Here is a 57,232-nt window from a genome sequence, read left to right on the forward strand (position 1 = left end):
TTACGACACCGACAACAAGTACAAGCCTGTGTGGTGGCACATTGCAGGAGACGGCACCCTTACCGAACACAAACGCGGCATCGACAAAGGCGCAGCGCGCGGCATTTGCGTTGCGGCACAGGAATAAGGGATAATTCAAAAATTACCCATTGAAATGACTGACCGCTCTCAAGCCGGAAAAAGCTCCGGCTTTTGGGCGGTTTTTTTATGCGGGAGAGGACATACGGCAAAGGTGAATCGCTCGGTTTTACTGAAGGTTCCCGTCAAAAGCGCTTGAAACCGCACGCATAGCAAAACAGCCCGGCGATTCCGTACAAAAGATAATGCAGACTGCCGGCCTCACCGAAGTCGAACGACTGTAACGCGAGCCGAAGTACACATCCGTTTTCCTTTAAGAGTGCGATCAAAGAATGCAGACAAACGGAATTTTTCTCCTTGACAAGAAATCAATCTCGTCATACACTGTTAGTATGGACTTAAGAACAGTTTTAACGACCGATACCGTAGATCTCCATCTCAAGGGAACAACAAAAGAAGCGATCATCGACGAAATGCTTGACTTGCTCGTAAAGGCCGGTAAAGTTGCGGATAAAGCGGCTGCCCGTGAATGCGTGCTCGACCGCGAACGTAAAATGTCTACCGGCATGAAGCACGGTATCGCGATCCCTCACGGAAAAACGGACACGGTGAGCGACCTCGTCGCATGCATCGGCATTTCCGACAATCCCGTCGATTTCGATTCTCTCGATCAAGAGCCGTGCCGTATCTTTATCATGACGCTTTCTCCGGTAAATAAAACCGGTCCGCATCTTCAATTCCTCGCAGAAGTAAGCCTCCTGTTCAAGAGCCCGGAAAAACGGCAGCTCATCCTCGAAACGCAGGACAAAGCGGAAGTCATCAGAATCCTCACCGAATAGCGTTTTCGTTTTTTAGGGAAAACGATTAAAGGCGGTCTTTATGTATTGCATGAAGGCCGTTTTTATTTTAAACTCACACTATGAAACTCGATGTGCGCTTCGAATCGAAAAACGGAAAACTTTATGCGCTTAAAACGGGCGAGGAAGCCGATACGGGCGCTTTGATTCCGTTCGACTCGAGCGTCCTTGCAGACGCTTCGTCCGTAAGCGCGGAAGCCGAAGCGCAAAGATTTTCGCAGGATAGGGGCAAAATCCTCGCGGTATACGTTCCGCTCCGTACCGCAGAAATTTCTGAAAATACGTACGATGAAATGTATCTTGCAGCCCTCCGCGTGTTTTTAAAGAGTATCGAGACGTATGGCGCGTATGCTGTCGTCGTGCCGATTTCGGACTGCGGGTGCGGCGCGGGGCGGTTGACGCAAGCGATGTGTCATACGGCAAGGAGGATTAAAGACTGCGCGTCCGTCATCGGTTTTGCGATTCTCGATACAATGACCGAAAGCGAAGCGGCGGCCTTTATCGATGCGATGAGCGAAAAGCACGCGCACTATGTCTATTTTTCAAACCGGCATGCGGGTTCGTCTTTCGTCACGTACGCCGTCGGATGCGGGCGCGCCTAACCGTAAGCTTTTGTCGCGGGCGGGACGGACGTACAGACGACGCACGTGCGCGCGCCGATTATCGGTATAATAAAAATGAAATACAAACCGGACGGAAAAAATTTTGCAAAGACGCAGCGAAGCGTCCTCATCTTTATAAGTGTATTGGGTGCATTGGCGCTGTCGATATTTTTTATATTTCCCGAACAAAAGGTCGCACCCTTCGACATTCCCGCAGCAAAAAACGAAAAGCCGAAAATACGGGCGGAATTCAATACGCCGCTGTCCGACAAACCCGCCGCCGTGCGGCACGGAGACGAGGGACTCACGCTGTACCGCCAGCCGTATTACCGGCTCGCCGTCGAAGATTTTTATATCAGCGAAACGAACAATCGCGACATTACGCTGGCCATCCTCGAATTTGCCGACAAAAACGATATTCCGCTGTCGCTCGCGTTTTCGCTCGCATATACGGAAAGCCGTTACAATATACGAGCGGTCAACTACAATACGAACAGCTCAATCGACCGCGGTCTCTTCCAGCTCAACGACCGCTCGTTTCCTCATCTCGACGAAAAAGATTTTTTTAATCCCGCAGTCAGTGCGCGCTACGGTATGGCGCACTTGCGTTTTTGCCTCAATATCGCCGGAAACATCATTCCCGCGCTTGCGATGTACAACGCGGGCGCGAACCGCGTGCGCGCAAACAGTACGCCGCAGTCGACGCTCAACTATATCGGAAATATCATGACGCACAAGCAGATGATCGACAAACGCTTTGCCGAAGAAGTTATGGCATATATCGATTACAATAATCCGCTCGATGCGAACGTATCGGTCGCGATGGGCGGAAAACGCTGAACGCGCAAACGACAGAGCTGCCGCCGGAAATGCAGCCGATTTTTTACGATAACGGTTGTTTTTTGGAGAATATAGATTTTCATGTGTAAGCCCTTCTTGACAGGAAAATAAAAAATATTTATAGTAATTATTGAATTTGAAAAGTAGCTTTTATGCGCACTACACTCTTTAATACAATTATAAAAACCGATGCGCTCAATTTTGTTAAAAAATTGAGTCTCCTGTATCAAAACACCCGCCGGTTTATTTCGTATTGGGCACTGCAATCTTTTCTCATTACAAAATCGCATCCGTATTACGCAGGCGATCATCTTCCGCATTTAAAGGGCAGCAATGCTCATTAAAAAGATTCACAAATTTTACGGCAGTGCCTGTAAACAAAAGGAGTATAAAATGAAAAAACTGTTTTTGGTTTTTTTGGCAGCAGCAGCGGTTTCCGCGCATTCGTTTGCAGCGGAATTTATTCTCTCGCCCACGATAGGCTTTTCCAATACGAGCAGCATAGGGATCGCAGTAGCGCAAGAAGGATCGCATGCCGGCGACCGTGAAACCTGTAAGATGTATTTCAATCATATGCCCGTCGGTATAACGCTGGGGCTTATTACGAACAAAGGTTTTACTTTTATGGTAAACAACGATTTTTCTCCGATAGGCAAAGGTACAATGAAGCTTAAAGACGATTCGGGAAACTTAAAACTGGATAAAAATATCATCTTTCAACAGAGCGTTTTTTTCGGCTATACATTTAAATTGGTCAACCAAAAACTCTTTATCAACATCGGGTCCGGATTTATTTGGGGCGTCGGGAGACTAAAACCGTATAGCTTTGAAAGCCACGGATACTTGCCGGAGAATATGCCTCTCGTTACTTTCGGCATTCCGGTACAGGCCGGGGCGCAGTTCTTTTTTACAAAAAACATCGGCATCAATTTGATGGTGACGGATGCGCTCGGATTCGCAGTCGGAAACTTAGGTAAGAACAGCAACGATGACCGAGTGTATTCGATCGGGTTTTCCTACATGGGTACCGTAAAAGTCGGTCCGGTATTCAAATTTTAATAATTGACTACCGCTAAAAACTCGGCCGTTTTTAGCGGTACCGTTTAATCGTCCGAACGCAATATGCGCCGACGGGAAAGCCCGCCTCTGCACGCTCACTTTCCGACGCAAAAATTCCCGAATACGCTTTCGAGTATGTCTTCCGGCGTCACTTCTCCGGTCACTTCGCCGAGAGAGGCGAGCGCGTCTTCCAAATCCTGAACGACGGCATCGAGCGCGTAGTCTTCGTCGGCGCTCTCAAGCGCATGGCGCACGCTTAAAAGCGCTTCTTCGACCGATTTTTTTTGTCTGGCCGATCCGAGTCCCGCCTGCTTCCGATCCGTATCCGTTCCCGAAACGAGAGAGCGTTTTACTTCTTCGACGAGCTTTCCGATCCCGTCGCCCTTTTTTGCACTTACGGTCACTTCCGCGCGGAGATCCGCGATCGTTTTTTTCTGTTCATCGGAAAGCCGCCTCTCATCTTCGATATCGCTTTTGTTCCATACGAACACGACGGGTTCGGAACACTCTCTCAAAAAAGCTTCGTCGTCGGAGGTAAAACCCGCCGTACCGTCGGCGAGATAGAGTACGACGTCCGCATCCTTTGTAAGGGAACGAGCGGATTCGACGCCCTGCTTTTCGACGATGTCCGCCGTCGCGCGCAAGCCCGCCGTGTCGAAGAGGCGCACCGGTATGCCGCCGAAATCCGCCCAGCTTTCAAGCCAGTCGCGAGTCGTACCCGCGATGTCGGAAACGATCGCGCGTTCTTCTTTTAAAAGCGTATTGAATAAACTCGATTTGCCGGCGTTCGTCCTTCCGCACAAAACGACGCGCGCTCCGTCCTGATAAAGCTTTTCGCTTTTCCACGAATCGACGAGAGACTGCAAAAAAAATGCCGCCTGCTCGATGTCCGCACGGTCGAAAGAATCCGCTATCGTCTCTTCGTCTTCGGGATATTCGACGGCGACTTCGATAGAGGCGAGCGTATCGACGAGCAGCTTTTTTATCGAATCGATTTCGTCGAAGAGAGAACCCGAAAGCCTTCCGGCAGCCCGGCCCCTCGATGCGTCGGTGCGGCTTTCGATGATTTCCCTCACCGCTTCCGCTTTTGTCAAATCGGTTTTTCCGTTGACGTAAGCGCGGAACGTAAACTCTCCGCGCTCGGCTTCGCGAAATCCGTTTGCAAGCAGCAATTTATTAATCGCGTTTACGACCGCAGGCCCGCCGTGGCACGAGATTTCCGCCATATCTTCGCCGGTAAAACTTTTCGGAGCGCGAAAAACCGACACGAGCACTTCGTCGACTTTTTTATCTCCGTCCCGAATCCAGCCGTACACGATCGTGTTGCCTGCGGCACGCAGCAATGCGTCGGGACGCGAAAACAGTTCGGCAATGAGTTCGATGCAGCCTTTTCCCGAAGTGCGCACGATGCCGAGCGCGCTCGGAGCGAGCGCCGTCGCTATAGCGGCTATAGGTTCATCCGGCGTATAGGTTCCCGACATGTACGCTCCTCAGCGCAAGCGCATAAACGGAATATAGAGAAACGGCGTATAGCCGGACGCTTCGGACTCTTTGCGCGTTTTTTCCTGATGGAGTACGCTGTCGAGTACGGAAACCGTTTCATCGGCAAAGGGCGGCTTTACCGCGCTTCCGAACGCGGGCTTTCTGAACTTTTCATCCGCTTCGGGTGCCGTACCGATATACTTCGATTCGGCCGTTACGTCGGGAAGGATATAATCGTAGGCGCCGAGATTGTTCCAGTACAGATAACCGCGGTCGACGGAATCGCGCACGCCGAAAATTTCCTTTTGAATGTATTCGGTACCGTAATATTGCCGGTCGTAGCTCACGTTCAATCGGAACGCCTGCACCCACGGGCGGATAATCGTTCTGTTCCTCGTCATCACCGATGCACGGAACGTTCCGTAATAGTAAATTCGATACGTCCTGTCCGCATAGGGCGCGCGGTTCATAAAATCGTGTTCGAAGTGATTGGGATAAAACATCGGCGAGATGACATCGACGTATTCGCCGAGCATTTCCGCATCCTGCCCCGTGCGCGTACCGCTGCGGTACCATCCGTTGGCACCGTAAATATCGATCCCGATCGGCGCATCGATGTTTTCGCGCGCATACGAAAGAAACGAAATGAGCGCACTCTCTTTCGTCATGCCCTTGCTTTGCCAGCGATACGACGCGCTCTTCAAATTCAAACCGTCCGTCGGAAAGCGGATGTAATCGAATTGGATTTCATCGAAACCGCGCGCGATAAGCTCTTTTGCGACAGCGACGTTGTATTCCCATACTTCTTCGGAATACGGATCGACCCAGTTTTCATCGTAATACGACGCCGTCTTTTTCCCGGCCGAATCGGATCCGGCATCATAAGACTTAGTGCCGACCCACGGACTTTTCGACGCGGCATCCCATACCGCGTACTTGCCGCCCGAATACTTGGCGAGGTTCCGGTCTTTAAACACGACGATGCGCGCAATGAGATATACCTTATCCTTTTTAAACTCGGAGACGAAGTGATCGACATCGACGGCGTACTGCGATACGCGCCCTTTTTCCGCGACGAACGGATCGCGCGGCTTGTAGCGCAAAAGACCGTAATCGTCTTTCATATCGATGACGAGCGCGTTCAAATTATTATTATTTATTAATTTTCTGAAATTGTCGATTCCCGTCTGCTCGCTGCCGCGGTTCGGCGGCATGTATACGCCCTTTTTCAAGTTCGCTTTTTCCGCGTACGGCGTGTTGATCGTGCCGGGGTAGAGCATCCACAGCTCTCCGAGCAAAAGACCTTCGGCAAGACCGCTTTTACTTTTCGGCACCCACGCCGCGTTGACGATGCCAGGAACGCATGAAAAACTCCGCTTCCAGCTTTCAAAGTTTGCAGGGATGCCGGGACTTTGTAAAGACACGGCATCGATCGAACCGAGCGATTCTATGCGCGTAAAAACGAGAACGCTTCCGACGCTCGCAATGCTTTCTATGCTGTCGGCGGGTTCCGTTCCCTCATAGATGCACACGGATGTTTTTGAGTCCCAATCGAATCGATAGAGGTTCGGCAAATACGACTGCGCAAAATAGATTTCGGTATACTTCGTTCCGTCAGCTTTTGTCCTCACGAGCGGATAGATATCCGAAATCTCGTCGGGAGATGTGAGCGACGCCGGCATTTTTATACCCTTGGGAACATCCTGCCACACGGCGTTTTTCGCATACGGAAATATATACGACAGTCCGAATATCGGGTGCGATTCGAATACGGCGAGCGCCCCTCCTTCCATCGTCGCAATCGCAACGGCTTTGATGCCCGGCGTTATCTTGCTCGTCGAGCCGATCGACTTCCACTCCTTTCCGCCGTCGCTCGTTATGTACACGTCGTTTTCGGTAGCCGTCGCCATGTTCAGCGGATTTAAGGGATCGAAAGCCAAATCTTTGAGAATCGGAACCTGCTCCGTAAGCGTCACGGTTTTTCCGTCGTATTTTTTAATAATGAGCGGAGCGATGCCCTTGTTGCGCAATTCGAAATCGGCAAGATTTTCGCTGTACACGATTCCCTTCGATGTGCGGAAATACCAGCGTTCGCCGAAATTTTCTCCCGCTTCAATGCGCACGATCTGCTCGACTTTTCCGTCCGTCCACAAAGGGATCGCGGTATTCGATGACGTAATCCTATATAAACCCTTATCCGAACCTGCAAGAAATGCCGCTTCCCGTCCTGAGTCTGCGGAAGACGGCAGCTCGTAGAGCGGCTTTGCATCCTGAGCAAAACCTTTTGCCGGAGCGATAAAAAAAAACGATGCGATAAAAAAAAGTAAGAGAGCCATATATCGATTATCGGCAAGCCCTTCGCAAATGTTTAAATCGAGCGGGAAACGCATCGTACATGCACAGCATCGTACACGATCTACGGGCGGAGAAGGCAATATTTTGCGCACATTACAATCGCGCACGTTGCAATAGTACGCGCTTTTTTCGCGGTATTCCCCAACGCGCGGTTTTTCGGCATACTGCCGGTATGACTTTTTTAAAACGTACCGTGTTTACTCTCTTTTTTCTGTCGGCAGCCTTTTTCTCTTTTGCGGAAAAGACGCCGATCGAAAACGTACACCGCTATAAGCTTGAAAACGGACTTGACGTATACGTCGTCGAAAATCATGCGGCACCTCTTGCGTATATCGAAATCGCGGTAAAGGCGGGCGGCATCGCGCAGACGAGCGAAAACGCGGGACTCTTTCACCTCTACGAGCACATGATGTTCAAAGGCAACGCGAAGTATCCGAATGCCGCGAGCGTGCAGCGCGCCATAAGCGATATGGGAGTGCCCGATTGGAACGGGACGACGGGCGCGGAGTGCGTCAATTATTATTTTACGGTGCCGTCGGCACTGCTCCGAGAGGGGATGGAGTTTTGGAGTTATGCGATCAGATCACCGCTTTTGGACGAAGCGGAATTCGAGCGCGAAAAAAAAGTCGTGCTTTCGGAAATCGAAGGAGGGCTTTCCGACCCGAACACGATTTACCGATACGATATTCAAAAGACGCTTTTTCCGAAATATCCGTGGAGATGCGATCCTGCGGGCTCTCCCGCCGTCGTGCGGAATGCGACGCTCGATCAGATCCGCGCGATTCAAAAAACCTACTACATACCGAACAACGCTTCTCTCTTTATCGCAGGCGACGTGAATCCCGAGTCAGTGCATGCGCTTGCAAAGGAATTGTACGGTTCGTGGGAACGCGGAAAAGATCCGTGGGTTCCGCCGATCGAACAACAGCCTGTCAATCCGCTTCCGCACACGACCTTCCGCGTTATGCCTTACGACCGGATTTCGATCGATACGGCGCAAGTGTCCGTCATCTGGCGAGGCCCCGATGCGGGCTATGACAGAAAGGCGACTTATGCCGCCGATATGCTCGGCTACTTTTTCGACGATCCCGACGGCATCTACGTTCGAACGATGATGCAAAACGAAGCGCTCGGCATTCCCGATCCCGAGTACCTGTGGGAAGGCTATATGACGACCCGCGCGACGAGTACGCTGTCGTTCGGCGCTTTGCTTCTTTCGCCTGAAAACGATTTGCCGCAGCGCGCAGCTCTTTTTTATACGACGCTTACAGAAAACATCGTGGAGCGCATTAGGGGCGATGCGGCGATTTTTTCGACGCGGCAGTTTTCGCGCGTATATCAAAAGATAAAGGATACCTTTATCGACGACGCAGAAACGGCCGAGCGCGTAAAGACGAGTCTCCGTTTTTGGTGGATCACTGCGGACGCGGATTATTATTATCGCTATCTCGACAATATGATGAAAATCGATAAAGACGATATCGACCGATTTTTGACGGAATACGTTTCGGAGCGTAACGCGCTCGTTACGGTGCTCGTCAATCCCGCCGTGTATGAAAAGCAAAAAGAAGCGTTTGCCGCGGCGGGCTTTTCTGAAATCACCGCCGATACCGCATTTTGGTATAAAGATACGGAGGCGATAAAATGAAAGGATCTTATATGCGTTCGTTTTTTTATCGTTTCGATTTGCGTGCGTCCGCGAGGCGCGGCGGCGAGAGATACGCTTTCTTTCGGCACACGTGGTTCCCGCGCCGTGTTCCCGTGTCGATCCGCTCCGCGCGGTTTGCTTTCTTTCGGCGGATATCGATTCCGTTTTGTGCGCTCCTGTTTTCCGCTTTTATCCTTTCGTGCGCGTCGGTAAAAACCGATAACGCGAAAGCCGCCGAGGGATGCGTTTCCGTCAGAAAGGATGTGCGGGAATTCCGCCTTTCGAACGGCATCCCGCTCTACGTCCGAAAAAATCCGGCGAACAGAAAACTCTCTCTTTCCGTCATCGTCAAAGGAGGAACTTCCTATCTCTCTCCCGAAACCTCCGGTTTGGAAAAGGCGCTCTTCGATATGATGACTCGCGGTTCGGAAAAGTACACATACGACAAACTCCGCGCTCTCGCGTACGAAACGGGATTTTCGATTCTGCCGCAGGTTTCGCGTGAAGGAGCCGTCCTTTCGATGAGCTGTATCGATTATTATTTCGACAAAGTGCTGCCGGTTTTTGCGGATGCGTTTTTGCATCCTTCGTATAATCCGCAGCAGTATAAAAATCTTATGACCGATTACGCGCAGGAAATGCAGCGCTTCGAAAGCGATCCGGAAAGCATGCTCGCCTATCGAATGACGCGGACGATTTTTAAAGATCATCCCTATGCGGCAAGCTCGTCGGTAAGACCCGAATCGATCGGCAATATTACGGTCGAAGCGATGCGCTTGCTGCACGAGCGCGATACGGACGCACGTCGCATTATGATCGTTGCGGTCGGAAATTACGATGAAAGAAAATTATTAAAAAAGCTCGACGCCGCTTTCGGTTCGATTCCCTCTCGGTCGTACGATCTTCGCTCCCCCGATGTGCCGCCGCTTACCGTATCGGGAGAACCGATCGTCATCGGAAGCAAAGCCGCTTCCGGCACGGGCTATCTTGAAAAAGCGATGAGCGGCCCCTCGCTCTTTGACGATGATATGCTTGCGGCATCTCTCGCCGCTTCCATGTATTCGCAAGTGCTTTTCAACGTCGTACGGGAAAAATACGGCGCGTGCTATTCGCCGAGCGCATCCGTCACTCCGATGCGGGCGGGACTTGCGAACGTGTACATATTTAAGGCGAGCGATTTGGCAAACGTCGTGCGCTACGAAAAAGAAGCCCAATCGATTTTCGCAGCGGGCAAAGTGATCGACGGAAAAAACGATGACGGCACGTATATTTTTTCGTCCGTCGTCGACAGGCTTCGAGGCTATAAAAATCAATACGTCAATTCGTTTTACGCTTCGTCCGTGACGAACGCCGGCGTCGCTTCGCGCCTCACATACAGCCTCCTCATGTTCGGAGACCCGTATGCGTACGACGAAAAAATTGCCGAACTTTTTTCGGTGAGCGCCGACGATGTACTCCTCGCATTTCGAAAATATTGGGTTGCAGGCGGCAGGTGGTTTTGCGTCGTCGGCCCGGAAGATATCGATACTGTTAAATTCTAACCGTATACGCCCGTGATGAGGCGCCAGCCCATGCTTCCCCGTTTCGGGAAAGGCGGAAGCGCGTCTTTCGTAAACCACTTCGCTTCGACGAGTTCCGATTCCTGCACGCGTATGTCGCCGCTTTTATATTCGGCGCGAAAGCCGAGCATAAGCTGGTCGGGAAAGGGCCAGCCCTGACTTCCGACATAGCGCAGGTCTTTTATTTCGATGCCGACTTCTTCGCGCACTTCGCGTACGACCGCCTGTTCCGCGCTTTCACCGATTTCGATAAAACCCGCGATGCACGTATGGATGTTTTGATTGCGCACTCGGTGTTTTGCGAGGAGGAGCTTATCGCCCTTTGTTACCAGCACGATGATGCACGGTTCGATGCGCGGAAAAAACTGCGCGCCGCAATTCGTACAGTTTCGCGCGGAAAGCTTTTCGTCGTCGGTGAGAGGCGCGCCGCAGGAAGGGCAAAAATTATACGAAAGGCGCCATGCGAGCATTCCCTTTGCGCGTGCGGCGCGGGCGCTTTCGCTTTCGCCGTGTTCGGCAAAATAGCTTCGAATCGGGATGAGTTCGTAATTTTCGTCAACTGCGCCGTCTTGAAGGAGGGCGGCTGTGTATGCGTACGGCGTTTCCGAAAAAATATCGCGGACGGCATTCGATTCGCGTAAAGCGCGCCACGCTTTTTCGTCGGGCAGCGCGTGCGAATCTTTACGTACGAGCAAGTCGTTGCTGTGGAAAATATAGTAGTCCATAGACAGGCTTACTATATCGAGCGGACAGTCTTTTGTAAACGCCGCATTTCGGGCATCGGCTGTCAATGCCCGAATGATTTTTAGATCGAATCAGCTGTTTTACTCGACCTCTTCTATTTGATTTTCGGCAACACCGCATGCTATAAGCATTGCTTTTATTGCGCTGCCCTTTTTTACCTTAAACGCAGCACCCGCTTTGCAGTAAGAAAACGCACTGCTGCCGATTGAGGTAAGGGCGGTACACTCTGAAAAATCAAATTCATCAACTGTGCTGCAGCCGTTAAAAGCAAGCATGCCGATTGTCTCAAGCTTTGCCGGCAAAACTATCGAATCTTCTATTCCTCGACAACCGTTAAAAGCAAAACCGTCGATAGTTTTAAGATTTGCAGGCAGCTTTAACTGCAGTAAGCCCGTACAACCGGAAAACGCATCGGTACCGATTATTTTAAGATCGGTACAGGAAGAAAGATCCGCTTCTGCTAATCTCGTACAGCCTGAAAAGGCGCCAATCGCTATTTCCGTAAGATTTGCAGAAAAGTTAACAGATTTTATCCTCCGCGCACTGCACAACAGTCTGCCGGGCTGTCTTTTATCGTAGATGATATTATTTTGAACCTTAAGAGATGTGTTTGCAGGATCTACCGTAATCGTTTCAAGTTTTGTACAGCCTTCAAAGGCGTTGCCTACAATCGTTTTAAGGCTTGCGGGCAAGTTCACGGTCTCTATTTTCGTACAGTTTGCAAACGCAAGACTAGGGATTTCAGCAAGATTGATAGACTGTGGAAAATCAAAGCCGTCAATTTTGTTGCACGAGTAAAACGCACCGATATCGATTGTCTTGAGGTTTTTCGGCAGACGCACCGTTCCGGTTATTCCCGTACATCCGAAAAACGCCTGAAAACCCAAGGTTTCAACACTGTCGGGTAAATTTAACGCTTTTAAATTCGTACAACTTTTAAAAGCAGCTTCCCCTATTTCTTTAAGATTTGGAGGAAAGTCAATCGATTCTATTTTCGGTACGCTACAAAATATCTTTGTTTTGTCGCGGTTGTAAATGATACCGCCCTCTTCGATTAATTTTCCGTCGGCTTGTACCGTAAGCGTTTCAAGTTCCGTACAGCCTTCAAAGGCGTCGCCTATAATCGTTTCAAGACTTGCGGGTAAGTCCACCGCCTTTATTTTCGTACATTTTGCAAATGCCCAACTGCCGATTGAAGTAAGATACTTACACTGTGAAAAATCAAAGCCGTCGACATTGCTGCACGAATAAAACGCACCGCCGCCGATTGTCTTGAGATTCGCCGGTAAAACAATCTCTCCGGTTATTCCCGTGCATTCAAAAAACGCGCCACCGCCGATTTTTGTAAGTCGGGTACAGGAAGAAAAATCCACCCCTGTCAAACTCTTACATTCTGAAAAGGCGTTAGCCGCTATTTCCGTAACGTCCGCCGGTATGACGAGGGTACCCGAGGGTGTTCCTTTATAGCCTTTAAGCACGCCGCCATCGATCTTCAAATTCGGGTCGGGACCGCTCGGTTCTGCAGACTGCGGACAGCCCGTAATAAACAGCGCGCACAGCAGCACGAGTGCCGGCGCAATCGGCATACTCTTTTTCATAGTTTTCATCGGAACCTCCTAATAATAACTTTGAAAGAAGTATTACCTTAATAAAACAGTGTACACTGCGTACGGATACAAAACAAGTTTTACGGACGGTACATAAGATGAGGTTTGTAAGAGGTAATGTTCTGCGAATTTACGTAAGCGTAAACACCGCAAGACTAACACACCGCCATCCGGGGCGTTGCGGGGTGTCCCCGCCGGAAGGGGCAGCGCGCAACAAAGTGCGCGCGAGGGGAAGGCTTTCCCCTTTTGTTAAGCTCATACTTTTAAAACTCGACGTTCGGACTTTTATATAAAAATCGATTTTGTGTCCGATCAATGTATCGATTGCAAAAGAGCGTATGCACGTGTATACTGTTACCGCGCCGGACATGGAGTTCAATACGGTATTCGGTACGGCACATATAAAATCAATTATTAATACAGGAATCGCTATGGAATCGAAATCTGTCGGCATACTCGGAAGCGGTGCATGGGGTACGGGTTTGGCACAAGCGCTCGCACGCGGCAATCATCGGATACGGATGTGGGCGCGCGAAGCGGACGTCGCCGAGTCGGTTAACAATGATCACGAAAACAAACGGTATCTGCCGGGCTACAGGCTGTCGGAGAACATCACCGTTTCAAACGATATCGTCGAAGTCGCTTCCGACAAAGAATTTTTAATAATCGCTTCTCCGTCGCTGTATATCGCCGACACGGTAAAAAAGATTACCGCTCTTCCCGGTATCGCAGACGGCAGTACCTGTATCGCCGTTCTTACGAAAGGCTTTGTGCCGGCCGCCGACGGGCCGAAGCTCGTGCTTTCGACGATCGAAAATCTTTTGCCCGGCATCTACAAGGGATGCACGGTCTACGTGTCGGGTCCGAGCCATGCGGAAGAAGTTGCAGTCGGGAAAATTACGGGACTCGTCGCCGCGTGCGAAAACCCTCGCAATTCGATCAGAGTGCGGGAGCTTTTGCGCGTGCCGGGGATTTTGCCCTATTCGTCGTTCGACGTCGTCGGCGTGCAGATCTGCGCCGCTGCGAAAAACGTCATCGCCGTCGTATACGGTGCGATGGATGCGCTTGCCGAAACGTCGGAAGAGTTCGGCGACAATGCGGAATCCCTTTTGATGGCCGCAGGCTTAAACGAAATTCAAACGCTCGGATTTGCGATGGGCGCGACGCACGCGGAAACTTTTACCTCGATCGCGGGCGTGGGCGATTTGGACGTAACGTGCAAAAGTAAATACGGACGGAACCGCCGCTTTGGACAGGACTTGATTAAAAAAGATATCATGTCGCAGTTTTCGAATCTCGACGATTTGATCGAAAATATGACAAAGCTCGGCTATCTTTCCGAAGGGGCGATCGCGTGCAAATACGTGCACGAAATCGCGCAAAGAAAAAATCTCAAACTGACGATCTGCGACGGATTATACCGCATATTGAATAAGGAGATTTCTCCGCGCGATTTTATCGCACAGCTTTTGACGCAGGAAAAGTAAGCGCGCGCAAACGTACGGGCATTCCGTCCGCGTCCGCAGTACGGCGCCATCGCGCTCGTCCCGTGGGGCGCTTTGTTCGGCGCGCGCCGCATTGCAAAAAAGAGGCGGGGCGGGTATAATCGGCCTATGCTTGAAAAATTAACAAATACTTTTTCATCGATTATCCAAACGGTGAGCGGAAAATCGACGATCACCGAAAAAAATATTGAAGATACGGTCGAACGCATTAAGACGGCGCTCCTCGAAGCCGACGTCAATCTTCGTGTCGTGCGCCGTTTTGTCAATTCGACGATCGAAGAAGCGAAGGGCGAAAAAGTTCTTCGCGCCGTCGATCCCGGCGAACAATTCGTTAAAATCATTTACGACAAACTCGCCTCTATGCTCGGAGACGCGAAAACCGATCTGCATTTAAAAGGGCCGGACACGCAGTCGGTGATTTTGCTGCTCGGTTTGCAGGGGTCGGGTAAAACGACCGCAGCGCATAAACTCGCATACCGCTTGGCAAAAGAAGGACGGAAGCCGCTGCTCGCCGCGTGCGATTTGGTCCGCCCTGCCGCCGTCGAACAGCTTTCGCAGCTCGGCGAAAAAATCGGTGTGCCGGTATTTAAAGAAGAAGGCGTATCCGCCGTGCGCGTTGCAAAAGATGCGCTCGACTATGCGCGGAAAAATTCGCTCGATACGCTTATCGTCGATACCGCGGGGCGCTTGCAGATAGACGAAGCGATGATGAGCGAACTCGTCGATATTAAAAAAGCGCTTTCTCCCGACGAAACGATCCTCGTCGCCGACGCGATGACCGGTCAAAACGCGGTAGACATCGCGAAAACGTTCGACGAAAAGCTTTCGCTTTCAGGCGTTATTTTAACAAAATTCGATTCCGATGCGAGAGGCGGTGCGGCGCTTTCGCTTAAAACGATGACCGGTAAACCCATTCTGTTTATCGGTACGGGCGAAAAAACCGAAGACCTCGAAGTCTTTCACCCCGACCGCATCGCAAGCCGCATCCTCGGCATGGGCGATATCGTTTCGCTCGTCGAAAAGGCGCAGGAAACGGTCGACCGCGAAGAAGCGGAAAAGCTGCAAAAAAAGATGGCGCGCAACGAGTTTACGCTCGACGATATGCTCACGCAGTTTCGGCAAGTGCGCAAGATGGGCAGTATGCAGCAGCTTATGGAGATGATGCCGGGTATCGCACAGCAGATGCAGGGACGCGATTTCGATACGGACGGTATGAAAAAGCAGGAAGCGATTATCCTGTCGATGACGAAAAAAGAGCGGGCGAACCATTTTATCATCGGACCCGCGCGCCGTAAACGCATTGCAAAGGGGTCGGGGACTTCGGTCGCTGACGTCAACAAATTGATAAAGCAGTTTGAAAAGACAAAGCTCGCGATGAAAAAGCTGAGCAAAAACCGTGGCATGCAGGCGCAGTTTATGAATCAGCTCGGCGGAAACGCCGCCGATATGGAAGCCCTCGCGAAGAGGTTCGGAAGACCTTAACTTTATATTAGGAGGGATTTGGGAAATTGCATATACCTACCAATCAAAATATGATACATCCCTTAATATAGGGTTATAGATATGATACCATACCTGTATTATTGAATGATGCTGTAAAAAATAATCTGATATAGGGTTTTTTATATTAAAAAATTAGTTTTTAATGGATTTATTCTTTTTCATTTCTATTAAGTCTTCAACTTCTTGGGGAATTACTCCCATAAAGTATAATTCAATATATTCCCAGAACCTTTTAGTGTTTCCAATGCCAATTGTTCTAAAAATATATGTTAAAAATTCAACAGATCTAATATGGAGATTATAAACCTTATTTAAAATATCGTTTGTATAATTTTCACCATGCTTGTTAATTATTTGATCTATTTTGTAATAACTATTGATGCGCATAAAGATTTCTGGATTAAAACCACCATGTGCTTCAAAAGAAAGTAGTTTAAAAGCATTAAATAAACCTAAGATGGAAAGTATCCGTTTTCTATTTGATTCTAGTATAATAGGATCTGAACGACCAAAAGAAGGTATATCTAAATATATTGTTGACTCATAGGTTATATCATTTTCATAATAGGTATAAAAATCTCTTAAAGTTAAATATCCTGTTGTGTCAATTAAATAGCTTTCCTCTTCGTAAATGGAATTCTTGATTTTTATAAATCGTGAATTGTGAGAACTTGATGTTGAGCTAAAAACAAGCAAAAGTCGAATAATAGTGTCTGATAAAGTCTGTAATTCATAATAATTCATTATGCCTAGATCTCTTTGTATTTCTTTGCATAATTCTTTTTTTGTAAAATATTTACTTTTTTGCCTATTTGTATCGCAAAACTTTATTAAAAATTCAATTATAGATCGGCATGTGTAATTTCTTCCTGATGGTAATTTATCTGGCCTTATTGAGATTTCCATTTGGGGGATTAATTTTTGAGTTCCTACTAAATTTAGCTTTTTTGGGGTACTATATAATTCGTATTTAAATTGTTGAAAAGATTGATTTGAGAATTTCTTTTCCCAAACTGACTTTAAATTAATAATTACTGTGTTTGAGCTAACCCATGTAAAGTCGTTATCAATCAATTTGGTTAATTGGTCAGTAGTAATTTTATGAAGTTTAAATAAGCCTTTTGTAAAAATTGCTCTTGGACGTGCAACTATAGGTGAATAACCAAATTTTGATATAAAATCTTTTTCGATTAATAACAAAGCTGTTTTTACTTTATTATCCAGTTCGTCTTCTTTTGCAAAATCAAAGATGGATTGAAAATCAGATGAGGTTATTAATAGATTTCGCTTATAATTGTTTTTCGCACCAATACTTCGTATGATTTGTAGAACTTGAACTAGTTGATTCTTTCTTATAGAAGAAATGCCTTGTAATAAATTTACATATTTAAAATCGCTTGGGAAAAAATCAAAAGCTGCCAATCCTTGTTTGTCCTTATCTCGAGCACAGCGCCCTATTTCTTGAACATAATCACAAACATTCCCTGTAGGTGCAAAATGGTACACAATGTCAATGTCAGGAATATCAATTCCCATGCCAAAAGCTTTTGTAGCTAACATAACATTTGCATCACCGTTCTTAAACCTCTCAAAATTTTCTTTTTTCTTTTCAGGTTTCATAGATCCGTCATATCTTGACAATTTTTGTATATCAACATCATTTTCATATTCTGCCAAAAAATCTCCAAACTCGTTTATTAACTTAATCATAGGAAAATATATCAAACTCTTTTTGTTTAACTTTTGAAATTCTGATATTCGAACTGCTAATACTGTATTTTTCTTAGTTGAATATTCCCGTGTAGATATATCTAATAAACTTTTATCAACCTTTTGAATTTCTATATTGATGTTATTACGAGGAACATAACCATAATATTTAATTGGATCTCTCATTCCAACACTATCGCGAATGTCAGCAACCATATCTTCACTACCACTATATATAGCCGTAGCAGTAAAAGTGGCAATAGGAAAATTTCTATTTTTTCGTAATTTTTGAATATAAGTTCCTAAATACCAATAGTCTGGTCTGAATTCTTTTCCCCATGTTGTTACAATATGTGCTTCATCAATTACTAATAATCCTATTTCTCGATTACCAATTAACATTGTAATATCGGAACGACTTAAAAGCAATTCTGGAGATAAAAAGACTATATCAATCTCTTTGTGGTTAATTTTCTCGATTATTTCATTTTTTTCATCTAACGAAATTGATGAATTAATGGTTGCGGCATTTTTTACTCCTCTTTCATGTAATTGAAATATTTGGTCATTCATTAATGCTACTAGAGGTTGGATTACCAATGTTAAATATCCTTCTTTTGCTAATAATAAAGCCGGGATTTGAAATAAGATTGATTTTCCGGAACCTGTGGGGGCAGTAACAAAAATATCACGATAATACTCATTTCTTTTTGCTTTGTCGACTTCATTTAATATTGATGACATTATTATGTCTTGTGAAATATCTTTAGTGGGAATAGGCTTTTCATTTTTTAATTCAGGATAAATTTTTATTGTGCGAAAATTTGGATAATGCCAAATATTTTCTAAGATAGTTTTACATTCTGGTCTTATTTTGTTCGGTTCAGAGTAGTCATTGTCAAAGATGGAAATTTTAACATCACAATAATAGATTAAATTCTTAAGTACGGATAAATATTTTATTTCAGTTTGTTTACTATCAAAAACAATGGAATATTCGTTCGGAGAGGTATTTAGGATTGATAACAGATTAATATAAGATGATTCATCATTACTAAGATAAATTTTATTATTATTGCTAGATTTTTTTATAATGATATCTTCCGATATCCGAAGATTATTTGAAGGTATTTCATTTAATGGTACAAAAAAATAGGATGTGTCTTTCTTGTATACTTGTCCTATTAAGCTTTTTAAACAATCATTTATAAAATCATTAAGTAAAACAGTTTCAAAACTCTCTATTGATTTTGCGTCTTCAGAATTCTCATCATTTATTTCATACGGACTAAAATTAAAATTAGTTGGTATTATATTTAATAAATAAGGATTTTTTAAATAAATTATATCAATGAACGTAGATAATCCATCTATAAAGTCTGGTATACATAACAAATCTTCGAAATAGCAATAATAGATTTTCGAAGAACATTTTGACATTATTTCTTTTGATAAAATCCTTCTTCTTTCTTTTTTGTTTTCTTGAAGATATTCATCTGCATTAACCTCGCTTTCAAAAACATATGAAATCGCTGATGAAATAGGTTGCTTTTTGAATCCCGTTAAAACAATTAGTCCTTTGTTAATAGATGTGTTCTCTAAGAGTCCTGAGTAGTCAATATCTTTTATCATAATTTGCCTCGAATGTTGAATAATCTTCTAACGAAAATTGTTTCGATTGCTTTAGCTTATTTAAACATTTTTCGCATATTTGTCTTACTCTTTCTCTCGTTACACCAATTTCATCTCCCACTTCTTCTAATGATTTTGGTATGCCATCTTCTAGTCCATATCGTAGCATAAATATTTTCAAATGTCTTGTTGTTAATCTACGCTGTTTTGCTTGTGAAGAGAGAACCTTTTTTATTCTTTCAATAAATTCTTTGCGTTCCATTGTATATTCAGTTTTATAATGGTGGGTAATATTATTTGGTGTGTATATATTTGAAGATGCAATTAGATCTTTTTTGCAAGTATCCAAGTTTCCATTTCCATTGTTTATAAATTCGTCCAAAGATGTATAGTCATTAAAACGATAATTGACTAAATTCACAATATTTTTATCTTGTTCCGATAGAGTGGTATGGTCTGAATTATATCTGTTTATTTTTTTTAAAAAGGATTCTGGAATTTTTGTAATACCAAGATTTTCTTTTATTTCGCGTAATATTGCCTGTTTAATCCAGAAAACAGCATAAGTTGAAAAACTGTTTTTATATTTACTATCAAATTTCTTAATAGCTTTTACTAAACCTAGATTTCCAGCACTTACGAGGTCATCTATATCTATTGCTCTTAGTTTATTTTTGTATAACCTATAATAACGATTTGCATATTTCAAGATAAGTTTTTGATTTGCTTTTATGAGTCTGGTTTTGCCTAATTCTGTTTTATTAAAGATAGGATTAAATAATAAAGTATTTATTTCCTTGAAATTTTCAGATTTTACTTTTTTTATTTCTGTTTCAGAAAGTATTTTATCTAGTGATTTGAGATGCAGCTTCTTATGAATAATAAATTTAGCTTTAGAATGCAACCCTTCGGACTCGCTCATAATTGAATATTATAGCATTAAAATGTATGTTCTGTAAGAAAAATTTAATATTTTATTTGACTTAATTATAAAAGAAACAGCACAGCCTTGAAAATTTTATGTTCATTTCCGTCAGCGCAGAACTCCTTATACAAATCATTAAAAAAGAATTGATGGCTTATCTGATTTGCCCCTGTATTTCATGAAATGATTAAAGAACAAGGTATATTCTTTATTTGGGCTGGTCAATTTTTTTCAATGACGTATGATAGAGGGGGAAGACTTGTAATATTGCAGATTTTTCTTGAAAGAAAGTACAAGAAGACTGTCCGAAAGATGAAACTTTCAGACACTTGCTTGCTCTGTTTTCCGTATCGACTACGGCACCGTGATGACCGATGCGACGCGACCGTCTTTTGTATACGCTTTATTCGGATTCGTCGAGTCGGTGAGCGCGTCCATTCCCGAATAATAATTATAATAATGCGTGCCGGACGGCAGGGGCAGTGCGATTTCGTACAAGCCGCGCGATGTTTCTTTCATTTCGTAAATCCACGGATCCCAATTTGTAAACGAGCCTGCAAGGTATATCTTTTGATGCGTATTTGCGCGGCAGATAAATCGTACGATGTTTTCCGATGCCGCGTTTGTTGCGGCAGGCGCGGTTTTTTGCGGCAGATCGGAAGCGAAGGTAAAGCGCGAAAGAGAGATGCCTGCTTTTTCGTCATAGTAGCTGTCGGGGTTCGCCGGGTCGGTCGTCCATAATCCGTCGATGACGAGGCGATACGAAACCGAACGGGCATTGCCGGGCCGTTTTAAAATAAAAAACAAAACCGAGCCTTTTGTATTTCCGTCCATATCGCGCATTGTGTGTATGCGGAACGGATGAATCGTTTTGTATCCTTCAAAATCGAATGCGATTCCGGTAAAGCGCGATTTTGCGTCGGCGGTAAAAACGACCGTACCGTCTTTTTCGTACGGAGCTGCGACGCCGCGGATTTCGAGAACGGTTTCATCGTTGTAATCCGCTGCGGCGACGTGGCAAAGGATTGCCTGAAGCGCGCACAGCAAAAAAAGAAAGCGTTTCATACTCCGATTATCGGCAAAACAGTGTCGAAGATTTACCGAACCGGCAAAAGAAGCTGCATACGCCGAGCGAGACTTTTCTAATGTACGCGTGAAAATCTTCCGTTATTATAATAGAGAATACGCAGGGCAAATACTTGTAAAGACGGGCGTTTTAACGATACAATAAATCGGGTGGATTATGCCGGGGTTAAGCCAACTAAAGAAATTCAATTCAGATATTCTCGCACTCGGCAATGAGGTACACGAACGCGCGTCCCGCGGCGAAAGGCCGATCATAATTCCGCTTTCGAAAACAATACGGGATGTCGATGATTCCGAAGATTTTGTTCTCGGTATGCCGGAACGCTCCGAAGCGGCGGTTACGGCGGCAGCTTCGCCGGAAACGGAAGATTTTTCCGATATTACCGGGGCGGGAAAAAAGGAGGCGGCACCGAAGCAGAAAACCGAAACGTCTTCGGCCGGTGTTCCCGATCTTTCCGATTTGCTCAATCCCGTGCTCCCTTCCGCATCGAACGGAGACGCGGAAATGCCCGACCTTTCCCAATTTGCCGATGAACCGGAACAAAAAATCGAAGAGGCCGAGCCCGAAGCGGTATCGATCGCGGATATGAATCTCGACGATCTGCTCGGCGATATGAACGGTGTGGAAGCGGAAGCAAGCGATGTACTGCCGGAAGACGGCGCATCCGATATGCCGTCTGAAGTGAGCGCTGCGCCGTCCGATACATCGGCGTTGAATCGAAGCGGCGCTCCATCCCAAACGCGCGCCGCGCCGCCGGATGCGTTTTCTCTTCCGCCGCATGGGGAGTTTTCGTCGGCAGTGCCGGATATTCCCGTTCCGAACGATATTCCCGCTCATACCGTGCCCGATCTTCCCTCTCTTGACGACTTTACGCTTTCTCCTGAAAATGATTTTGCCGTTCCCGCGCCTCTCGAACACGAATCTCCGTCCGCGCATAGCCTGCCCGCCGGCGATGCGGAATCTTTAAGTATACCCTCATTCGATGTACCTCCTTCGCCGAAAAAAGTCCCCGAGCAAAAGACGGACGAAATGCCTCCTGCAGCGACCGAGTCTTCTGTTTCCGATTGGGCGGATGATTTCGATACCGGCGGGCAGACGATCGATATGAATATCGAAATTCCCGGCGATATGCCGGAAGGCGAATCAGGCGTACAGTCCGCAGGTGAAATTGCGCTTCCGGAAAAAGACGTTGATCGCGCATCGGCGTTCGACGAAACGCCTGCGGATCAAAACCTTGTCCGAATGTCCGGCGAGAGCGAAGCATCCGAAAAAGGGAAATCGTCGCCCGACTCAAGTCCGGACCGAACGCAAGGCAGTGCACCTGATGTACGTGCGTCGTTTTCCCCGTCCGACGGTAACGTGAACCGGGAGCCGCTTGACGCAGCTTCGGACAATTCCGAACTTCCCGATTTCGATTTTTCATCCATGTTCGATGAGAACGGACTTTCGCCTACAGCCGGCGTTTCCGGGCAGGAAAAAACACCGGCTGCCGTTTCCGAATCTGCGACCGATACGGCTTCCGTTCCCGATGAAATTTCACTTGGCGGTGAAGAAGATGAAATCGATGCGGCAGTGCAAGCTCAGGGCACGCCGTCTGTTTCCGACGAAATTTCACTCGGAGGGGATGCGGCGGAAGAAAGCGAAGAGACATCTTCGGATATGCTTGCCGCCCGCTTGCCGCGGGAACCCTTCGATCCCGAAACCTTCGATTTCGATCTCGATATGGGAGACGGGGAAGAAGGGGCGGGCAATAAAGCCGAAACGCCTGGACGCGATGAAACTTCCGGTGACGTTCCGTCCGAAGCGGGAGACGAAGAAACCGTTCCGATAGAGCACTTCGATACGTCCGAAATGGAGGGGCTCGACTTTACCGTCAAAGAGCCGGAAAAATCCGAAGCGGACAAAACCGACTTTGAACTCGGCATGAACGGCGATCTTTCCGATTTTGAAATCTCCGGTTTTTCCGATACGGCGGAAGTAAAGACGGATAAAAGCGGCCGTATCAAACTCCCTACGCCCGATTTCCGCGGAGCGGCCGAAGGCGGAAAGCCTCCGAAAAATGTGCTTACCGACGCGCAGTACAAAAAATTCCTTGCGAACCTCGCGCTCTATCCGCTCAACGTGCGCCTCGCCGTCGAAAATCTGCTTGTCGCAAACGAATTTACCGACGATGCGCAGTTCGAAATCGTTGAAAAGATTCTCAATAAAGCGCCTGCTCGTCAAGTTGCGTCGAGCCTCGAAAAGATGCTCGACATCGCGATTCCCGTTCCGCGCGATTTTGAGCGGCGTACCGTAGCCGAATACAATGCATACAAAGCGTCTCTGCAGTATCAGCTGCGAAACCGGATCATTCCGGGCATCGTACTCGGTGTGCTCTCTGCCGCCGCAGTATTCGGTTTGATAATTTTTACGCGCAATTTTATTTGGCGTCCTTTGAAAGCGAACGGTCTGTATAAACAGGGGTACGCACTCATTCAAGCCGACGAATATCCTCAGTCGGAAACGCTCTTTAATCAAGCCGCCGGCGTGCAGCTGCAAAAAAAGTGGTTTTTCAAATATGCGCGCGCATACCGCGAACGAAAACAATACCTCAGGGCGGAACGGATGTACCGCAATATCCTCTATTATTTTAACTACGATAAGGAAGCGGGTATCGAATACGCGCGCATGGAATGCGACGATTTGGCAAATTATGAAAAGGCCGAAGAGATCGCTCGGCGGAGCGTACTCGATTATCACGTAAACGATGCCGATGGAATCCTTTTGCTCGGCGATATCTACCTCGAATGGGCGACCGAAAAAGATTCTGCAAAATTCGAAGAAGCGCGCAAACAATACGCATCCCTCGTGCAGCTTTACGGTCCCGTCGACCGCTATCTCGCGCGCATGATGCGCTATTTTGTGCGTACCGACAATCTCCGCGAAGTCCTGCAGCTGAAAGAGCAATTTTACCCCAAAGCGAAATCGCTCGATGCCGACGATTGGACGGAGATGAGCGGATACCTCCTCGATAAATTGTACGGGCCGCTTCCGCCCAAAGACGAATACCTTCGCACGAAGATCGAAGACGTGCGCGATATGCTCGACCGCGCGGTAAACGCCGATCCGACAAATCCCGTCGCCTTTTATAATCTTTCGCGCTACTTTGTACAGATGCACGATTCGGAGCGAGCGGTGCGGATGCTCGAACACACGGTTAAATTGTTCGAAAATCGCTCGCAAAATCTTCGCCGCCGCGATATCTACAAGCAAATCGATTCGTACCGTCTGCTCGGAGAGCAGTATGTTTTGGGAAAAGAGTATTTGACGGCCGAAGAAACATACACAGAAGGCATTTCGCTCTACGAGAGGGAAAAGGCGAACAGCGGTTTTCCCGGAAATGAAAACATCGGAAAACTCTATGCCGATTCCGGCGATATCGATTATTTTATCCGCGGCGATTACGACGGTGCATATAACGATTACCTTTCGGCGATCCGCACACACTACGATACGGCGTCCCTGCATTACCGCGTCGGCTTTATTCAATATTCCAAAAACGATTTGGACGGAGCGGTCGGTTCGTTTATCAAAGCGGGAGCCGAAAAGCCGGACGACGATCACTTGCTGCTCGCGATGGGCAATACGCTTTCGCTTCGGGATGCGAACTATGCGGCTGAAGGTTACTACAAGCAGCTCGTAAGCAATCTCGATGCCGAGTTCGCAAAAAAAGGAGTCGCGTTTACGCAGACAAAAGCCGCCGAAGACGCGCTCACGGAACTTTACCTGAAAGCTGCGAATAATTTCGGCGTTACGCTTTTCCGTCTCGCCCGGCGCACGGGCAACAGCAGGATGAATGCCGATGCGATGGTACAGCTTTCCGTGTCGATGCGCGCGTGGGATGCGCTCACGCGCAATCAAACGACGATGGTGCGCCTTGCGGGCAGCAATCTCGCCGAACAGAATATGCGCTATATGAGTCATCCGATGCCTGATTATGAACCCGCAATCTACACGGATATTCCGAAGATTCTCACCGGAGAAAAGGAATTGACGCAATGAGTGCCGACGAAAACAGAGCCGGCATCCTGCAGGCGCAATATAAAAACAGCATAAAAAAAGAACTCGTCCGAAAAAGCATTCACATCTGCAGCGCGCTTATCCCCACGCTTTTGACCTTTGCGTACTATCCGGTTATCGTCTGTCTTGCCGTCGTTCTCGCCTTTTACATCGCGTCCGAAACGCTCAGAAAATGCGGCATTTCCGTTCCCGTCGTATCTCATATAACCGAAGTCGCTTCGCGAAAGCGCGACGAAAATAAATTCGTGCTCGGCCCCGTAACGCTCGTGCTCGGCATTATCGCTACCGTGCTTGTGTGGCAGCCCGAAGCCGCCCGTATCGGCATCTATGCGCTCGCCTTCGGCGACGGGCTTGCGAGCCTCGGCGGAAAACTCTTCGGCCGTACGGTCATTCCGTTTACGCACGGAAAAACGATCGCGGGAAGCCTCACGTGCTTTTTTGCGGTGCTCTGCTCATCCTTTGCCGTGTGCAAAAACGGATTCGTATCGCTTGTTTTGGCGCTTTCCGCAATGGCAATCGAACTCATGCCGCTCGGCGACTTTGATAACCTTCTCATTCCCGTTGCGATCGGCGGACTATCAACATTATTAATGCGCTGATTTTATTGCCACAGGTATTTTCGGTGCAGGCTTTTGAGGTATACCGCCGTTCCCCCGAAAAGCAATATGCCGCCTGCGGAAGCCGCTGCGTATGACGTCGCATAACACGAGATTTCGTATCCGAATGCCAAAGCTGCAAAACCGAAGGGAGATGCATCTTTCGTTCCGAGAGAGCGGGCATTGACGAAGAGCGAAAGGATTGCCGCGGCGAGGATGAGCGCACGAATTGCGATGAACGCTTCTCCGTTTCCCCATTTTATGCAAAAGTTCGGGAGCACGACGGCCGTGTTGAGCGGCATCAGCATTGAAATCATGACGGAAAGCACGACGAGTATGACGAGATTCCGCTCGACGTGCTGGCGCGCTTCCGTCCCGCTGAAAACCGCGCCGAACAACAGTGTTGTCGGAGCGAGCGTTCGGCCGAACAGGACGATCCGACCGGTACAAAGCAGAAAAGCCGAAAGCTCGTGCCACAGATTGAACAGCGGTGTGCACAGCCGCGCCGTTTCCGAAAAACAGCCGACGAGAAACAGCGCGAAAAAGATCACTTCCGTTGACTGCGTTTTTTCGAATTCGACGGAGAGATAGATGACGGCAAGCAGCGCATACAGTGCGAAGATAAAAAGAGAGGCGATCGTCGCGATAAACGAATAACCCCTCGTATAAAAACCCGCAATGCGTTCGGCCGGAAAAAAGTCGGGACGGGTGAGCGTGTCGGTGTAGATCGAATATCCGAGCATCGCGGAAGAGGCTAAAAGTAATCCTGAAAATGCAATAACCAAAGCAAGAAAAAAATAGTTCCGCATTTTGATAGTCATAGAAACGATGATACCCGCAACGGAAATAATAGTAAAGGACTTATCCCGAAATTCCGACAATGTAAAAGACGGGAGGATACCGTATGAAAAAAATTATTGCAGGCGGAGTGATTTTTGCGCTTTGCCTCTCTTTTGCGCTTGCCGGCGACGCTGCGGTTTTTGTCGACGGCGGATTTTCATCCGACGGATCGGTGTATCTCTTCGGTCAGTACGGCAAAACCGACAAATCGTTTCGGGGCTGGGCTGAAATCTATACGGTCGATGTCGCGAAAAACGATTTTGTTAAAGGCGGCACATATAAAATACAACCGTCTGCCGTTACGGCGGGAAAATCGGGACGCGAAGTATACGATTCGCTCGCTGCAAAAAGCTATTTCGATACGAAAAAATATAATTTCGTACCCGCATCTCCCGATCAAATCCTCTATATCTGCGGCGATGAAAGCAAAGACGGAAGCGATGAAATCGTATTTAAAGATTTTTCCGGAAAACTCGGCGGCAAATCGACATACCGCATACGGCTCATCCCGACGGTGAGCGGTGCGGGCGAAAACGCGCGATCGTCGTTTTACATTTTGATGGAACGACTTAATGAAAACGGCTCTGTCGTAAGCCGGCAAAAGATCGGCTCCCCCGATGTCGTTCGAAAAGGCGTAACGTCGTACAAGATAGAAAAAATACTGTGCAATAAACGGGGCGACGGCATCGTCTTTATCGTCGCGAAAACAATGGAAAATAAAACGGGCGTGCTTATCCGCTACATGGCCGAAACGGCGAAACTCTTCGATTGAATGTGCCGGACGCCGCAGAATAAAGCGACGGACGCCGTATCGCGCAGGCGCAAATGCGGCGCTTTTCGTTCAGCAGAGCCTTATCGTTCAGCCGGAACGTTTGCCGCTTAATCGGCGCGGATGCTCGTGTTTTTGACAATGACGTCGTGTGCCGAACCTTCTCGGATCGACGCTTGGCTTACGAGCGTGATCTTCGCTTTTTGCTGCAGTTCGGGAATCGTGAGGGCGCCGCAGTTGCACATCGTGTGGATGACTTTGCTCGTCGTCGTCTGCACGTTGTCGTGGAGGCTTCCGGCGTACGGAACGTAGCTGTCGACGCCTTCTTCGAAGGCCATCTTTTTCGCCCCGCCCAAATCGTAGCGCTGCCAGTTGCGTGCTCTGTTCGATCCTTCACCCCAATATTCTTTAACGTAATTGCCGTTGACGATGAGCTTATGCGTCGGGCTTTCGTCGAATCTTGCAAAGTATCGGCCGAGCATGACGAAGTCCGCGCCCATCGCGAGCGCAAGCGTTATGTGATAGTCGTGTACGATGCCGCCGTCCGAGCATATCGGAATATAGATGCCGGTTTTTTCGTACCACTCGTCGCGCGCTTTCGCCACTTCGATCGTCGCAGTCGCTTGTCCTCTTCCGATTCCTTTTTGTTCCCGCGTAATGCAGATGGAACCGCCTCCGATCCCGACCTTAACAAAATCGGCACCCGATTCGGCGAGAAAGTTGAAACCGTCTTTGTCGACGACGTTGCCGGCTCCGACTTTGACGCCGTCTCCCCATTTTTTGTGGATGTCTTTGAGTGCACGGCGCTGCCATTCGGTAAATCCTTCGGAAGAATCGAGACAGAGCACGTCGGCGCCCGCGTCCAAAAGAAGGGGCACGCGTTCCATATAATCGCGAGTATTGATGCCGGCTCCGACCGTGTAGCGCTTTTGCGCGTCGTGAATTTCGAGCGGGTGCTCTTCGCGGTTTTCGATGTCTTTTCGAAACACGAGCGACTGCAGATTGCCGTTTTTATCGACGATCGGAAGCTGATTGATTTTGTGATCCCAAATCAAATCGTTTGCGTCGTCGAGCGAAATGCCCGCTTCCGCTTTTATTAATTTTTCAAGCGGTGTCATGTAGTCGCACACTTTTGCACCGCTTTCACAGCGGTTGATGCGGAAATCGCGCTCGGTGATGATGCCGGCGAGCTTTCCGTTCGGGCTTCCGTCTTCGGTGACGGCGACCGTCGAGTGCCCCGTTTTTGCGATGATTGCGGTGAGCTCTTCGAGCGTTTGATCCGGGCGGATGTTTGAATCCGACGGTACGAATCCCGCTTTGTATGATTTGACGCGCGCGATCATCGCCGCCTGATCGGACGGCGTCTGCGAACCGTAGATAAAGCTGATGCCGCCTTCCTGCGCGAGCGCGATCGCAAGCGTGTCGTTTGAAACCGACTGCATGACGGCGGACACCATCGGTATGTTCATCGTGAGCGGACAGGCGTCTCCGGCTTTTTTATTGTATTTGACGACGGGCGTGCGCAGCGATACGTTTGCGGGGATACACGTTTCGGACGTGTATCCGGGGATCAATAGGTATTCGTCGAATGTGTGCGAGGGTTCGTCAAAAAAATATGCCATGGAAGCGCTCCTTGGAACGTCAGTATATGTCATATCGTTTGAACCGTCAACATTTATACGAGCCGGGATTTACAAAACCCCTTATTCGGGCTATTATGATTTTGTAAAAGGAGTTTTACGTATGATATCGTTGATTGCAGGAATCATTTTAATCGCGTTTACCGTTTTTGCGCTGCTTCCGTCGTTTCCGCTCAACTGGAGCGCCGACGTGCTTGCATTTCTCAGAGGCTGTCTGCCCGTCCTTGCCGCCCTCATCGGTCTTATCTGCCTGTTTATCGGCGTAGCCGATATTAAAGACAAAAAAGAAGCCGCGCGCGAAGAGCGGGAAGCCCGCGAACGGGAAGAAAAAAAATAAGCGTCGTATTGACTAAGCGATAAAAAATAAGATACAATGAGCTTCCCCGTATTGTAAAACGGTGGCTGCTCACCGTCGTTTTGTGTTCGACGGCGCGATGCATCGTTATCGAACACGCATACTTTTATTTTGCAGGATTTTATTATGGATACGATTTTTGTAAAAGCGCAGGATATAAAACGTACATGGTACGTGATCGATGCTGCGGGTAAGCCGCTCGGCCGCGTTGCCGCAAAAGCCGCCTCTGTCGCGCGCGGCAAGCACAAGGCGTCGTATGCGCCGCACCAAAACACGGGCGATTATGTCGTCATCATCAACGCGGACAAAATTGCCGTTTCCGGCGGGAAAGAGCAAAAGAAAATGTACTACAATTATACCGGTTTTGTCGGCAACCTCAAACACTATACGTTTGAAAAATTGCTTGCCCGCCATCCGTCCGAACCGCTCGAACGTGCCATCAAAGGTATGCTTCCGCACAACCGGCTCGGCCGTGTGCTTTTCGAAAATGTAAAAGTGTATGCAGGCGCGGAACATCCGCATAAAGCGCAGAATCCTCAGCCGCTTGAAGTTTGATTAGGAGTTTCAGTATGGTAAAAAATTTGGCAATCGGTACGGGAAGAAGAAAGACCGCGGTTGCGCGCGTTTTTGTGCGCGACGGCTCGGGTAAAATCGTTGTCAACGGAAAAGAGCCGAAAGATTATTTTGTCACCGACGAACAGGTGCAGATCGTCCGCCAGCCGCTGCTCGTCACGTCGAACGACAACAAATACGATATCCTCATCACCGTTCAGGGCGGCGGTATGAACGGACAGGCTGCGGCTTGCCTTCACGGCATTTCGCGCGCCCTCGTTCAAATCGATCAGGATTCTCGCACGGCGCTTAAAGCGAACGGGTACCTGACGCGCGATTCCCGCATGCCGGAACGCAAAAAATACGGTCAGCGCGGCGCACGCAGAAGATTCCAGTTCAGCAAGCGTTAAGCGGTGGTCGTTTCCGAAACGAAGCAGGTGTCCTCCGGTTGTATAAAAATTACGACCGAAGAAGGGCCTGCTTTTTTTATACGCGAAGCGTATTTGATGCGAGTCGATTCCGAAGCGATTTTAGGCGGCGGCGTTTTCTCAGGGGAAGATGAAGAAGACATTATAGACGCGGGATTTTGTTATGCGGCGGAATCGAAAGCGCTTTCGTATTTGGCGAGGGCGGAACAGTCGCGTTTTAATTTGACGCGGAAACTCGGTGCAAAAGGCATCGAAAGGCGCCACATCGAAAAGGTGCTCGATTACCTCGAACGCGAAGGCTTTCTTTCCGATGCGCGCTTTGCACGCGCATGGCTGGATGTGCGCAAAATCAATCACTTGGAGGGAAGGGCGAGACTCTCTTCCGAACTCGCTTTTCGCGGCATAGCGCGGGAAGTCGCCGATGCTGCGCTCGACGAATTCTTTTCGGAAAATTCTGAAGAAGCGATCTGCAAAAAAGCGCTCGAAAAATGCAATCGGCGCCGTATGCGGGAAGATAAAATTATCAATTATTTGCGGCAGCACGGTTTTTCGCAAAAAACGATACGGAGCGCTGCGGGTAAAAGCGAGCTTTGACGGGACGCCGCGCGGTGCGTCCCGTATTCGTTTTTAAATGCCGAGTTCTTCGAAGCGGTAGGATTCGCTTTCAGTGTCAAATGTGTAATTGTATGACTTTCCCGTTTGTGCGGTGATTTCCTGTTTGCTCGGCCGATAGGTCGTTGTAACGCTTCGGTAGAAAAATCCGGGTCGCGTTTTTGAAAACGATGATTCGACGACATGCGTTCCCGGCGCGACAAAAAATCCGTTTACCATTTTTTCCGTAAAGAAAATCGGCTTTTCACCGTCGACGGATATAACCTGTATTTTGTGCATCAGTTTTTTTAGAATTGAATTGTTTTTCCCAATGTATACTTTTGCCGCATTCGGATGTGCTGTGAGCCAATCCTGCTTTCTCCGGCGGTCGCCTTTGAGCCTGAAAAACATATACGCCGCATAGGCGATGATCCCGATCGGGATAATGATAAAATAATATACGTGACCGATATTATTTGCATTGGAAAGAGCGCTGTCCATCATATTCTCCTTGATGTTAATAATTAATCAATTTCGATTTTTTAAACTCGAAACATTCCTGCCGTCCCGTATTCGGAGCGGTTATTTGTTTTGACTTTCCGTGATAGTGGTCAGTTTGGTGACAGGATCGCCGTCGATACCCAAATCGCTTAACAATTTTTCGAACTGCGCGATACCGATAAGTTCGCAGTTTACGGTCGTTTCGTTTTCTCCCTGCCGCGTCAGGTAGAGCGTACATTCCGTTTCGCCGTTCGAAGTAACCGTTTTTGCTCTGACTGATGTGGTGTCCAGTGAATACGTATCGATTTTTTCACCTTGTTTTACGGACAGAGTTGAGCCGTCCGTTTCTATAACGATCATATTACCTATGATGACCGTCCGAATGTAGAGCGCCAAAACCGCTGCAAAAATCAAAACGAACCATAGCGCGCTTTTAAGCCATATCGATGCGATAAACGCGACAAACAATGCCGCCGCCGTTCCGAAGACGAGGTTTAAAAGTACACGATAGAGTTTTGTTTTGTACGTATTTTTCACTGTATCCGCCTCAAAAAATTATGTAGGAGTGATAATATGATTAGTTTTACCCTTTTGTCAATCACCTTTTCAGTATGTTTTGATTTGAGAATTATCAATCGTATTCTGGACAAAAATATTCGAAAAACATATACTATCCGCACATAAAAATGTGCTTGCGTGCATGATTTTAGCAGAGGTATTATTAGGAGGCTTATATGAAAATATCGGACAATCGCGTTTTGTCAAAAATTGCGGTTTTATCTGTGTGCACGGCCATGATGCTCTCGTTGGCTGTGGGCTGCGGGAGCGGCACGAAAGTCAAATGGGACTACCAAGCGGACGTTGTCATCATCGGAGCGGGAGGAGCGGGTTTGCCCGCCGGTCTTAAAGCGATCGAAGACGGCGCATCCGTTTTGTTTGTGGAAACGAACTGGGATGTCGGCGGACACGCGGCGGTCAGCGAAGGTCAGCTGCACTCGGGCGGCAGCACGGTTTCGCAAAAAGAATGGGGTATCGAAGATTCGGCCGATTTGTACTACTACGATCATACCAGAGGCCAAGCGGTCGATTCGCGCTTTAACGAAGTTTCACAAGTGCGTTCCGTTGCGAACAGCATGGCAAAAGCGTACGACTTTATCTTAAAGAACGGCGTAAAGGTATTGGAAATCGAACCGATGGTTCGCAACTACTATCGCGACGGCGGTTCGGATCCGGACAGCGTCGGACGCATGACGTATTCCGACAGCGGCGAATGGAAAAACGAATACACCGGCACGACGGCTGCAGGCGTTGCGGTTACCCGTCCGCTCGAAAAATCGGTTCGCGAAAAGGGTGCAAAATTCCTTCTTAACTATCACATGGACAAAATCTACCGCGAAAACGGTCAGTCGGGAAAAGTGCTCGGCGTGCAGGCTCATTATACGCCGCACGTTCTTCCGGGCGAAAGCAAACCGCTTACGAGCCTTATGTCAGACGGCAATATCGACAGCACGAAAGAAACGCTGAACATCAAAGCGAACAAAGCCGTTATCATCGCGACCGGCGGTTCGACCGGCAACGTGCAATTCCGTACGATGTTCGACCCGCGCCTCGGCCCCGAATACGACGGACTGGGCGGTATGCCCTTCTCCGATCAGGATGCATCGGGTGAAATCGCCGCGATGGAAATCGGCGCGGCGCTCATGTCGCTGTCGTCGTACCAAATGTCCGAAGGCGGCGCACAGATGAAAGCGCCGAACCGCATCGGCTGCCAGTACGGCTACGGCCGCGGCTTTATGAAAGACAGCAAAATCTGGGCTCTTTCGAGAGCAACCGGTATCGAAATGGATCTCAACAGCATGATCGTCGTCAATATGCTCGGACAGCGCTTTGCCAACGAAGACGATTACCGCGGAGTATTCCCCGGCCCCGAATATCAGCGCTTTTTTAACAGTGCCGCAACGAGCGTATTTATCGACGCGGACGGCGACGGAAACGCCGAATGCTACGGCGGCCCGGTATGGGCTATCGTCGACGACGCAGCCGCAAAACGCAACGACTGGGTTATGGAACAGGGCGTTCTCGATTTCGAAGGCGGTTATGCGTTCAAAGCCGATACGCTTGAAGAGCTTGCACAAAAGGTCGTCAACAAATACTACGAAAACATCAAGATGGATCCCAAAACCCTCGTCGACACGGTCAACCGTTACAATTCCTTTGTCGCGGCCGGAAAAGACGGCGATTGGGGAAAGACGACGCTGCAAAACCAAATCAAAACCGGCCCCTTCTACGCGTTGTGGGCGGTATCGAACATTCACGATACGCTTGCCGGTTTGCGCGTCGACGACAAAATGCAGGTTGTCGATTTGCACGGAAAACTGATTCCGAACCTCTTTTGCGCAGGCGAATCCGCCGGCGGTATGAGAGTACACGGACTCGGCCGCGTCATCACGGCGGGTTATATTGCAGGCCGTTCGGCCGCTTCCGTTGACAAAGACGGATTTGCGACGGCGAGCACGGCTCTCGATCCCGCATTCGCCGGTCCCGAAACGAACTACAAGACGAAGACCGACAAAGCTTCGTACTTTTCGCTTCGCGGTTCTACGCGCGCAACGAAAACGCATTCCGAAAAAGAAGCCGAATTAAAGGCGATTGCAGCCGGTCAAAAAACGACTGCAGCCTCCGGTTCCATCTTCAACTATACGAGCATGTCGGGAGCTGCGAACAACACCTTTACGGGCGCGTCCGACAAGGGTATGGGCGGAACGGTTCGCGTTCAGATTACCGTTAAAGACGGCAAGATGACGGACATCAAAGTGATCAAACACTCCGAAACGCCCGGCATCGGCCCCGAAGCGATCGCAAAACTGACCGAGCAGGCGCTGCAAAAACAAAGCGCAGAGCTCGACACGGTTTCAGGTGCCACGATGACGTCTACCGCGTTTAAAGAAGCGCTTGCGACGGCTATGAAAAAAGCGAATTTAATAAAATAAGAAAACAGACTGTAAAAAGCTGTCTTTTGCTTTGCTCCGCTTTCGGCGGCGCGAAGCGGTATACGGCGGTTTCGATTTGCTCGAACCGCCGTATTTTTTTATGCGAATGTCGAGTATTGTTAAAAACCGGAGTTTTCGGACAGCCCTATTTTCCCGGATGCATTAGGGTACTCGGAAACTTCGGTTTTTAGAAGCGCACAGTCAATTTTTTCCGAATACTTTCTCTTTTAATTTTTGCGCGGTGGGAGTCGCCGCAAGTCCCCCGAGCGATGTCTCGCGCAGAGAGGACGGCAGGGCTTCTCCGACTTGGCGCATCGCAAAAATGCATTCGTCCGCGGGGATTTCCGATGAGATGCCGGCGAGGGCCATATCGGCGGCTGAAAAAGCGATCATAAGAGCTGCCGCATTGCGCTTGATACACGGAATTTCGACAAGACCGGCTACCGGATCGCACACGAGACCGAGCTGATTGGAAATGGCAATGCCGCACGCGTCGGCGCATTGTGAAGGTGTGCCGCGCTGCAACTCGACAAGGGCTGCGGCAGCGATCGCGGCGGCGCTTCCGCATTCCGCCTGACAGCCGCCTTCGGCGCCGGCGATGTTCGCTTCGTTCGCTATGACCATGCCGAAAGCACCTGCGGTAAAAAGCGACATGATGAAACAGCCAGAGAAAAAAACGCAAAAAACCGGAGAATATAAATCTGCAAACAATCGCACAGTATGTAACTAAATTGCATAAAATATATTCCCCGGGCGTATATTAATCCAATTTTATCGGATAATTAGCCGTCAAAACCTCGATTTTTTGTACTGTTTTACCCAGCTGCGAAGTCATAGGCTTTGCCATTTTTAATTCAACTTGATACCAGCCATATCGTTTCGCCATTGTTGAAAGCCCTTCATTACGAAACGAACTCAGAAGAAACCTTCCCTTAATCACTGCAAGCAATGCCAAAAGCTTGTCGAAATCATCTTGATCGTAGCCGTCGTAATGTCCTTGAAAAGAACCGACGTACGGCGGATCGAGGTAAAAGAAAGTGTCTTTTGTATCCCTCGAACGAATAACCCTCAGCGCATCACAGCATTCTATTTGTACGTTCTGCAACCGTATCGCAATCGCTTCGGTAAATTCGCTGCGCTTGTGTGCCAGTTTACGAGTTGCAGCCCCCGCTCGGTCATAACCGAAACCTGCGATAAAATTATTACCGAATGAACAGTTGCCCAGCATCCATACCGCCCATGCACGCTTGATACGATCAAACATCTCCGGATTTTCATACACGACTTGCGCATGCCTGTGCAGCTTTCGGCTGTGCAAACTGATTGCGACCTCTGCCTGTAAAGCTGAAAAATCACGCTGTAATACCTCATAAAAATTGATAATCTCAGAGTTTATATCGTTGATGATTTCAACTTCAGACGGTACCTTTCTGAAAAATATCGCCGCTCCGCCGATAAACGGCTCGCAGTACACCTTGTGCTCCGGAATAAGCGATACAATTTTGCCAGCAAGCTGTTGCTTGCCTCCATAATATGAAAGAGGAGTTTTCATACAACAACCCTTAAAATAGATTGACATAAACCGAAGGACTAAAACCGCCGATCATATACATACCTGTACAGGTCGGGCGGGAGCAGGTTATCCTGTAAGTGGGCAAACACTTATCCGCGGGTTGCCGCTCGCGGGTTTCTGCCTGTTACTATCATATTCCGTACCATACGCTTGTATGTGTTAGCCGCTGTTAATACTGCATATATTTCTAAAAATTGTTAATGCTATTTTATCTTTCGCTTTACCATATATCTGTGTAATGTTATCCAAGTAACACCTAATTTTCGTGCAATTTCTGATTTACTCTTACCCGCGAGACGTGCACGGCGTATTTGTCCGCCTTTACCTGTTAGTTTATAATGGCTTGATTTCTTCCCTTTCGGACGCCCGAGTTTAATACCTGCCTTTACGGCACGTATTAAACCGGCTTTTGTCCTATCGCTTATAAGCTGGCGTTCTATTTCTGCCGAAAGGCCGAAGGCAAAGGCAAGCACCTTGCTTTGTATGTTGTCTCCAAGCTCGTAGCCTTCTTTGATTGCGCGCACTTGTACGCCTCTATCCATAAATGTCTGTAATACATTCATAATCATCATCAACGATCTGCCCAGCCGTGAAATTTCTGTGATTATTACGATGTCGCCGGGGTTAACATCCTTCAAAAGTTGACCTAATTTTCGCTTTTCAGGATTTTTAATCCCGCTGACCGTTTCTGAAATCCATCGAATATGATGTAGCCTGCGGAATTTACAGTAATTTTTAATTATTATTTTCTGATTTTCCGTTGTTTGCCCGTCCGTACTTACACGAATATATCCGTAAACCATTACATATACCTCCGGCAATTATGGTATACGGATTTACGACAGCTAAAATTTAAACGGGCAATTTAGCTAAACAAGAAAGTCAAAACAAAAATCACAGTCATAACGGAACTACTGGACATATGTCCGATAATAGTAATGGGTATTGGTCGTCAAAAGGACTCAAAGACTATAACGACAATAGCTACGGGGGTAATATAAAGGGCACTTATCCACAGAAAGGGTGTGGAAGCCAAGAAACAAGACAGTGGAATTCTTATGGCTTTGTCATCGATGTTCAACACACCCATGCTTTTACAACATCAAACAATGGCGGCAATGAAGCTCGTCCTGACAATTACACTTTCCGTATTTGGTTACGCACAGCCTAAGCAGTGCGTAGCCAGAGATTTATAGTATAATTACCCGGTCTCGTTTCAGTATCTCCCGTTAACGACACAGAGCCTTTTGCGGTTACAGAATGTGTATGCGAGACATCGATATTTAGCTTGTAAGGCCTTGCACCGTTTGTACCATCTTCGTTTTCTGCATAGATTTGTTCGTTATCCCACGAAAGAGGAGCAACAGCTCCCATTTTACCTTTGTTTGTAGGGGGTCTCACGTAAGCATAACCTCTGCTGTTTTTACTCATTTCGCCTGTAGTAACGGCAGAGCCGGAAAACGAAGCTACTAGGTTATTTACTGCTGTACTTTGTTTTTGTGCAATTAAATTGCCCGTTTTTTCTATAAAGGCCGCCGCGTTGCCCCCTGTCGCGCGGAAGAACGCACCGGCATACTGCTCTTGCAACTTCCATTTTGTACACACAAACAAATCGGTCGGGCTGGTTTGCTGCGGATATTGTACATACACCTCTCCGATGCGCGGACACGATAACCCTTCCCATTTATTCCCGTTCCAAATGATTGTCTGTATCTGTCCCGCCTGCAAGGTTGAATCTCCGTCGCGCGCAGTTGTCCCGCGTATGGCATGGTCTTTCTGCGTTGAGTTAATAATCTTTACTTCAATGCCTGCGTATGTGCCGTTACCCAGCGTCAAAATTACCGGAGATGCAGCTTTCACAACAATGGTTTTGTCGTACTCGATCGTCCCCGTATCGTAAGAGTCGGTGACGGTTATGTGCGTTCCGCCCTGCGTCTCCAACCTCTGCTTTCCGCCATTCCATCGCACAAAGGCACCGTCGCTCATTTCTGAGCTTTCCGCCCGTGTCGCAAGCGGCTGCGCGTCTCCCTCGTCTCCGACGCGCGCCGTGCCGGTTTTATCAAAAGCAAGAACGCCGTTCTTTGTACCGTCGTAACGTTCGGCAATCAAACCGGCAAGCGCATTGCTCGCTAATGCAGCAACCGCTCCTTCGCGCAGGTGTATCATATCTTTTTTTGTGTACACATCTTCCGTATGAGTGATTTTGTTTGCGCCTTTTTGTATGATATCGCCTTCGACTGTGAGCTTTTTAAGTGCAACGACGCCGTTGATGATGTCGTCGATTTCTTTCTTCCGCGCGATATCGGCTTCCGTCGCCGGTGCTGCAACTTGCGCCCGGCCGGCAGCATCGCGCATAATACCCTTGTTTGCTGCAGTCGCAGAGACAAACAATTCTGCAAGCTGTGCTCCCGATATATTGTTCGGCGTACCGCCCAGTTTTGTGATCAATCCTGAAAGATTGTCGAGTATGAGATTGATCGTTTCCGCCGGAATAAAACTCGGTTTAACAAGCGGATCGTCAAAACTTCCGTTTGTAAATTTACCGGATGCATCGACTCCCGGCCACTGTACTTTTTCACCGAAAATCGTTATTTCTTCATTCTTCGGATACATACCTGCCATACTGATCTCCTAGTCGTAAAAAAAATAAATAATCATATTCGCTAAAAGCGTTTCCCGTATCGTTCGTTCGAACTCCGCTTTCGAAGCGGGGTTTTCAATTTCTGCCTTTATAAATAAAACGGAAAAAGATGCCGGCGTACACATACGGTTTATGCCGATACGAGTGTGTCCGAAAAAAGCGGAACGGTAGGGGTAATATACGCGTTTTATTTTTGCCGCATAAAGACCTGCAACTTCCTCCAACACGGAAAGATTGATATGTCCGCGCCGCTTTGTTAAAAGCAACTTCCGCCGTAAATCGAGCGGCAAATCCGTATATATTGCACCCAGTAACACCCGTTCCCAATCGTCTATCATGGTATTTGCCGTTTTCGGCGTCGCTTCTTGGATCAAAAACGGAAAGCGGTTTTTAAATCGATGCAACTCTTCCGCTTGTTTTTCCACCCATTTTGAAACATCGCTTTCCGGGTCGTCAAATTGAACATCCCAGTAGATGCCGTACGGGAAGAGCTTTCTGATTGCTTTTTTATATTCAGTTGTGCTATGCACGAGTTTATTTGACGGCAAAGCGCACCGTCCCCCATACCGGATATTCCAGTATGGTTGTCGTAAATTCGCCGTGCGAACCGTTTGTCAGTTCCACTTTTGCCCAGCTGATTTTGATACCGTCTACGATAGCGTCGCGAAAACTGCCTTCCGTATAGCGTACTCCCGGACGCGCCGAAGCGTTGAGATAGGTCTTAATACGTTGCTCTGCCGTGCTCTGATTTTCGCTGCTGCTTTCGGCTGCCAGTAACGTTATCGTCATGTCGATCGGGCGCAAAGTCGGTGTGCGCACGGTGTACAAAACGGGCGGTGCGACTGAATCGATGTATGACGTAACTACTGACAAGTTGCCGACCTGTGTAATGCCGTTGAAATGATCGCCGGAAACAACCTGTATCAATAATGCACCGAATATGCCGAAGTTCTTAAACTCGAACGCTTTCGATACATCTGCAGACGAGTCGACCGCCCACGCCGCAAAGTCTCCGATCTTACCGTAGCGCGTCGTGTTGCGAAGCGCGAGCAACACGCGGGAAAGATATTCCTCATCTGTTTCTTCGTCAACTCCGCCGACTATACCGCTTCCGAGCGTAATCGCTTCACTCGAAAGCCCCGTTGGAATTGCCGACGACAGCTTCAGCTTTTGCCCTGAAGCGAGATTTGATGCAGCCCCCGCCTCTTCTGCCTGTAGCCATATTTCCGCTTTACCGGTGCTGTCTATTTTTGTTGCTTTATCGGTAAAATACCGCTTACCCGATGCCGATGTGTACACAAGCCCCGCCGGAACGGCCGTTCCCGGAACTCCTTTAACTTCGGCTTGCCCGACCGCTGATACCGCATACAACGGCGGAACTCTATCCGACCAGTGCATCCGAAGATAGTCGCCTGTCGCCGTATCCGGAAACAGCTGGTCGGCCAAAAACGACAGATCACCCAAAAGCTGGTGATACATACCCGCCTGTACTTCCGAGAGAACGCGAATAAGATTATGCCGCGCGGTTTGATCAAGAGGTTTAAATCGGCTCATATAGGCCGCGTACATACGGTCAAGCAAAACCGCAAGCGATTCCCTAACTAACGCCATACCATACATCCTTTATAAATACCGTTTCACCGGCGGCTTTCGTAACCGTCAATGTATAATCGATTTCGTTTTTTCCGCGACGCTCGGCTGTACACTGTATATCTTTTACAAGTCCGTCCTGTTTGAGCCACGCAAGGCTCTCCAAAATCGCCGTACGAACCTTACCCGCTGTCGTTCCGTCAACTTTTCCTTCCTGTCGAAGCACCCACAGCTCCGAGCCGAACGAGGAGTCTGCCCACCAGCGCCCTTTATCGGTTCCGATGCTCATCGCGACAAGCTCTTTAATATCCGTCCAGTTTTCAAGTTTTACCGGTTCAGCCTTGCCCATGCTGTACCTTCTTGTTTTCTATCTGCGAGAAATTTTCTTTATTTACGAGCGTTTCAAGAGAGGCAATCATGCTCGATTTAAAAGTCGCTCCTCCGTCTTGCGGAGAGACTGCCGCCGTTTTAACCGCATTGATGATGCCGTCTATGCGGGCGGTCATCTTTGCAAGCTCCTTTTTTAATTCCTCGATCTTGATAAGACCGCCGAAGTCCGTACCGTTGAGTTCTACGGTTTTATCGGAGCGGACGATTACAAAGCCGCCGTCTTTGCTCCATAAAGCCGCATCCCCGTCTTTGAGTTCCGGCGCACCGTCAACGGAACATATCGGAAGCAAAACATACGAACCTGCGTTTCCGCCTTGACTTAAAACGACAGCTTTTCCTTCTTTTGCTTTTGCAAAAAAACCGTACTGGAACAATTCTTCCGTTTCGATCGTGCGGCAAAACTCCGTTTCAACCGTTACGGTTTTATCGTCGCGAGTTTTTAAAATGCCGAAGTTGAAGACGTTTCGTATCTTTGCATACAGCTCGCTCAAATTCATTTTTTCACCTGTATGGGAGTTATATTGTGTTTCGCGGCAATCTGCTCAAGCCGGGACATCTTTCCCGTCTTTTTCGCGGCAATCGCAGCCCCTTCTTTTCCCATGTATACTTCAGGATTTACCAAGCTCACCGTGCAGTCAAAAGCGGTCGGTTCTGCGCGATATTCGACTTCACTGATCATCATTTTACCGTCAATACCGGCCGACGGTATGTAAACAGGGATTAGGAAATTCGGATTGAAAAAAAGCTCTTTTTCTTCTGTACTGCTGAAACTTTTGATCTGCTCGTCGGTCAAGCCCCAGCCTGAAACGGTTACTTTTATCGTCCGCTTTCGGCGGCGGTATAATTCGATCGATGCGCGACGCTTTGCTTTTTCCTGATCAAGGTTAAAGTCCGAAAGATTGAGCGTTAAAACCCGTTTGTTTTTGCAAAGATTATCGATCGCAGTACCTTGCACGCCGCTTGAAACGACGACGTACTCATGGAATTGTTCGGCTCCCGCTTCGGTTGTTTCAACCGATTTGATGTTTGTTCCTTCGGCTAAGATAAAATGCCACTGCTCCGCATCGCGGCCGGATTTCGTAAGGTACAGATTGCCCGCTTCATTTGACGTGAATACATAGCCTTGATTGTCCGCAGCGTTTAACAATTTCGTCCACGGAGACTCGCAGTCCCATTCAAAACTCGATACCGTTTCAGTGTTATTTTGTCCGCGAGGTAAATGGTCTACAATAATATCAAAATGCCCTGCAATCGATTTTGCAACCGTTAACAAATCGCTGCCTCCGGCCTTGCCTGTCCATGCAGAGTCAATAATGTCCCGGGCAGGAGAGCGTCCCAAAACCGTGATGTATTTTCGACCGTTGTCGGTCGTATCGGTGATCTCGTCGATAAGCACCGTCGTCACTCTGAGGTTTCCGTTGTTATGCGTTATGTATTTGTTATAAAAACGCACTTCGACAGTATCATGTACCGCGATGTTCGTGCGCTGGCTTACCGGCAGTTCAAGTGTAAGGCTGTGGCAAATCTCATCGAGCGATTTTGTGATTTGGATTCTGTTCCAAACAAGCGGCTTAAAGTTGCGCGTACCTGCAGGAGCCGCATTGACGACGATTTTAGACATAGCGTACCGCTCCTTTAAGCACAAAGCTGTCTTCAATGGTATTCAGTGCCCGCAATACCGTCTCAGCGGCTCCGAGATAATGCGTCAATGCCAACATCGGCATAGCGCTGTTAAGTGTGATTGAAAGCTCTTGGCTCAACTGTCGAGCGGCAAGTTCTTTCGATACGGCGATGCGTAAATCGTTTACTGCTTCATAGACGGCGGGATCGCTTCCGTCCACGCTTTGCTCAAGCCGTTCATATAACGCAAAAAGATTTGCCGTCTTATCGTATGACTGTGTTATAACATCCGGCAAAATCTGCGCCGCGCTGTATAACGCTGCAGCCCTGTACAAGTTTTCCGTTTCCCTTTTTGTCATAACCTGTTTAACAGTTACTGCTTCGATAGGCAGGCTGTATTTGTATTCTGTAAAAAAATAAAAGAGCGCGTTTTTTTCATTGTTTTTTATACGGAAAAAAGCAGCCGTTTCATCTGAAGCATTTTTGATCTCCGAAATCCCCGTAACGATCTTTCCTGCTGAAGCGAACAATGCTTCGGCGAGTGTTTTCGGAGAACGTATCCCTTGTGCCAAAAGGTTACTGAGGCGGGAAGCCGCATTGGTCATTTCGTTTAATTTTCTAAAACTGCCTTGTATGCGGCCGACGGTCGTAAAAAGTCTTTGCCGTATAAGGTTAAACGAGTTTACAAGCACTTGGTCTGCAGTATTGCCTCGAAGCCGTTTTTCATACGTATCCGTTACCGCAGTTTTTACCGCTTCCGCCGCTTCGGGGATGGTTTTGGTAAGCTCTCCTGTAAGCTCCCAGCGTTTTTCAACAGGGCATCCCGCACGGGTAAAGGTCAGCTGTATTTTGCATTGTCCGGCTTCTTTTGCCGACTCCTCGATATCCCAGTCGACAACGATGACGGGAAAGCGTCCCCAAAGCGGGAGACTGAGATATCCGGGATCGTCGTCCGTCGCCGGAACCCGCAGCGCCTCAACGAGCGCGTTCCGATTTTTAATATAGTTGTCGCCGCGTAAAAATCCGGACACGGTGATACCGTGCGGTTTTTCATTGAGCGGAGTCGAAGACCACAGCCCGAAAAAAGGATACTCTTCCGTGTCGACACTCAATCCGGCCGAAAGCTTCATGCTTTCATAAATAAACGGTACCGGAGCTTTTTTCGGTGCTTGATAGCTTGTCTGCGCCGGAGTGTCGCTTGCACGATACGCAAGACGTTTTTCATTTTCTCCTCGTGTCGCTCCGTATGCCATTCGCCAGTTTTCACTTGCAGGAGCGGGTAAGTCGGCGTCCCAGTTGTTCATGTTTAATACGCTCCTCTCGCTTCTACGATGCGACCGGTGTTATAGATAAACGGCGTCGAATTGGATCGTATTGCAGCACTTACCGTCGGCTTGTCACCGGTAACATTGACGTTTACATCCATGACGGCAGTTCCTTCGAGCTTTGCCGTTTGCTGTGTTTGCGGCAGCCGTTCCATCGACGTAAGCTCTTCCTTTATGGCTTCCGTCTGCGGTACAACTTTATCACGACTGAAAGCGCCGCCGATCGCTTCTCCTGCTTTTCGCCCGAGCTTTCCGCCGAGCCATCCGACCGCAGCTCCTCCTGCCATGCCGATCACTCCGCCGATGGCGGTTCCGATTCCCGGAGCGATTGCCGTCCCGATCATCGCTCCGATCTTACCTGCCGCGAATGCACCGGCGGCGACACCGAGTCCCGTACCGACGGTCGTTCCGATTGCATCTCCTATTGCGCCGCCTTTCCCGCGTGCCTTTTGCTTTTCGCTTAAATTTTCATTCGCATTGATACTGCGCACTTCGTCGATCGCCGCAAGCGTCTTTACCGCTCCGGTCGTGACTGTCTGCAGCACACCCGCCTGTATTGCCCCCGCGCGGAAATTCCGTGCATTTGCGTTCATAATTGAGCCGAGTGTCTGTGTTACACCCGCGCCCGTGCCTGCGCTCTGCGGCATACCGGTTGCCGCACCGAGTCCGCTTTGCCCCATATTGGTAACATAGACGGGCATTCCGCTCGCAGCCCCTTGTCCGAGGCCGAGAGCAGTCTGCATCTTGCCGCCGGTTAAACTTTTAATACCGTTTGAAATCGTACCGATAAATCCCGACAGAGTTGCAAGTCCTTTCACGGCGACGATCGCACCGAGTCCGTATTTAATCGTATTAAATACTTTTTCCATCCGCTCCGGATTTTCAGACAGATACGAAAGCAAATCATTGAGCCGCTCCAACGGCTTTGCCAAATTCGTATCGGCAAATTTCAAAAAAGTCGTCTGCAGATTCTGCAGGTTCGCTTTCATTGTACCGGCCATCCTGTTCGATTTCGCTTCAAGCGCGCCGGTTGTGTCTCCTAAATCATCCGTCAGCTTTTTATAGTTTTTCCCGTACTGCTGAAAAGCGCGCACGGCTTTCATCGAAGACATCCCGAATATTTCACCCAGAAAGTCCGCATTGCCTTCTTTTTCCGCAACGGCAAGTGTATCCTGCATAATGTCCGCAAGGTCGCGAAACTTGCCGGCACTGTCGCGAACGGCCACGCCGATAAGCCCCAGTTTTTCCTGTTTTTGAGGATCGGCAAGCTCCGACATTATGGCATCGAGAGAGGTAACTGCGGCCTCTTCATTCTTTGTTCCGGAGATAAGGATCTGCATCACCGCGCCGAGTTTTTTCGTATCTTCGACGGAGTTTCCGATGGGCGAGTATGCGGATAAAACGGCCTTTGCGGTCTTCGCGAATTTGCCGAACGTGTACTCGCCCTGATCGCCCTGCTTTACCATATCGTCCATAAGCTGGCTGATAGAGGATGCGCTGTAGCCGAACTTTTGAAACTCTGAAAAAACATCTCCGATACTTTCGCCCGTTTCTCCTGTCGCTTGTAAAGCAATGGCGATATTTTTAATATTGTCTTCGACATATTCGAGGTTACCGGTTTTCGTCATAACGACGTCGAGCGCATCTATAACCTTTGACGGGTCAATTTTAATATTCGGGTCTTGTGCGGCTTCAAAGATTTTCTGCTTTAATTTATTAACCTGTTCCGCCGATGCGTCGGCTGTCATACCCATGCGGGTAAGACGGGCATCCATATCGATGATCTGGTTCGACGCGGCGCCGAGAGAGAGCGACACACCGAGCGCGCCGAGCTTGGCTGTCATTCCCGAAAAAACGCTATCGACTTTATTGACGGCAGACATTGCTGTAGACGCAAATTTTTGCGTAGCGGCGCCGGCACCTTTTATCTCTTGAGAAAATTTGTCTCTTAAGGAAAGCAGTACGCCTGTTTTTATGTCAGCCATTATTTTATTCCGTTGACAGTCTTATAGTTTTTTACCGCTGCCGCATGCCATTTCTTGAGTTCTTTCCACGAAAAACTCAAAATAATGGTATACGGCAAGGACGGTAAAAGGCTCATAAGCTCGGTTACCGTTTCAAATAAAAAATCGTTTACTTCGGCAGCGGTCAGTCCGCCGCCTTGGTAGGGTCTTCTCCCGTGTTTGCCTCGTTGCTCGGATCTTCGTAGTCCGCTTTCAGTCCGAAAAAGACCGCGTAAATCTTTTGCAGATCGTACCGGATAGTCGCCCAGTCGCGCGGGTCGATCTCCTGCAAAAGCGATTCGGGCTCTCCGGTGAGTCCCGACAAAAGAGCAATGTCCGATGCTACATCACCAGCCGCATGTCCGTCGGTGCGCATAAAGTGCTTTACCTTCGGCTGAGAAAGCGTCAGTTCCGAAACGGTTCTTTCTCCGAGCGTAACCGGATGCTTCAAATAAATCGTTTTCACAACCTCTCCTTACACGAGCTTCTGGCTCTTTGCCGAGTTGTACGTCACTTTAAGCTCGCCCTTAGAAAGCTCTACCGCCTCTGTTACCCATGCAGCGGGCATCATGTGCTGACTGCCGCCGGACAAAAAAATAGTGAGTGTATCGTTTGACACGTTCGCAAATTCCTGCGGGTCGATCGCAGCGTTCAGCGTCAGCACAAGCTCCGCCGCTGTCGGCGTTTCGACATAACCTGTGTTTTCATGTACTTCGCCGACCTGTGTTTCCCGTTTGAAGCTCGACGGCTTAAACGTCGCGCCTCCTTCCTTTAAGGGCAGCTCTCCCAAACTTGTCGATATAACCCGTGATACTTTTAACAGTTGCATAAGTATTCTCCTTTTATTTGAATTGATTGAGTCCTGCGCCGATGAGGAACTGACCGATTAAAACCGGCTGATGCCGATATTCGAGCCGTGTTTTGCTTCCGGCTTTCACTTCGACAAGGATTGACGCTTTATAGCTTTCAAAGTCCTGACACCAGTTTTTCTGCCCGATAAAAACCGTTTGGTACAGGTCGGCCAAAAAACTCCGCCAGATTCCCGGCGTCATCACCTTCGCACCCGCGCCGAAGTTTTCGTCGGTGCTCGCGAGTTTCCACGCCTTAAAACGTTTTTTCGCTTCGGCGTTGATATAGGTGCGCACCGCATCGACGGTTTCGACGACCTGAATATCGAGGTAACTCGTATCGCGCCCGCCGTCCGTGTTTTCTGTGTAGCTCGTGACGAGCCGCTCGATAAGCACGTTCCCTGTCGGATCGAGCCGCCACGTTGCAACGCCTGCTTCAAGCAGTTTTTGCCGCGTGGCAAAATCGTATTCGCTGTCGGCACCCAAGCCCGTGATCTTCGTATCGTACGTGTTCGCACTCGGATCATCCGCAAGCACTCTGCAGGCAGAAGCCGCAAAGCGGGACGCCCACTCACACGGAAGTGATACGGCTTCCCCGCGCGGGATAAGGCAGATATGAGGAGAGTTGATTTTTACCGCCTGAGCAAGGATCGATCCTGCTTCGCTCGCGCTTCCGACATCTCCGGAAAGAGCGACGAACGCGCGTCCGCCTATTTGCCGCGTTGCAGAGTATCGGCTTTCAAGCTCTTCCGCCAAGAGTTTGATACTCGCTTCATCGTCAAAGTCAAAGACGATGTAATTCCACCGCTTTGCACCGAGCATTTCAGGGAGCTTTGAAAGGTCTGCAACTCCCGTTCCGTCGGTTTTCGTTCCTGCCTTTACGGTAACGCCTGCGGCAAGGCTTTTTACCTCAAGCGTGTTTTTGTTCCCTGCGGCTCCTTTATAAATAGAAGAAAAGGTGATTTTTCCCGCACCGTCGGCAGTCGCTTCGATCGGGTTGTTTTCCAGCCCGTTACACGCGGCGACGATTGCGGCGGCAATCTTATCGGCTGTAAGCCCTGCACTAACAGCTGCCCACACGCCGCGGCCGTTGACGGTAAGCATAACGCTTCCGGCTCCCGCATTCGCGGCTTCCACCGTATATTCCCTTTTCCATGCCGTTCCCGCGGCCGGCTCGTCGATCGGCAAAACGTACAGCTTTTCGGTTTTGTTGATCGACAAAAAAGATGCGGCCATAATCGAAACAGGGCTTCCGTAGCCGCAGGCATCTGCTGCTTGCGAGGCGCTTACGATATTCACGGGTACTCCTGCCTGCGCCTTGCCGGTCTTTGTCTTTACGCCGACGATGAGGGCGGTTTTAATATCGCCCGTTTCGCCCGCTAAACTGTTATCGATCTCTTGATACTGTCCCGGAACCAAAAGGCCTGCCGGAATTTGCGTAAATGCTATCGCCATAATTTCCCCCATAAAAAATAGTTTATCTTTACTCCAAATTGACTATGTCATCGGCAGTTTGTTTTTCTACAACCAAATTGCCGTCGTATCCCTTAAACCAATCCAAATCATCGGGCAATGTGATGCCGCCGTCATACACTGCCCGAGCCATAAGACACCACCGTACCGCCCAGAGCGTCGCGTTGATCTTATCGAGTGACCCCGTATACAGGCACTGCGCGTTTATCTTTGTTCCGCCGCCGTAAGACACGGGATTGTCAATTTTTTTTATAACGCCGACCAGCGCCGAAACGAGGGACAAAGCACCGTCATACAGGCGGTCTTTATTGTCCGCCCGGTGTAGCACCCAGCTCACAAAATCGATGTAGCATTCATCCGCGACATCCTCGTCGTTTATCCCGACAAGCGACGTTAAAATCGCAGGTGTTGTCTGCATCAAGCGGCGGATTTCACCCTCGTCAAAATTACCCGGATGTGCGGCGACCTTTACCCGCTTATCGTTTGCAAACGCCGCCTGTATCTGCTCAACCACACTGTTCCGTATATCCAAATATGTCGCTTTCATACTGCAATGTGCTCCTTAAGCCACACATCGATTAAGTTTGCGAGCTCTGATATGTCCTGTGTGGACAGCCCGATAAAAGGACGAGCAGGCATTCCTCGTTTTGTTCCTTCCTGTAAATAGTCGGCGTACTCTTTCGTCGCGCCGGTCAGCAGTACAGCGCCGGATACCTGCGATTCGATCGTGTCAAGCAGTTCGCCCGTACGCCAAAGCGGAGGTCGTGCACTTGGAAAATGCTTTAACAAATACTGCCGTGTTTTTTCGGCAAGCTCCGCCCATGTTTTACCTTCGGGGTCTCGCTTCGTGCTTTCGATACGCTCCGATATTTGCGTTTCGATTTCAACGCCGAGACTTTTTAAGAGACTGTTCTCTTGTGCCGGCGTTAAAGCATAGCCCTTGAGCTTTTTAGCAAGAGTTTCAATCTCTTTTACATTTACCGAAACACAAGAGACTCCCATTACAGCACCTTGCCTTTTTTCCAATAGCGCGGATCGTCCGCATCATCGGCGCCCCCTGCGACAACGACTGACGCTTCCTGTAAATCCGGACCGGATAATCCGCCTTTAAACTCACGGTCTATCTTTTCTAAGAGCTTTATGCTGTCGCTATACCATGCCCTCTGATCTTCGCTCGACGTTACTGTGTCCGTTAAACGGTGTACAGCGATGTCAGCACAGATACCTTGTAATGCGGCCGCAAACTGCGCCGGCACGGGATCGATGATGTCGTTGTCTTTTAACAGCCACGGAAGCTGTGCGACGATGATCCCCGTCGCGTCGGTGAGCGCAAGCTCCACGCGAGCGACATCGAGATTGCCGTCGTCGGCAATCGGCAGCGAATGAGGCGCCGCCCGCTGTTCCAGCTCCGAAGCCGTTAAAAGCGTTTTCATTTTACTTCCTGTGCGACAAGCCACGGATCGACAAGCAGAATGTCTGCAATGTCTTTCATAACTTCGTATTCCGCGTCGACTTGAGCGAAGCACAAGCCTGCGCGGTAATATGTCGGCCGTCCGGTTTTATTCCGGACTTTCAGGCGGATTTTCTCTCCGCCTGTGTCTTCGCCGTCATTCGCCTTTTCCGCTTCTTTCAAAGCGGTTTGCGCGGCGTCGAGCTTTTGTTTTGCTGCCGCCACGCCCTTCGTAAGACCTTCAACCTGTTTTTTCAGTTTTTCGTCTTCGGGTTTTTCCGCAAGCTCTTTTTGCGCTGCTTCCAGCTTTTCGCTCGCAGCCTGCAGCGCCTGTGCCGCTTTTTCGGCGGCGGCCTGTAACTGTTCAGTTTTCTTTTCCATTTCCGCCTCCGATTACAGCCACTGACAAACGACGAGCTTGACGCGGTTATAGTCGACGTTCGATTCGCCGCCGGCCAAATTCTGTTTCAGCAAAATCGCTTCGGCCGCAGCACGGTTTGACGCATCGACAACGAGGTGCGTCGCCTTCAAGCCCAACGAATCGCCGCCGTCGCGCTTAAACGCTTCCATCATGCCGAAAGCCTTGCCGAAGTTTTCAGGCGTCAGCGCTTCTTTTGAGGCAACCGCCTGCTGCCACAGTCCGTACCCCCAATTTCCGCGGTAGCGGATGCCGTAGAGATACTGGTCTTTCATAAAGACCGTATTGTTTTGTGTGTCTTTAATTTCATCGAACTCAGGCGCAAAGCGCTCCTGCATAATGAAGGGCTTCAAGGGACGATCGAGGGCAAGCAAAAACCACGGTTTCCCGCTTCCGGCTCCGAGTACGTTCGATGCGGGCGTGTTTGTGCCGGTACCGTCCGTTTTTTCGTAGACCGGATGGTCGGTGTCGAAAAAGTTTTGCCCGTCGTAGCAGAGAGCGGTAAAGCCGCCTGCCATGAGCTTTGCGATCTGCCGCCAGAAAAAGGACACTGTCTCCTGTCCCTGCGACTGGGCAAGAACGCGGTACTGACCAAGATTGTCGTCTTCGATGTCGGTACGTTCAATGCCGAGTGTCGCTTCGTATTTTTTGTTTTCGATCGTGTATGCAAACTCTTTCATGCTGTTCACGACACGGTCGCCGATCCATTCGCGCATCTGCGGGAAAGAGCCGAGCCATGCATACGAGTTTGATTTTGTGTTGCTCGTTATGATCGTAACGAGCTCTTTGTAGTCTTCGCGGGCTACCGCCGCGTCGAACGCCTGTCTGAATTCCGCGCGCACCATCGTGCGCAAAGCCTGTAAGGTGCTGTCTTTGATTATCATAGTTATTTACCCCCTTTGATTTTGAGCCACTCTTCTTTCGTGTAGCCCATCGCCTTGCAGAAGGATTCTTCTTCCGCGTTGAGTTCTGCCTGCGTTTCGGCAGCAGGCGGCGTGCCGGAAGCTCCCGAAGCACCACCCGGAATGAGTGCAGGAGAGCTTTCCATGATCTTTGCAAAGTTTGAAAGCCCTTCTTCTGTCGCACACATCGCAAGGTATGCGTCCTTGCTTGCAGGGGCGATCTTTCGATCGGCGACAGCTTTTTCAACAGCGGCAATCGCCTTTGCCTTAAGCTGTGCGGCGTTCATTTCGGCAAGCGTCTTTTCCGCTTGAACCGCTCGCGCTTCCATCTGCGCCAGATCCGCCCGCGGCGCATAAGCGGCAAGATCGACCGTCTGTGCGCTGTTGGCCTGCGTTTTAAGAGCGGTGATCGCGGCAAGGACTTCGTTGTCGGTCGCGGTTTCGGGTAATCCCAATGCCGCGCAAATTTCCTTTTTCATTATGATCTCCTTTGCCGGATTATCCGCCGGCGCGGTTTGTGTACTGTTGAGGTTTTGCAGTTCGAGGTTGGGACTGTTGGTGAGCGCGGCGCGCATTATTTTAATGATCTCCCCCGATGCGTCGCATTCAAACACGGGAGAGATATAGCGATACTCCTGATTTTCAAGCGCAGCTTTTCCGCGAGACGTCCATACGGCATCAGCCCAAATCGAGCCGTCTTCTTCCGCACGTACGTTCGTAAACCAACCCATTGCGGGCGCGCTTTCACCGCGCGGCGCCTTCAAGTCGGTCGCGTGATTTTCATCGATAATGTGTTGCGGCAAATACTCGTTCGATTTTTGCGCAATGGCATCTGCGCTGCGCTTTGTCCAGCGCCGACCGTCGCGACCTGCAACATACTCGCCTGCAGGCAACAGTTGTATTTTGTCCGGTATTTTTCCGCCTTCGAAGTTGAGGCATAAAAAAAGACTGTCGGTATCCATACCCAACAGTCTAGTAGTTTTTTGTTTCCGACCTGTTATAACGACCGTTAATAAAACCGCCGCTAAAAATCGAACGCGCGCTGCGATGCGGCAGCCTTCGCTTTTTTCGCCTGTGCTTCGCCCGCATGCCACAGCCGGTAAATCTGCGTAAGCGAGCAGTTATATTTGCGACATAAATCCCTCATACATTCCTGCGTGCCGTCGTATGCGCTATGTACTTCGAGCGCAATCTGCTTTTTAAATGCCCGCGTTTCGAGTGGTATATAATGCTGCACCCCGCCGTACAGAGTTGCGATAACATCCAATATCCGATCCGCGACCGCTCCTCCGACGGCATCCGTAAGGATCCCCCTGATTTGCTCTGCGAGATCGGTGTCGGCATGTACCGGTATATAGATGTGCTGCCCGCCGTAGTAGCGGGCAAAATGCCGCAGGGCACAAAGAGCATCGTCGTAGTCCACCCCTCGATCGACAACATCTCTTACCATGTCCTGCAATAAATTCATCTTGCCTCCGTAACCGCTATACCGTCCGGATCGTAGCCGGCACCTATCATCATCGCCCGCAATGCGAGCGTTACCTTTTGCGCCGAGTACACGTTCAAAAAACGCAAATGCACGGCGCCGGTGATCCGCCTTACAAAACGGTTCAGCGACCGCTCCGTTTTTTCTCTGCTGACCAACTCCCACATCCCCTTGATGTACGCGAGCTGTGCATCGCTTGCAAGCCCGCGATCGAGATCCGTTACCGGCAGTCTTTTTACCGCAAAGCCGAGCGATTTGAACGCTTTGAAAACCCGCTCCAACTCCGCGACGGTAAGCTCCGCGCTGCTCGTCTTTCCGCCGACACCGCTAAGCAGTGCGCGATAATCGCCGTCGCTCATCTGCAGTTTGCTCTTTGCGACGTGGATAAGCTGTATGAGTTTTTTCCGTCTGTCTATCTTTTTTCCAGCCATTTTGTATGCTCCTTACGCCTTATGAATTTTCAGTTTATTTGTGCGAAAACTCCGACGGACAGCGACATTGAAATCGCTATCCGCGCTACAGCGGAAGCCTCACGGTGCGCCCACTTCATCGACTTTGATATTTTTCCCGACAAGTGCCTTTTGCGCCGCTGTAAGCGGATTTCGCTGCATAAAGTTTTCCATCGCGTACGTCGCAAAAGATGCCACCGTACCGAACCGCTTCAGCCTTACATACTCCGTAACTTCATCGCTGTTTTCCAAAGACATAACGATTTCCGCGACATTGCCGCTTCGATTTGCAGAGCGGAGCGCTTTAAGTGTTATGCTTCGTACCAGTGCCGCGCTTCGTCCCAGTCCTTCCGTCTGAGCCATCTCTTCCAGCGCCTTTTGTTGTTCGTCCGTTATTGTGATTGAAATCCTTTTACCGCCCATCTGTATCCCCCTAAAATAATTTTGTCTGCAGCGCATCCGCCATTTTCTGCCGACGCTCCGAAAGTACGTTATCTACCTGCTTTTCAAGCTCTTTGCTTTTATGCAGGTTCGACGGTGCGGGACACCCGAAATAATTTTTTTGCGCTTCCCGCATCCGTTCCACCAAATCTGCAAATTCTCCGACTGTCATACCCGCCGCCTACAACGAGTTCACCACATCGGCATTGACGACGGCGCTCCCCAGTTCCGCCGCAAGGTTTATCGCCTTTCTCGTCCAGTTGTTTACGAGCAGAGGGTAGGCGATGCTGTACACCTGCTGTTCGTTTCGCGTCTGCCGCCTGAGCTTCATCGCGAGCGCGTCGCATCCGTCGTCGGTGATGATCGTTTTTCTGTCCCGATCGAGCCGCGCAAACTTTGTATCAAGATAGGCTGCTATCTCTTTGCCGCTTTTAAGCGGTTCGAGTTCCAACATTTCCATACGGCGGATAACTTCGCGCGCTTCCCAGTTTTTCGCCTCGTCGAGCTTGCCTTTCATTTCGGGCTGTCCGATAAGGACAATCGCCAAGAGCTTTTTAAACCCGTCTTCGAGTTCCCAAAAGCGTTTTAAATATTTCAGCGTCTGCACATGCAAATCGTGCGCCTCTTCAATCATCAGTACGTGACTCCAACCGGCACGGCTTGAGTTCGTCAGAATGCGCTCGATCTGCCGCGCCTTTGCTTCAAGCGTCCGTTTCGGATGCTCTTCCGAGCAATCCTGTATGATCGCATCGCAAATGCTCGATGCGGTCAGTTTCGACTTATCGATGATGCGCGGGATGATCACGCGTACCTTTTGCCCTTCCGTTTGCATACGATCGATCGCGTAACGGCGGATCGTCGTCTTGCCGCTGCCCGATTCACCGATAAGAGCGACCATCCCGCCGACACGCGCCGTCTGATACAGATACTCCGCGATAAAACGGGTATCGCTTGTCATGTATACGTCTTCCGCTTTTGTTACATCACCCGTAAACGGGTCTGCAACGATTTTAAATTTTTTCCTCGCCTGTAACGACAACATACTTTGCTCCTTGTTATCCGATGCGCTCCTGCGCACGCTCTGTATACTCTGCCGCCAAATCGTCTATGAGACTCGACGGTACCGCATTGTTAAACTCCGCTTGCATGCGTGTGAGAAAGCCGTCCGGCACATAACCGAGCCGAGCTTTTATCCGCTTTGCCGCTTCGACGCCGCTTATCAGGATGTCGTGCACTTCGACGGTGCTTACGCTGATTTGCGTTCCGGTTGCCTGCCGGATAAACGGATTTTCAGGTTTAATAAGACTGTGCGTCTTAAAGCCCTTGCCTTCGGTAATCGGTGCAAACGCCGCTTCTTTTCCGTCGCCCGCAAGCGCTTCAAGCTCTTTGTTCTTTACCTCGCGATCCGTGTTCCGCTTTTGCTTGTATTCCTGTCCGATCACGGCGGCGCCTGCCATAAAGCCCGCGTCGTCGACGGCGACCGGAGCAAGTTCCGCGCGTTCGATACTGCCGTTATGATCGAACAACACTAAACACAACGCTTCGTCGTCGACTAAGATCGGCTGTGCGTTTACGATGCTTCCGCTCGTTATGCCCGGTATCGTGTGCACACTGTAACACAGCGATTCTTTTGCCTTCGGATGATACACGCTGATCGTAAGGTTTCCGCCGACAGTGCGGCTCTGTATACCGTTGGTAAATATCAATCGGCATACGTCCCGATCCGGCAGCTCCCGAAGCTGTTCTGTCCGTATCCGCTCCCACAGCTCGTGCCGGCTTCCGATCGCTTTTCCGTACCGCGTGAGGCGGCTGTCGTATCCGCTGATCAGGTTCGCGTTGAATGCTGCGCACCATCGTTCGACCGCTTCGTTCAGCTCGTCAATGCTGTGCACTGCTTCGAGCTTCAAGAGGCATTCGAAATGCGTTTCAACAATGTTGTTCGCAATTTCGACCGCACCCTTTGAACGCGGATTACCTGCCTCGTGCGTCTCAGTCTTTACCCGCAGCGCTTCAAGCGCGGTGCTGGTCGCCTTATTGATGTTGCCCGATCCCTTATCCCAATACAAAAGTTCGGGAAGTCCGTGGAAAGTGTATGTCGGCAGCTTTTTCTGCCCCCATGCATACAGCAGAAAATCGTACATATTCGATGCCGTCTCTCCGTGCGCCGCATAATAGCGCACACAGATAGATGCCGAATAATGGTCGATGAGGACATAGCGCAAACATTTTTCTTTTCCTTCCAAAAAAGACTTGTTTTTATATTCCTCATCGTCTCGTACGATTTTCTGCTTCCCGGACGGCGAATAGTACAAAAGACTGACCGACGGATCTGCCATGTGTACGTGGTTCGGATAAAGCGAGCGCAGGTTTTGATGCGGACGTGCCTTTTTCAGCTCCGCTGTCTGAAGCTGCTGCCCCCGAAGCAGTTCCCGCAGGCGGCTGTTTTTTACCGGCACGTTCCAGCCGTTTTGCAGCAGTACCGAGCGCGCAACCGTTACCGGCATGACCTGTTTGCCGTTTTTTCTGAGGCTGTGTTTTGTAAGAGCCGCGACGGTTTTAATCGTATCTTCGGCGACCGAACTCTTACCCGCATCGCGCCGCTTTTTCCGACCCGACTCCCAGCCGCTCTCTTTAAGTACCTTATAGGCTTTCGCGGCGGAAAACGCAAATATCCGGCACATCTCATCTATGATCGCCTTCCGCTCTTTCGCGCTCTCCGCACGTCTCATTTGTTCGGCGTATTGCTCGTACACGGCACGTCCTCCTTTATAGGACAGGCAGCGTTTAACGCTTCGTCAAGCGTGTCCAGCTTTTCTTTGAGTAAACTCATTTCACTGTCGAACGAACGCGCAAGGCGCGTCAGCTGATCGAGCTGTACGTCGTCTGTCCTGCAGATGTCTTCCACCCGATCGATCGCGACCGACAAGTCTTCGATGCCGCTCATAATCGCCGTAAACAGCGGCTTTCGCTTTTCATCGAGTTTTGCCTGCGCGATGTCTTCCTTAGTCGGCGGTTGCCTGCCGGCAAGCTCCATCTCCATGTCAGAGATTTTGCCTTCTTTTTGGCGTACGACTTTTTCAAGTGCTTCAACCTTTTTTTGATGATCTTCTTGTTGTGCCGTCATTTCTGCTTGTATGCGTTTTACTTCCTCTCTGACTTCTGATTCTGTCATAGCGGCAATGCCCTCAAGCGTTATTCCTGAAATTTCATCTCCGTTGTCGATTTTCTCCAACTGATCTGACGAAAGAAGTTCCAGTGCATTCAATTTTGATGCAGGCAAATTCGACAATTTGTCGAATTTGCCGAATATCCGCGCCAATTTCATATAGCGATTGGCTGTTCGTTGTTCTATACCGACCTTCTGGCAAATGAAACCGAAATTCCCATGTCCTCCGTGAGCTTTTAGAAGAATCAATTTTTCACCGGCTCCTACGACAGAGTCTTTTGCGAGTTTTAACAATGATTGCGTCTCTTTAATAAGTCGCAATTCATCATATTCTTGTCCTGCAAGATATAACTCATCGGCTTTCTGTATTGTCAGTTCCTCTTCTTTGTGCAAAACCAATGCCCCGTCCATAACAGTCGCATCATAATCTTTTTCTAACGGTTTCCTTCCCATTCGGTTGTCTCCTTATTAATTTTCAAAATGGATAATAGGTCTGCTTTAACTACATTACTGCATTGCCGTAATGTACCGTTCTTCGTCTCTTGAAAGTTCGAGACGAGCTGTTTTGTAGGATTTCATTATCTGTCCTGCAATTCCGCCAAATTCTGCCGAGAGTCGCCAGCGACCTTTTTCACCGCGGCTGATCCACTTGTATTTTCCGAATATGGCTAAATCACGACAAACATTCGATTCCGACGTTCCGATTCTTTCAGCTAATTCTTTGTTGGTAAGTCCTGTTGTGTGATTTTCAAACAGCATCTTTATCTCTTCCAATATCCGCTCTTGACTTGATAATTTTTCCATCATCGCCCTCTCATTGTTAACGCGCAGTCCATTATCGCAATCCCCAGTCGCTGTAACCCCGCGCTGTGTATGCGCTCGCCGATGTTCTTTATCCGTAATCCCACCCGATAGATACATCCCATTGTGCGCCCCCTTACAG

The 57,232-nt window shown here is 48.9% G+C and carries 55 protein-coding genes and 1 pseudogene (1 of these 56 cut by a window edge); 16 read left to right on the forward strand and 40 right to left on the reverse strand.

Translation table 11 applies throughout. The features are described from left to right. Nucleotides 1–470: 470 nt before the first annotated feature. The 4 genes from HMPREF0860_RS08640 (at nt 471) to HMPREF0860_RS08660 (ending at nt 3,436) form a co-directional block, all read left to right on the forward strand. Entirely contained in the window at nt 471–917 is a 447-nt protein-coding gene (locus HMPREF0860_RS08640; protein WP_021329093.1) for a PTS sugar transporter subunit IIA, read from the forward strand. A gap of 80 nt (nt 918–997) precedes the next feature. Beyond that, nucleotides 998–1,537: a hypothetical protein gene (locus HMPREF0860_RS08645; protein WP_021495705.1), complete on the forward strand. Its 540-nt coding sequence runs from the start codon at nt 998–1,000 to the stop codon at nt 1,535–1,537. A gap of 75 nt (nt 1,538–1,612) precedes the next feature. After that, nucleotides 1,613–2,377 carry a transglycosylase SLT domain-containing protein gene (locus HMPREF0860_RS08650; protein ID WP_156001953.1) on the forward strand — a complete coding sequence of 255 codons (765 nt, stop codon included), beginning with the start codon at nt 1,613–1,615 and terminating at the stop codon, nt 2,375–2,377. A 393-nt stretch (nt 2,378–2,770) separates the two neighbouring features. Beyond that, entirely contained in the window at nt 2,771–3,436 is a 666-nt protein-coding gene (locus HMPREF0860_RS08660) for a DUF2715 domain-containing protein (RefSeq protein WP_162147007.1), read from the forward strand. Nucleotides 3,437–3,531: 95 nt separating this feature from the next. On the opposite strand, the gene mnmE is transcribed toward HMPREF0860_RS08660, so the two are convergent. Further along, a complete protein-coding gene (gene mnmE, locus HMPREF0860_RS08665) occupies nt 3,532–4,917 on the reverse strand; it encodes a tRNA uridine-5-carboxymethylaminomethyl(34) synthesis GTPase MnmE (protein ID WP_021329084.1) in 1,386 nt (461 codons plus the stop codon). Between the two features lie 9 nt (nt 4,918–4,926). Next, nucleotides 4,927–7,254 (reverse strand): putative glycoside hydrolase, encoded by a 2,328-nt coding sequence (locus HMPREF0860_RS08670; RefSeq protein ID WP_038080133.1) that lies wholly within the window; start codon nt 7,252–7,254, stop codon nt 4,927–4,929. 191 nt (nt 7,255–7,445) lie between these two features. Between HMPREF0860_RS08670 and HMPREF0860_RS08675 the strand changes: the two genes are divergently transcribed. Together HMPREF0860_RS08675 and HMPREF0860_RS08680 are read left to right on the forward strand one after the other, a co-directional pair. Beyond that, entirely contained in the window at nt 7,446–8,921 is a 1,476-nt protein-coding gene (locus HMPREF0860_RS08675) for a M16 family metallopeptidase (protein WP_021329085.1), read from the forward strand. Next, nucleotides 8,918–10,462 (forward strand): M16 family metallopeptidase, encoded by a 1,545-nt coding sequence (locus HMPREF0860_RS08680; protein WP_021495704.1) that lies wholly within the window; start codon nt 8,918–8,920, stop codon nt 10,460–10,462. The genes HMPREF0860_RS08675 and HMPREF0860_RS08680 overlap by 4 nt, the downstream gene beginning before the upstream one ends. Here the strand turns inward: HMPREF0860_RS08680 and nudC are convergent. After that, the gene (gene nudC / locus HMPREF0860_RS08685; RefSeq protein WP_038080124.1) at nt 10,459–11,205 is read right to left on the reverse strand and encodes an NAD(+) diphosphatase; all 747 of its coding nucleotides are present in this window, start codon (nt 11,203–11,205) and stop codon (nt 10,459–10,461) included. The two genes, HMPREF0860_RS08680 and nudC, sit on opposite strands and share 4 nt — an antisense overlap. Nucleotides 11,206–11,304: 99 nt before the next feature. Then, nucleotides 11,305–12,831 (reverse strand): leucine-rich repeat domain-containing protein, encoded by a 1,527-nt coding sequence (locus HMPREF0860_RS08690; RefSeq protein WP_021329080.1) that lies wholly within the window; start codon nt 12,829–12,831, stop codon nt 11,305–11,307. 431 nt (nt 12,832–13,262) lie between these two features. Between HMPREF0860_RS08690 and HMPREF0860_RS08700 the strand changes: the two genes are divergently transcribed. Both HMPREF0860_RS08700 and ffh read left to right on the forward strand, forming a co-directional pair. Beyond that, entirely contained in the window at nt 13,263–14,318 is a 1,056-nt protein-coding gene (locus HMPREF0860_RS08700; protein WP_038080130.1) for an NAD(P)H-dependent glycerol-3-phosphate dehydrogenase, read from the forward strand. A gap of 126 nt (nt 14,319–14,444) precedes the next feature. Further along, nucleotides 14,445–15,818, forward strand: coding sequence for a signal recognition particle protein (ffh, locus tag HMPREF0860_RS08705; protein ID WP_038080127.1), 1,374 nt, complete (start codon nt 14,445–14,447; stop codon nt 15,816–15,818). Between the two features lie 153 nt (nt 15,819–15,971). Here ffh and HMPREF0860_RS08710 read toward each other — a convergent pair whose 3' ends face one another. From HMPREF0860_RS08710 to HMPREF0860_RS08720, 3 genes are all read right to left on the reverse strand, one after another. Next, nucleotides 15,972–19,181: a DEAD/DEAH box helicase gene (locus tag HMPREF0860_RS08710; RefSeq protein ID WP_021495696.1), complete on the reverse strand. Its 3,210-nt coding sequence runs from the start codon at nt 19,179–19,181 to the stop codon at nt 15,972–15,974. After that, entirely contained in the window at nt 19,165–20,103 is a 939-nt protein-coding gene (locus HMPREF0860_RS08715; protein WP_021329117.1) for a sigma-70 family RNA polymerase sigma factor, read from the reverse strand. Before HMPREF0860_RS08715 ends, HMPREF0860_RS08710 begins: the two co-directional genes overlap by 17 nt. 357 nt (nt 20,104–20,460) lie before the next feature. Further along, nucleotides 20,461–21,171, reverse strand: a complete 711-nt coding sequence (locus HMPREF0860_RS08720; RefSeq protein ID WP_021329112.1) for an early set domain-containing protein — start codon at nt 21,169–21,171, stop codon at nt 20,461–20,463. A gap of 178 nt (nt 21,172–21,349) precedes the next feature. Here HMPREF0860_RS08720 and flcA point away from each other — a divergent pair, with 178 nt between their 5' ends. After that, entirely contained in the window at nt 21,350–25,234 is a 3,885-nt protein-coding gene (gene flcA, locus HMPREF0860_RS08725) for a periplasmic flagellar collar protein FlcA (protein WP_021329166.1), read from the forward strand. Continuing rightward, nucleotides 25,231–25,851, forward strand: a complete 621-nt coding sequence (locus tag HMPREF0860_RS08730) for a diacylglycerol/polyprenol kinase family protein (protein ID WP_021329153.1) — start codon at nt 25,231–25,233, stop codon at nt 25,849–25,851. Before flcA ends, HMPREF0860_RS08730 begins: the two co-directional genes overlap by 4 nt. A gap of 2 nt (nt 25,852–25,853) precedes the next feature. Here the strand turns inward: HMPREF0860_RS08730 and HMPREF0860_RS08735 are convergent, their stop codons facing one another. Beyond that, nucleotides 25,854–26,669: a hypothetical protein gene (locus HMPREF0860_RS08735; protein WP_021329193.1), complete on the reverse strand. Its 816-nt coding sequence runs from the start codon at nt 26,667–26,669 to the stop codon at nt 25,854–25,856. 83 nt (nt 26,670–26,752) lie between these two features. On the opposite strand from HMPREF0860_RS08735, the gene HMPREF0860_RS08740 reads away from it, so the two are divergent. Beyond that, nucleotides 26,753–27,460 (forward strand): DUF2259 domain-containing protein, encoded by a 708-nt coding sequence (locus HMPREF0860_RS08740; RefSeq protein ID WP_021329205.1) that lies wholly within the window; start codon nt 26,753–26,755, stop codon nt 27,458–27,460. A gap of 107 nt (nt 27,461–27,567) precedes the next feature. On the opposite strand, the gene HMPREF0860_RS08745 is transcribed toward HMPREF0860_RS08740, so the two are convergent. Then, complete coding sequence (locus HMPREF0860_RS08745; protein WP_021329204.1) at nt 27,568–29,079, reverse strand: IMP dehydrogenase; 1,512 nt, start codon at nt 29,077–29,079, stop codon at nt 27,568–27,570. Nucleotides 29,080–29,200: 121 nt separating this feature from the next. Here HMPREF0860_RS08745 and HMPREF0860_RS08750 point away from each other — a divergent pair, with 121 nt between their 5' ends. The 4 genes from HMPREF0860_RS08750 to HMPREF0860_RS08765 all read left to right on the forward strand — a co-directional run bounded on the left by HMPREF0860_RS08750 (nt 29,201) and on the right by HMPREF0860_RS08765 (nt 31,026). Beyond that, nucleotides 29,201–29,434 carry a hypothetical protein gene (locus HMPREF0860_RS08750; protein ID WP_021329198.1) on the forward strand — a complete coding sequence of 78 codons (234 nt, stop codon included), beginning with the start codon at nt 29,201–29,203 and terminating at the stop codon, nt 29,432–29,434. A 144-nt stretch (nt 29,435–29,578) separates the two neighbouring features. Then, the gene (gene rplM, locus HMPREF0860_RS08755; RefSeq protein ID WP_021329162.1) at nt 29,579–30,007 is read left to right on the forward strand and encodes a 50S ribosomal protein L13; all 429 of its coding nucleotides are present in this window, start codon (nt 29,579–29,581) and stop codon (nt 30,005–30,007) included. A gap of 14 nt (nt 30,008–30,021) precedes the next feature. Further along, on the forward strand, nt 30,022–30,414 hold the full coding sequence (gene rpsI, locus HMPREF0860_RS08760) for a 30S ribosomal protein S9 (RefSeq protein WP_021329099.1): 393 nt from the start codon (nt 30,022–30,024) through the stop codon (nt 30,412–30,414). A 27-nt stretch (nt 30,415–30,441) separates the two neighbouring features. Continuing rightward, nucleotides 30,442–31,026, forward strand: coding sequence for a regulatory protein RecX (locus HMPREF0860_RS08765; protein ID WP_156001958.1), 585 nt, complete (start codon nt 30,442–30,444; stop codon nt 31,024–31,026). 33 nt (nt 31,027–31,059) lie between these two features. Here the strand turns inward: HMPREF0860_RS08765 and HMPREF0860_RS08770 are convergent, their stop codons facing one another. Beyond that, on the reverse strand, nt 31,060–31,527 hold the full coding sequence (locus tag HMPREF0860_RS08770; RefSeq protein ID WP_231364243.1) for a hypothetical protein: 468 nt from the start codon (nt 31,525–31,527) through the stop codon (nt 31,060–31,062). A gap of 78 nt (nt 31,528–31,605) precedes the next feature. Then, complete coding sequence (locus HMPREF0860_RS08775) at nt 31,606–32,061, reverse strand: hypothetical protein (RefSeq protein ID WP_021329120.1); 456 nt, start codon at nt 32,059–32,061, stop codon at nt 31,606–31,608. A 197-nt stretch (nt 32,062–32,258) separates the two neighbouring features. Between HMPREF0860_RS08775 and HMPREF0860_RS08780 the strand changes: the two genes are divergently transcribed. Further along, nucleotides 32,259–34,514, forward strand: a complete 2,256-nt coding sequence (locus tag HMPREF0860_RS08780) for an FAD-dependent oxidoreductase (RefSeq protein ID WP_021329137.1) — start codon at nt 32,259–32,261, stop codon at nt 34,512–34,514. A 201-nt stretch (nt 34,515–34,715) separates the two neighbouring features. Here the strand turns inward: HMPREF0860_RS08780 and HMPREF0860_RS08785 are convergent. From HMPREF0860_RS08785 to HMPREF0860_RS08925, 29 genes and pseudogenes are all read right to left on the reverse strand, one after another. Next, nucleotides 34,716–35,171, reverse strand: a pseudogene (locus tag HMPREF0860_RS08785) (L-serine ammonia-lyase, iron-sulfur-dependent, subunit alpha); the annotation flags it as partial. 103 nt (nt 35,172–35,274) lie between these two features. Continuing rightward, nucleotides 35,275–36,066 carry a DNA adenine methylase gene (locus tag HMPREF0860_RS08790; protein WP_038080219.1) on the reverse strand — a complete coding sequence of 264 codons (792 nt, stop codon included), beginning with the start codon at nt 36,064–36,066 and terminating at the stop codon, nt 35,275–35,277. Between the two features lie 224 nt (nt 36,067–36,290). Continuing rightward, nucleotides 36,291–36,890, reverse strand: coding sequence for a recombinase family protein (locus HMPREF0860_RS08795; RefSeq protein WP_021329113.1), 600 nt, complete (start codon nt 36,888–36,890; stop codon nt 36,291–36,293). Between the two features lie 364 nt (nt 36,891–37,254). Then, nucleotides 37,255–38,709 (reverse strand): hypothetical protein, encoded by a 1,455-nt coding sequence (locus HMPREF0860_RS14015; RefSeq protein WP_021329208.1) that lies wholly within the window; start codon nt 38,707–38,709, stop codon nt 37,255–37,257. A gap of 9 nt (nt 38,710–38,718) precedes the next feature. Continuing rightward, nucleotides 38,719–39,258, reverse strand: a complete 540-nt coding sequence (locus HMPREF0860_RS08805) for a hypothetical protein (RefSeq protein ID WP_162147008.1) — start codon at nt 39,256–39,258, stop codon at nt 38,719–38,721. 4 nt (nt 39,259–39,262) lie between these two features. Next, nucleotides 39,263–40,339 carry a baseplate J/gp47 family protein gene (locus HMPREF0860_RS08810; RefSeq protein ID WP_021329176.1) on the reverse strand — a complete coding sequence of 359 codons (1,077 nt, stop codon included), beginning with the start codon at nt 40,337–40,339 and terminating at the stop codon, nt 39,263–39,265. After that, nucleotides 40,326–40,667: a phage GP46 family protein gene (locus HMPREF0860_RS08815; protein ID WP_021329210.1), complete on the reverse strand. Its 342-nt coding sequence runs from the start codon at nt 40,665–40,667 to the stop codon at nt 40,326–40,328. Before HMPREF0860_RS08815 ends, HMPREF0860_RS08810 begins: the two co-directional genes overlap by 14 nt. Beyond that, complete coding sequence (locus tag HMPREF0860_RS08820) at nt 40,654–41,205, reverse strand: hypothetical protein (protein WP_021329149.1); 552 nt, start codon at nt 41,203–41,205, stop codon at nt 40,654–40,656. Before HMPREF0860_RS08820 ends, HMPREF0860_RS08815 begins: the two co-directional genes overlap by 14 nt. After that, nucleotides 41,202–42,329, reverse strand: a complete 1,128-nt coding sequence (locus tag HMPREF0860_RS08825; RefSeq protein WP_021329109.1) for a hypothetical protein — start codon at nt 42,327–42,329, stop codon at nt 41,202–41,204. Before HMPREF0860_RS08825 ends, HMPREF0860_RS08820 begins: the two co-directional genes overlap by 4 nt. Beyond that, nucleotides 42,322–43,632 carry a DNA circularization N-terminal domain-containing protein gene (locus tag HMPREF0860_RS08830; RefSeq protein ID WP_021329206.1) on the reverse strand — a complete coding sequence of 437 codons (1,311 nt, stop codon included), beginning with the start codon at nt 43,630–43,632 and terminating at the stop codon, nt 42,322–42,324. Before HMPREF0860_RS08830 ends, HMPREF0860_RS08825 begins: the two co-directional genes overlap by 8 nt. Before the next feature lie 2 nt (nt 43,633–43,634). Continuing rightward, nucleotides 43,635–45,638, reverse strand: a complete 2,004-nt coding sequence (locus HMPREF0860_RS08835) for a phage tail tape measure protein (protein WP_021329185.1) — start codon at nt 45,636–45,638, stop codon at nt 43,635–43,637. A gap of 163 nt (nt 45,639–45,801) precedes the next feature. Continuing rightward, nucleotides 45,802–46,122: a phage tail assembly protein gene (locus HMPREF0860_RS08840; protein WP_021329100.1), complete on the reverse strand. Its 321-nt coding sequence runs from the start codon at nt 46,120–46,122 to the stop codon at nt 45,802–45,804. Nucleotides 46,123–46,131: 9 nt separating this feature from the next. Further along, entirely contained in the window at nt 46,132–46,485 is a 354-nt protein-coding gene (locus HMPREF0860_RS08845) for a phage tail tube protein (RefSeq protein WP_038080194.1), read from the reverse strand. Between the two features lie 13 nt (nt 46,486–46,498). Then, nucleotides 46,499–47,959 (reverse strand): phage tail sheath subtilisin-like domain-containing protein, encoded by a 1,461-nt coding sequence (locus HMPREF0860_RS08850; protein ID WP_021329200.1) that lies wholly within the window; start codon nt 47,957–47,959, stop codon nt 46,499–46,501. Between the two features lie 28 nt (nt 47,960–47,987). Further along, nucleotides 47,988–48,524: a hypothetical protein gene (locus HMPREF0860_RS08855; protein WP_021329104.1), complete on the reverse strand. Its 537-nt coding sequence runs from the start codon at nt 48,522–48,524 to the stop codon at nt 47,988–47,990. Then, the gene (locus tag HMPREF0860_RS08860) at nt 48,521–48,979 is read right to left on the reverse strand and encodes a phage virion morphogenesis family protein (protein ID WP_021329126.1); all 459 of its coding nucleotides are present in this window, start codon (nt 48,977–48,979) and stop codon (nt 48,521–48,523) included. The genes HMPREF0860_RS08855 and HMPREF0860_RS08860 overlap by 4 nt, the downstream gene beginning before the upstream one ends. Continuing rightward, nucleotides 48,979–49,410, reverse strand: a complete 432-nt coding sequence (locus tag HMPREF0860_RS08865; RefSeq protein WP_021329131.1) for a phage protein Gp36 family protein — start codon at nt 49,408–49,410, stop codon at nt 48,979–48,981. The genes HMPREF0860_RS08860 and HMPREF0860_RS08865 overlap by 1 nt, the downstream gene beginning before the upstream one ends. After that, on the reverse strand, nt 49,407–49,808 hold the full coding sequence (locus HMPREF0860_RS08870) for a hypothetical protein (protein ID WP_021329191.1): 402 nt from the start codon (nt 49,806–49,808) through the stop codon (nt 49,407–49,409). Before HMPREF0860_RS08870 ends, HMPREF0860_RS08865 begins: the two co-directional genes overlap by 4 nt. Nucleotides 49,809–49,820: 12 nt before the next feature. Beyond that, nucleotides 49,821–50,729 carry a Mu-like prophage major head subunit gpT family protein gene (locus HMPREF0860_RS08875; protein WP_021329125.1) on the reverse strand — a complete coding sequence of 303 codons (909 nt, stop codon included), beginning with the start codon at nt 50,727–50,729 and terminating at the stop codon, nt 49,821–49,823. Nucleotides 50,730–50,731: 2 nt separating this feature from the next. Continuing rightward, on the reverse strand, nt 50,732–51,709 hold the full coding sequence (locus tag HMPREF0860_RS08880; RefSeq protein WP_021329124.1) for a phage protease: 978 nt from the start codon (nt 51,707–51,709) through the stop codon (nt 50,732–50,734). A 62-nt stretch (nt 51,710–51,771) separates the two neighbouring features. Then, nucleotides 51,772–52,215, reverse strand: a complete 444-nt coding sequence (locus HMPREF0860_RS08885) for a Mor transcription activator family protein (protein WP_021329106.1) — start codon at nt 52,213–52,215, stop codon at nt 51,772–51,774. After that, a complete protein-coding gene (locus HMPREF0860_RS08890) occupies nt 52,212–52,664 on the reverse strand; it encodes a regulatory protein GemA (RefSeq protein ID WP_021329139.1) in 453 nt (150 codons plus the stop codon). The genes HMPREF0860_RS08885 and HMPREF0860_RS08890 overlap by 4 nt, the downstream gene beginning before the upstream one ends. Nucleotides 52,665–52,763: 99 nt before the next feature. Continuing rightward, nucleotides 52,764–53,105: a CopG family transcriptional regulator gene (locus HMPREF0860_RS08895; RefSeq protein ID WP_021329171.1), complete on the reverse strand. Its 342-nt coding sequence runs from the start codon at nt 53,103–53,105 to the stop codon at nt 52,764–52,766. A gap of 10 nt (nt 53,106–53,115) precedes the next feature. After that, entirely contained in the window at nt 53,116–53,295 is a 180-nt protein-coding gene (locus HMPREF0860_RS08900) for a hypothetical protein (RefSeq protein WP_021329156.1), read from the reverse strand. A gap of 9 nt (nt 53,296–53,304) precedes the next feature. Further along, nucleotides 53,305–54,165, reverse strand: a complete 861-nt coding sequence (locus HMPREF0860_RS08905) for an ExeA family protein (RefSeq protein WP_021329114.1) — start codon at nt 54,163–54,165, stop codon at nt 53,305–53,307. Between the two features lie 13 nt (nt 54,166–54,178). Beyond that, complete coding sequence (locus HMPREF0860_RS08910) at nt 54,179–55,852, reverse strand: DDE-type integrase/transposase/recombinase (protein WP_021329189.1); 1,674 nt, start codon at nt 55,850–55,852, stop codon at nt 54,179–54,181. After that, nucleotides 55,849–56,742 (reverse strand): hypothetical protein, encoded by an 894-nt coding sequence (locus tag HMPREF0860_RS08915; protein WP_021329144.1) that lies wholly within the window; start codon nt 56,740–56,742, stop codon nt 55,849–55,851. Before HMPREF0860_RS08915 ends, HMPREF0860_RS08910 begins: the two co-directional genes overlap by 4 nt. 54 nt (nt 56,743–56,796) lie before the next feature. After that, nucleotides 56,797–57,096 (reverse strand): LexA family transcriptional regulator, encoded by a 300-nt coding sequence (locus HMPREF0860_RS08920; protein WP_021495689.1) that lies wholly within the window; start codon nt 57,094–57,096, stop codon nt 56,797–56,799. 130 nt (nt 57,097–57,226) lie between these two features. Further along, a protein-coding gene (locus HMPREF0860_RS08925) for a DUF3164 family protein (RefSeq protein WP_021329172.1) crosses the window boundary here: on the reverse strand, nt 57,227–57,232 show its final stretch. Its footprint extends 597 nt past the window's final position; the window shows 6 of its 603 coding nt (coding positions 598–603); its start codon lies off the right edge, out of view; its stop codon occupies nt 57,227–57,229.

The organism is Treponema socranskii subsp. socranskii VPI DR56BR1116 = ATCC 35536, assembly GCF_000468115.1.
Taxonomy (GTDB): Bacteria; Spirochaetota; Spirochaetia; order Treponematales; family Treponemataceae; genus Treponema_D; species Treponema_D socranskii.

Excerpts from the sequence above, each read along its gene's own strand:
- HMPREF0860_RS08640 (WP_021329093.1), top strand. The coding sequence starts at position 471 with ATGGACTTAAGAACAGTTTTAACGACCGATACCGTAGATCTCCATCTC.
- HMPREF0860_RS08645 (WP_021495705.1), top strand. The coding sequence starts at position 998 with ATGAAACTCGATGTGCGCTTCGAATCGAAAAACGGAAAACTTTATGCG.
- HMPREF0860_RS08650 (WP_156001953.1), top strand. The coding sequence starts at position 1,613 with ATGAAATACAAACCGGACGGAAAAAATTTTGCAAAGACGCAGCGAAGC.
- HMPREF0860_RS08660 (WP_162147007.1), top strand. The coding sequence starts at position 2,771 with ATGAAAAAACTGTTTTTGGTTTTTTTGGCAGCAGCAGCGGTTTCCGCG.
- mnmE (WP_021329084.1), bottom strand. The coding sequence starts at position 4,917 with ATGTCGGGAACCTATACGCCGGATGAACCTATAGCCGCTATAGCGACG.
- HMPREF0860_RS08670 (WP_038080133.1), bottom strand. The coding sequence starts at position 7,254 with ATGGCTCTCTTACTTTTTTTTATCGCATCGTTTTTTTTTATCGCTCCG.
- HMPREF0860_RS08675 (WP_021329085.1), top strand. The coding sequence starts at position 7,446 with ATGACTTTTTTAAAACGTACCGTGTTTACTCTCTTTTTTCTGTCGGCA.
- HMPREF0860_RS08680 (WP_021495704.1), top strand. The coding sequence starts at position 8,918 with ATGAAAGGATCTTATATGCGTTCGTTTTTTTATCGTTTCGATTTGCGT.
- nudC (WP_038080124.1), bottom strand. The coding sequence starts at position 11,205 with ATGGACTACTATATTTTCCACAGCAACGACTTGCTCGTACGTAAAGAT.
- HMPREF0860_RS08690 (WP_021329080.1), bottom strand. The coding sequence starts at position 12,831 with ATGAAAACTATGAAAAAGAGTATGCCGATTGCGCCGGCACTCGTGCTG.
- HMPREF0860_RS08700 (WP_038080130.1), top strand. The coding sequence starts at position 13,263 with ATGGAATCGAAATCTGTCGGCATACTCGGAAGCGGTGCATGGGGTACG.
- ffh (WP_038080127.1), top strand. The coding sequence starts at position 14,445 with ATGCTTGAAAAATTAACAAATACTTTTTCATCGATTATCCAAACGGTG.
- HMPREF0860_RS08710 (WP_021495696.1), bottom strand. The coding sequence starts at position 19,181 with ATGATAAAAGATATTGACTACTCAGGACTCTTAGAGAACACATCTATT.
- HMPREF0860_RS08715 (WP_021329117.1), bottom strand. The coding sequence starts at position 20,103 with ATGAGCGAGTCCGAAGGGTTGCATTCTAAAGCTAAATTTATTATTCAT.
- HMPREF0860_RS08720 (WP_021329112.1), bottom strand. The coding sequence starts at position 21,171 with ATGAAACGCTTTCTTTTTTTGCTGTGCGCGCTTCAGGCAATCCTTTGC.
- flcA (WP_021329166.1), top strand. The coding sequence starts at position 21,350 with ATGCCGGGGTTAAGCCAACTAAAGAAATTCAATTCAGATATTCTCGCA.
- HMPREF0860_RS08730 (WP_021329153.1), top strand. The coding sequence starts at position 25,231 with ATGAGTGCCGACGAAAACAGAGCCGGCATCCTGCAGGCGCAATATAAA.
- HMPREF0860_RS08735 (WP_021329193.1), bottom strand. The coding sequence starts at position 26,669 with ATGACTATCAAAATGCGGAACTATTTTTTTCTTGCTTTGGTTATTGCA.
- HMPREF0860_RS08740 (WP_021329205.1), top strand. The coding sequence starts at position 26,753 with ATGAAAAAAATTATTGCAGGCGGAGTGATTTTTGCGCTTTGCCTCTCT.
- HMPREF0860_RS08745 (WP_021329204.1), bottom strand. The coding sequence starts at position 29,079 with ATGGCATATTTTTTTGACGAACCCTCGCACACATTCGACGAATACCTA.
- HMPREF0860_RS08750 (WP_021329198.1), top strand. The coding sequence starts at position 29,201 with ATGATATCGTTGATTGCAGGAATCATTTTAATCGCGTTTACCGTTTTT.
- rplM (WP_021329162.1), top strand. The coding sequence starts at position 29,579 with ATGGATACGATTTTTGTAAAAGCGCAGGATATAAAACGTACATGGTAC.
- rpsI (WP_021329099.1), top strand. The coding sequence starts at position 30,022 with ATGGTAAAAAATTTGGCAATCGGTACGGGAAGAAGAAAGACCGCGGTT.
- HMPREF0860_RS08770 (WP_231364243.1), bottom strand. The coding sequence starts at position 31,527 with ATGATGGACAGCGCTCTTTCCAATGCAAATAATATCGGTCACGTATAT.
- HMPREF0860_RS08780 (WP_021329137.1), top strand. The coding sequence starts at position 32,259 with ATGAAAATATCGGACAATCGCGTTTTGTCAAAAATTGCGGTTTTATCT.
- HMPREF0860_RS08790 (WP_038080219.1), bottom strand. The coding sequence starts at position 36,066 with ATGAAAACTCCTCTTTCATATTATGGAGGCAAGCAACAGCTTGCTGGC.
- HMPREF0860_RS08795 (WP_021329113.1), bottom strand. The coding sequence starts at position 36,890 with ATGGTTTACGGATATATTCGTGTAAGTACGGACGGGCAAACAACGGAA.
- HMPREF0860_RS14015 (WP_021329208.1), bottom strand. The coding sequence starts at position 38,709 with ATGGCAGGTATGTATCCGAAGAATGAAGAAATAACGATTTTCGGTGAA.
- HMPREF0860_RS08810 (WP_021329176.1), bottom strand. The coding sequence starts at position 40,339 with ATGGCGTTAGTTAGGGAATCGCTTGCGGTTTTGCTTGACCGTATGTAC.
- HMPREF0860_RS08815 (WP_021329210.1), bottom strand. The coding sequence starts at position 40,667 with ATGGGCAAGGCTGAACCGGTAAAACTTGAAAACTGGACGGATATTAAA.
- HMPREF0860_RS08820 (WP_021329149.1), bottom strand. The coding sequence starts at position 41,205 with ATGAATTTGAGCGAGCTGTATGCAAAGATACGAAACGTCTTCAACTTC.
- HMPREF0860_RS08825 (WP_021329109.1), bottom strand. The coding sequence starts at position 42,329 with ATGTCTAAAATCGTCGTCAATGCGGCTCCTGCAGGTACGCGCAACTTT.
- HMPREF0860_RS08830 (WP_021329206.1), bottom strand. The coding sequence starts at position 43,632 with ATGAACAACTGGGACGCCGACTTACCCGCTCCTGCAAGTGAAAACTGG.
- HMPREF0860_RS08835 (WP_021329185.1), bottom strand. The coding sequence starts at position 45,638 with ATGGCTGACATAAAAACAGGCGTACTGCTTTCCTTAAGAGACAAATTT.
- HMPREF0860_RS08845 (WP_038080194.1), bottom strand. The coding sequence starts at position 46,485 with ATGCAACTGTTAAAAGTATCACGGGTTATATCGACAAGTTTGGGAGAG.
- HMPREF0860_RS08850 (WP_021329200.1), bottom strand. The coding sequence starts at position 47,959 with ATGGCGATAGCATTTACGCAAATTCCGGCAGGCCTTTTGGTTCCGGGA.
- HMPREF0860_RS08855 (WP_021329104.1), bottom strand. The coding sequence starts at position 48,524 with ATGAAAGCGACATATTTGGATATACGGAACAGTGTGGTTGAGCAGATA.
- HMPREF0860_RS08860 (WP_021329126.1), bottom strand. The coding sequence starts at position 48,979 with ATGGGAGTCTCTTGTGTTTCGGTAAATGTAAAAGAGATTGAAACTCTT.
- HMPREF0860_RS08865 (WP_021329131.1), bottom strand. The coding sequence starts at position 49,410 with ATGAAAACGCTTTTAACGGCTTCGGAGCTGGAACAGCGGGCGGCGCCT.
- HMPREF0860_RS08870 (WP_021329191.1), bottom strand. The coding sequence starts at position 49,808 with ATGGAAAAGAAAACTGAACAGTTACAGGCCGCCGCCGAAAAAGCGGCA.
- HMPREF0860_RS08875 (WP_021329125.1), bottom strand. The coding sequence starts at position 50,729 with ATGATAATCAAAGACAGCACCTTACAGGCTTTGCGCACGATGGTGCGC.
- HMPREF0860_RS08880 (WP_021329124.1), bottom strand. The coding sequence starts at position 51,709 with ATGGATACCGACAGTCTTTTTTTATGCCTCAACTTCGAAGGCGGAAAA.
- HMPREF0860_RS08885 (WP_021329106.1), bottom strand. The coding sequence starts at position 52,215 with ATGAATTTATTGCAGGACATGGTAAGAGATGTTGTCGATCGAGGGGTG.
- HMPREF0860_RS08890 (WP_021329139.1), bottom strand. The coding sequence starts at position 52,664 with ATGGCTGGAAAAAAGATAGACAGACGGAAAAAACTCATACAGCTTATC.
- HMPREF0860_RS08895 (WP_021329171.1), bottom strand. The coding sequence starts at position 53,105 with ATGGGCGGTAAAAGGATTTCAATCACAATAACGGACGAACAACAAAAG.
- HMPREF0860_RS08900 (WP_021329156.1), bottom strand. The coding sequence starts at position 53,295 with ATGACAGTCGGAGAATTTGCAGATTTGGTGGAACGGATGCGGGAAGCG.
- HMPREF0860_RS08905 (WP_021329114.1), bottom strand. The coding sequence starts at position 54,165 with ATGTTGTCGTTACAGGCGAGGAAAAAATTTAAAATCGTTGCAGACCCG.
- HMPREF0860_RS08910 (WP_021329189.1), bottom strand. The coding sequence starts at position 55,852 with ATGAGACGTGCGGAGAGCGCGAAAGAGCGGAAGGCGATCATAGATGAG.
- HMPREF0860_RS08915 (WP_021329144.1), bottom strand. The coding sequence starts at position 56,742 with ATGGGAAGGAAACCGTTAGAAAAAGATTATGATGCGACTGTTATGGAC.
- HMPREF0860_RS08920 (WP_021495689.1), bottom strand. The coding sequence starts at position 57,096 with ATGATGGAAAAATTATCAAGTCAAGAGCGGATATTGGAAGAGATAAAG.